49 protein-coding genes (2 of these 49 cut by a window edge) are annotated in these 57,014 nt (G+C 67.8%); 26 read left to right on the top strand and 23 right to left on the bottom strand.

What is annotated here, in order from left to right; all coding sequences use genetic code 11:
* The 5 genes from AC2ITM_RS22550 to AC2ITM_RS22530 form a co-directional block, all read left to right on the top strand.
* Positions 1-82, top strand: the final stretch of a protein-coding gene (locus AC2ITM_RS22550; RefSeq protein WP_486470642.1) for a TRAP transporter large permease. The gene continues 1,235 nt to the left of window position 1, outside the view; only the last 82 of its 1,317 coding nucleotides appear in the window; its start codon lies beyond the left edge, outside the window; the stop codon is at positions 80-82.
* A 13-nt stretch (positions 83-95) separates the two neighbouring features.
* On the top strand, positions 96-266 hold the full coding sequence (locus AC2ITM_RS22545; protein WP_486470641.1) for a hypothetical protein: 171 nt from the start codon (positions 96-98) through the stop codon (positions 264-266).
* A gap of 6 nt (positions 267-272) precedes the next feature.
* Positions 273-2,006, top strand: coding sequence for an L-arabinonate dehydratase (gene araD, locus AC2ITM_RS22540; protein ID WP_486470640.1), 1,734 nt, complete (start codon positions 273-275; stop codon positions 2,004-2,006).
* A gap of 11 nt (positions 2,007-2,017) precedes the next feature.
* Positions 2,018-2,743: a ribonuclease activity regulator RraA gene (locus AC2ITM_RS22535; RefSeq protein WP_486470639.1), complete on the top strand. Its 726-nt coding sequence runs from the start codon at positions 2,018-2,020 to the stop codon at positions 2,741-2,743.
* A gap of 80 nt (positions 2,744-2,823) precedes the next feature.
* Positions 2,824-4,353 (top strand): aldehyde dehydrogenase (NADP(+)), encoded by a 1,530-nt coding sequence (locus AC2ITM_RS22530; RefSeq protein ID WP_486470617.1) that lies wholly within the window; start codon positions 2,824-2,826, stop codon positions 4,351-4,353.
* A gap of 196 nt (positions 4,354-4,549) precedes the next feature.
* Here the strand turns inward: AC2ITM_RS22530 and AC2ITM_RS22525 are convergent, their stop codons facing one another.
* The 7 genes from AC2ITM_RS22525 to AC2ITM_RS22495 form a co-directional block, all read right to left on the bottom strand.
* Positions 4,550-5,989, bottom strand: a complete 1,440-nt coding sequence (locus tag AC2ITM_RS22525; RefSeq protein ID WP_486470638.1) for a c-type cytochrome — start codon at positions 5,987-5,989, stop codon at positions 4,550-4,552.
* Between the two features lies 1 nt (position 5,990).
* The gene (locus tag AC2ITM_RS22520; RefSeq protein ID WP_486470637.1) at positions 5,991-7,580 is read right to left on the bottom strand and encodes a GMC family oxidoreductase; all 1,590 of its coding nucleotides are present in this window, start codon (positions 7,578-7,580) and stop codon (positions 5,991-5,993) included.
* Between the two features lie 38 nt (positions 7,581-7,618).
* Positions 7,619-8,122: a sugar dehydrogenase complex small subunit gene (locus tag AC2ITM_RS22515; protein ID WP_486470636.1), complete on the bottom strand. Its 504-nt coding sequence runs from the start codon at positions 8,120-8,122 to the stop codon at positions 7,619-7,621.
* Between the two features lie 233 nt (positions 8,123-8,355).
* Entirely contained in the window at positions 8,356-9,354 is a 999-nt protein-coding gene (locus AC2ITM_RS22510) for a LacI family DNA-binding transcriptional regulator (protein WP_486470635.1), read from the bottom strand.
* 125 nt (positions 9,355-9,479) lie between these two features.
* Positions 9,480-10,442, bottom strand: coding sequence for an NAD(P)-dependent oxidoreductase (locus AC2ITM_RS22505; RefSeq protein WP_486470634.1), 963 nt, complete (start codon positions 10,440-10,442; stop codon positions 9,480-9,482).
* A gap of 228 nt (positions 10,443-10,670) precedes the next feature.
* Positions 10,671-11,396, bottom strand: a complete 726-nt coding sequence (locus tag AC2ITM_RS22500) for a ribonuclease activity regulator RraA (protein ID WP_486470633.1) — start codon at positions 11,394-11,396, stop codon at positions 10,671-10,673.
* A 39-nt stretch (positions 11,397-11,435) separates the two neighbouring features.
* Positions 11,436-12,806: an MFS transporter gene (locus AC2ITM_RS22495; protein WP_486470632.1), complete on the bottom strand. Its 1,371-nt coding sequence runs from the start codon at positions 12,804-12,806 to the stop codon at positions 11,436-11,438.
* A gap of 215 nt (positions 12,807-13,021) precedes the next feature.
* Between AC2ITM_RS22495 and AC2ITM_RS22490 the strand changes: the two genes are divergently transcribed.
* The gene (locus AC2ITM_RS22490; protein ID WP_486470631.1) at positions 13,022-14,173 is read left to right on the top strand and encodes a citrate synthase family protein; all 1,152 of its coding nucleotides are present in this window, start codon (positions 13,022-13,024) and stop codon (positions 14,171-14,173) included.
* Positions 14,174-14,179: 6 nt separating this feature from the next.
* Here the strand turns inward: AC2ITM_RS22490 and AC2ITM_RS22485 are convergent, their stop codons facing one another.
* A complete protein-coding gene (locus AC2ITM_RS22485; RefSeq protein ID WP_486470630.1) occupies positions 14,180-15,061 on the bottom strand; it encodes a LysR family transcriptional regulator in 882 nt (293 codons plus the stop codon).
* 130 nt (positions 15,062-15,191) lie between these two features.
* Here AC2ITM_RS22485 and AC2ITM_RS22480 point away from each other — a divergent pair, with 130 nt between their 5' ends.
* From AC2ITM_RS22480 to repC, 6 genes are all read left to right on the top strand, one after another.
* Positions 15,192-15,740, top strand: a complete 549-nt coding sequence (locus tag AC2ITM_RS22480; protein WP_486470629.1) for a VOC family protein — start codon at positions 15,192-15,194, stop codon at positions 15,738-15,740.
* 1 nt (position 15,741) lies between these two features.
* Complete coding sequence (locus AC2ITM_RS22475) at positions 15,742-16,452, top strand: SDR family oxidoreductase (protein WP_486470628.1); 711 nt, start codon at positions 15,742-15,744, stop codon at positions 16,450-16,452.
* 24 nt (positions 16,453-16,476) lie between these two features.
* Entirely contained in the window at positions 16,477-17,424 is a 948-nt protein-coding gene (locus AC2ITM_RS22470; protein ID WP_486470627.1) for an aldo/keto reductase, read from the top strand.
* Between the two features lie 358 nt (positions 17,425-17,782).
* Positions 17,783-18,967, top strand: a complete 1,185-nt coding sequence (repA, locus tag AC2ITM_RS22465) for a plasmid partitioning protein RepA (protein ID WP_486470626.1) — start codon at positions 17,783-17,785, stop codon at positions 18,965-18,967.
* Complete coding sequence (gene repB / locus AC2ITM_RS22460) at positions 18,967-19,944, top strand: plasmid partitioning protein RepB (RefSeq protein WP_486470625.1); 978 nt, start codon at positions 18,967-18,969, stop codon at positions 19,942-19,944. Before repA ends, repB begins: the two co-directional genes overlap by 1 nt.
* Before the next feature lie 168 nt (positions 19,945-20,112).
* Positions 20,113-21,318, top strand: a complete 1,206-nt coding sequence (gene repC / locus AC2ITM_RS22455) for a plasmid replication protein RepC (RefSeq protein WP_486470624.1) — start codon at positions 20,113-20,115, stop codon at positions 21,316-21,318.
* A gap of 109 nt (positions 21,319-21,427) precedes the next feature.
* Here repC and AC2ITM_RS22450 read toward each other — a convergent pair whose 3' ends face one another.
* The 4 genes from AC2ITM_RS22450 to AC2ITM_RS22435 form a co-directional block, all read right to left on the bottom strand.
* Complete coding sequence (locus AC2ITM_RS22450; protein WP_486470623.1) at positions 21,428-22,405, bottom strand: LacI family DNA-binding transcriptional regulator; 978 nt, start codon at positions 22,403-22,405, stop codon at positions 21,428-21,430.
* Positions 22,406-22,509: 104 nt separating this feature from the next.
* Entirely contained in the window at positions 22,510-24,003 is a 1,494-nt protein-coding gene (locus tag AC2ITM_RS22445) for a tripartite tricarboxylate transporter permease (RefSeq protein ID WP_486470622.1), read from the bottom strand.
* Between the two features lie 9 nt (positions 24,004-24,012).
* Complete coding sequence (locus tag AC2ITM_RS22440; RefSeq protein ID WP_486470621.1) at positions 24,013-24,432, bottom strand: hypothetical protein; 420 nt, start codon at positions 24,430-24,432, stop codon at positions 24,013-24,015.
* An 81-nt stretch (positions 24,433-24,513) separates the two neighbouring features.
* Complete coding sequence (locus tag AC2ITM_RS22435) at positions 24,514-25,563, bottom strand: hypothetical protein (protein ID WP_486470620.1); 1,050 nt, start codon at positions 25,561-25,563, stop codon at positions 24,514-24,516.
* Positions 25,564-25,790: 227 nt separating this feature from the next.
* Here AC2ITM_RS22435 and araD (AC2ITM_RS22430) point away from each other — a divergent pair, with 227 nt between their 5' ends.
* The 6 genes from araD (AC2ITM_RS22430) (at position 25,791) to AC2ITM_RS22405 (ending at position 32,333) form a co-directional block, all read left to right on the top strand.
* The gene (gene araD / locus AC2ITM_RS22430; RefSeq protein WP_486470619.1) at positions 25,791-27,533 is read left to right on the top strand and encodes an L-arabinonate dehydratase; all 1,743 of its coding nucleotides are present in this window, start codon (positions 25,791-25,793) and stop codon (positions 27,531-27,533) included.
* A 10-nt stretch (positions 27,534-27,543) separates the two neighbouring features.
* Positions 27,544-28,440: a dihydrodipicolinate synthase family protein gene (locus tag AC2ITM_RS22425; RefSeq protein ID WP_486470618.1), complete on the top strand. Its 897-nt coding sequence runs from the start codon at positions 27,544-27,546 to the stop codon at positions 28,438-28,440.
* Positions 28,441-28,520: 80 nt separating this feature from the next.
* Positions 28,521-30,050 (top strand): aldehyde dehydrogenase (NADP(+)), encoded by a 1,530-nt coding sequence (locus AC2ITM_RS22420; protein ID WP_486470617.1) that lies wholly within the window; start codon positions 28,521-28,523, stop codon positions 30,048-30,050.
* Positions 30,051-30,194: 144 nt separating this feature from the next.
* On the top strand, positions 30,195-30,905 hold the full coding sequence (locus AC2ITM_RS22415; RefSeq protein WP_486470616.1) for a ribonuclease activity regulator RraA: 711 nt from the start codon (positions 30,195-30,197) through the stop codon (positions 30,903-30,905).
* A 106-nt stretch (positions 30,906-31,011) separates the two neighbouring features.
* Positions 31,012-31,719 (top strand): hypothetical protein, encoded by a 708-nt coding sequence (locus AC2ITM_RS22410; RefSeq protein ID WP_486470615.1) that lies wholly within the window; start codon positions 31,012-31,014, stop codon positions 31,717-31,719.
* Positions 31,716-32,333, top strand: a complete 618-nt coding sequence (locus AC2ITM_RS22405; RefSeq protein ID WP_486470614.1) for an RES family NAD+ phosphorylase — start codon at positions 31,716-31,718, stop codon at positions 32,331-32,333. The genes AC2ITM_RS22410 and AC2ITM_RS22405 overlap by 4 nt, the downstream gene beginning before the upstream one ends.
* Here AC2ITM_RS22405 and AC2ITM_RS22400 read toward each other — a convergent pair.
* On the bottom strand, positions 32,330-33,349 hold the full coding sequence (locus AC2ITM_RS22400; RefSeq protein WP_486470613.1) for a tyrosine-type recombinase/integrase: 1,020 nt from the start codon (positions 33,347-33,349) through the stop codon (positions 32,330-32,332). The genes AC2ITM_RS22405 and AC2ITM_RS22400 overlap by 4 nt on opposite strands.
* A 133-nt stretch (positions 33,350-33,482) precedes the next feature.
* Entirely contained in the window at positions 33,483-35,603 is a 2,121-nt protein-coding gene (locus AC2ITM_RS22395; protein WP_486470612.1) for a TonB-dependent siderophore receptor, read from the bottom strand.
* Between the two features lie 264 nt (positions 35,604-35,867).
* On the opposite strand from AC2ITM_RS22395, the gene AC2ITM_RS22390 reads away from it, so the two are divergent.
* Genes AC2ITM_RS22390 through AC2ITM_RS22370 form a run of 5 tightly spaced genes read left to right on the top strand, consistent with a single transcriptional unit; the run spans position 35,868 to position 40,515 of the window.
* Positions 35,868-36,674: an ABC transporter ATP-binding protein gene (locus tag AC2ITM_RS22390; RefSeq protein ID WP_486470611.1), complete on the top strand. Its 807-nt coding sequence runs from the start codon at positions 35,868-35,870 to the stop codon at positions 36,672-36,674.
* Positions 36,671-37,645, top strand: a complete 975-nt coding sequence (locus AC2ITM_RS22385) for a FecCD family ABC transporter permease (protein ID WP_486470610.1) — start codon at positions 36,671-36,673, stop codon at positions 37,643-37,645. The genes AC2ITM_RS22390 and AC2ITM_RS22385 overlap by 4 nt, the downstream gene beginning before the upstream one ends.
* Positions 37,642-38,673: a FecCD family ABC transporter permease gene (locus AC2ITM_RS22380; protein WP_486470609.1), complete on the top strand. Its 1,032-nt coding sequence runs from the start codon at positions 37,642-37,644 to the stop codon at positions 38,671-38,673. The genes AC2ITM_RS22385 and AC2ITM_RS22380 overlap by 4 nt, the downstream gene beginning before the upstream one ends.
* On the top strand, positions 38,670-39,587 hold the full coding sequence (locus AC2ITM_RS22375) for an ABC transporter substrate-binding protein (protein ID WP_486470608.1): 918 nt from the start codon (positions 38,670-38,672) through the stop codon (positions 39,585-39,587). Before AC2ITM_RS22380 ends, AC2ITM_RS22375 begins: the two co-directional genes overlap by 4 nt.
* A gap of 49 nt (positions 39,588-39,636) precedes the next feature.
* On the top strand, positions 39,637-40,515 hold the full coding sequence (locus AC2ITM_RS22370) for a MurR/RpiR family transcriptional regulator (protein ID WP_486470607.1): 879 nt from the start codon (positions 39,637-39,639) through the stop codon (positions 40,513-40,515).
* A 79-nt stretch (positions 40,516-40,594) separates the two neighbouring features.
* Here AC2ITM_RS22370 and AC2ITM_RS22365 read toward each other — a convergent pair whose 3' ends face one another.
* From AC2ITM_RS22365 to AC2ITM_RS22345, 5 genes are all read right to left on the bottom strand, one after another.
* A complete protein-coding gene (locus tag AC2ITM_RS22365) occupies positions 40,595-41,713 on the bottom strand; it encodes a DSD1 family PLP-dependent enzyme (protein ID WP_486470606.1) in 1,119 nt (372 codons plus the stop codon).
* 15 nt (positions 41,714-41,728) lie between these two features.
* The gene (locus AC2ITM_RS22360; RefSeq protein ID WP_486470605.1) at positions 41,729-42,973 is read right to left on the bottom strand and encodes an NAD(P)/FAD-dependent oxidoreductase; all 1,245 of its coding nucleotides are present in this window, start codon (positions 42,971-42,973) and stop codon (positions 41,729-41,731) included.
* Between the two features lie 29 nt (positions 42,974-43,002).
* Positions 43,003-43,335, bottom strand: coding sequence for a RidA family protein (locus tag AC2ITM_RS22355; protein WP_486470604.1), 333 nt, complete (start codon positions 43,333-43,335; stop codon positions 43,003-43,005).
* A gap of 90 nt (positions 43,336-43,425) precedes the next feature.
* Positions 43,426-44,685: an aspartate aminotransferase family protein gene (locus AC2ITM_RS22350; RefSeq protein WP_486470603.1), complete on the bottom strand. Its 1,260-nt coding sequence runs from the start codon at positions 44,683-44,685 to the stop codon at positions 43,426-43,428.
* Positions 44,686-44,703: 18 nt separating this feature from the next.
* Positions 44,704-45,342: a TetR/AcrR family transcriptional regulator gene (locus tag AC2ITM_RS22345; protein ID WP_486470602.1), complete on the bottom strand. Its 639-nt coding sequence runs from the start codon at positions 45,340-45,342 to the stop codon at positions 44,704-44,706.
* A gap of 252 nt (positions 45,343-45,594) precedes the next feature.
* On the opposite strand from AC2ITM_RS22345, the gene AC2ITM_RS22340 reads away from it, so the two are divergent.
* From AC2ITM_RS22340 to AC2ITM_RS22330, 3 genes are read left to right on the top strand one after another with little or no spacing between them, the layout of a single operon-like run.
* The gene (locus tag AC2ITM_RS22340; protein WP_486470601.1) at positions 45,595-46,881 is read left to right on the top strand and encodes a TRAP transporter large permease; all 1,287 of its coding nucleotides are present in this window, start codon (positions 45,595-45,597) and stop codon (positions 46,879-46,881) included.
* An 11-nt stretch (positions 46,882-46,892) separates the two neighbouring features.
* A complete protein-coding gene (locus AC2ITM_RS22335; RefSeq protein ID WP_486470600.1) occupies positions 46,893-47,429 on the top strand; it encodes a TRAP transporter small permease in 537 nt (178 codons plus the stop codon).
* 3 nt (positions 47,430-47,432) lie between these two features.
* On the top strand, positions 47,433-48,425 hold the full coding sequence (locus tag AC2ITM_RS22330; RefSeq protein WP_486470599.1) for a TRAP transporter substrate-binding protein: 993 nt from the start codon (positions 47,433-47,435) through the stop codon (positions 48,423-48,425).
* A 298-nt stretch (positions 48,426-48,723) separates the two neighbouring features.
* Here AC2ITM_RS22330 and AC2ITM_RS22325 read toward each other — a convergent pair whose 3' ends face one another.
* From AC2ITM_RS22325 to makA, 4 genes are all read right to left on the bottom strand, one after another.
* The gene (locus tag AC2ITM_RS22325) at positions 48,724-51,603 is read right to left on the bottom strand and encodes an ATP-binding protein (RefSeq protein WP_486470598.1); all 2,880 of its coding nucleotides are present in this window, start codon (positions 51,601-51,603) and stop codon (positions 48,724-48,726) included.
* A gap of 65 nt (positions 51,604-51,668) precedes the next feature.
* Positions 51,669-54,551 (bottom strand): acetoacetate decarboxylase family protein, encoded by a 2,883-nt coding sequence (locus AC2ITM_RS22320; protein ID WP_486470597.1) that lies wholly within the window; start codon positions 54,549-54,551, stop codon positions 51,669-51,671.
* 219 nt (positions 54,552-54,770) lie between these two features.
* Positions 54,771-55,475 (bottom strand): Crp/Fnr family transcriptional regulator, encoded by a 705-nt coding sequence (locus tag AC2ITM_RS22315; protein ID WP_486470596.1) that lies wholly within the window; start codon positions 55,473-55,475, stop codon positions 54,771-54,773.
* A 632-nt stretch (positions 55,476-56,107) separates the two neighbouring features.
* Positions 56,108-57,014, bottom strand: partial view of an alpha-pore-forming cytotoxin MakA gene (gene makA, locus AC2ITM_RS22310; RefSeq protein WP_486470595.1) — the 3' portion only. The gene runs 509 nt beyond the window's last position; 907 of the gene's 1,416 nt are visible here — the last part of the coding sequence; the start codon falls outside the window, past its right edge — the gene reads right to left on this strand; its stop codon occupies positions 56,108-56,110.

Raw genomic sequence — 57,014 nt, 5'->3', positions numbered from 1 at the left:
CATCGGGCTTCAGGCGGTGGGCCTGCTGCTGGTGCTGTTCATCCCCGACCTGGCGCTCTGGCTGCCCTCGATGCTGGACTGAGGAGACCGATCCGATGACCGAAGACGACAAATACAAGCTGACCCGCCAGGACGAGGACATCTCGGCACCCGAATACGAGGCCGAGGAAAAGGCGGAATACTACGATTTCGGCAACTGGCCCGAGGTGTTCGGGCTGGTGCTGGCCGCCCTGCTGTTCTGGCTCAGTTTCGCATTCACGGGATAAGACGACATGACACGCAAGAAACCTGAAGACCTTCGTTCCGGGCGCTGGTTTGCGCCGGATGATCTGCGCAGCTTCGGACATCGTTCGCGCATGATGCAGCTGGGCTATGCAGAGGAAGAGTTCCGCGACAAGCCCGTGATCGGCATCCTGAGCACCTGGTCCGAACTCAACACCTGCCATTCGCACTTCCCCGAGCGGGTCAAGGACGTCAAGCGCGGCGTGCTGCAGGCCGGTGGCTTTCCCGTTGAAATGCCTGTTCTTTCCGTCGATGAAAGCAACACCAAGCCGACCTCGATGCTCTATCGCAACCTCCTGGCCATGGAGACCGAAGAGGTCATCCGTTCGCATCCGCTCGATGGCGTGGTGCTGATGGGGGGCTGCGACAAGACCACGCCGGGCCTGGTGCTGGGCGCCATCAGCGCCGGGGTGCCGATGATCTTCCTGCCCGCCGGGCCGATGCTGCGCGGCAATTACGCGGGCCGGATCCTGGGCAGCGGCTCGGATGCGTGGAAATACTGGGACGAACGCCGCGCCGGCAATATCTCGGATACGGAATGGCAGGGCGTGCAGGGCGGCATCGCGCGCTCGGCGGGGACCTGCATGACCATGGGCACGGCCTCGACCATGACCGCGATTGCGGATGCGATGGGGCTGACGCTGCCCGGCGCATCCTCCATCCCGGCGGCGGATGCCAATCACCAGCGCATGGGGTCCGACTGCGGGCGCCGCATCGTCGAGATGGTCTGGGAAGACCTGGTGCCCGCGAAGATCATAACAGACGCCTCCGTACGGAACGCCGCCATCGTCGCCATGGCGACCGGCTGTTCGACCAACGCCGTGGTGCACCTGATCGCCATGGCGCGCCGCGCCGGGATCGATCTGACGCTGGACGATCTGGACGCGCTTGGCCGGGTGACGCCGCTGATCGCCAACGTCCGCCCCGCCGGCAAGGACTACCTGATGGAGGACTTTTTCTACGCCGGCGGCCTGCGCGCGCTGATGAAGCAGATCGAGGACCGGCTGGACACCACGGTGATCACCATCACCGGCAAGACCCTGGCCGAGACCCTGGAGGGCGCGCAGGTCTACAATGACGACGTGATCCGCCCGCTGTCGAACCCGGTCTATCACGAGGGCTCTCTGGCGGTGCTGCGCGGCAATCTCTGCCCCGACGGGGCGGTGATCAAGCCCGCCGCCTGCGATCCGAAATACTACAGGCACGAGGGCCCGGCGCTGGTCTTCGACAGCTACCCCGAGATGAAGAAGGCGGTCGATGACGAGGATCTTGCGATCACGCCCGACACGGTGATGGTGCTGAGGAATGCCGGTCCCCAGGGTGGCCCGGGCTTTCCCGAATGGGGCATGCTGCCGATCCCCAAGGCCTTGATCAAGCAGGGCTATCGCGACATGCTGCGGATCTCTGACGCGCGGATGTCGGGCACGTCCTATGGCGCCTGCGTGCTGCATGTCGCCCCGGAATCCTACATCGGCGGGCCTTTGGCGCTCTTGAAAACCGGCGACATCGTGCGGCTGGATCTGGAGGCGCGCAGCCTCGACATGCTGGTCGACGCGGCCGAGCTGGAGGCCCGCCGCGCGGCCTGGACCGCCCCCACCCCCCGCTACGAGCGCGGCTATGGCCACCTGTTCTCGAAACACGTCACGCAGGCCGACAAGGGCTGCGACTTCGATTTCCTCGAAACCTCATACGGCGCAACCGCCGGTGAACCCGATATCTTCTGAAGGACCCCGCGATGACCGACTACGTACTTTCCGACGACACCCGTGCTAGGCTGAAGCGGATCTCGACCGCCTCGATCGCCACCCAGCTCTACAAGCGCGGCCTGCGCAATCAGTTCATCCAAGGGGTTGTCCCGGTCAGCCCCAAGGCAGAGCGCATGGTGGGCCAGGCCTTCACCCTGCGCTACATCCCCGCCCGTGAAGACCGCAACCCCCTGGAGGTCTTCCGCGACCCCGCCCACAAGCAGCGCGTCGCGGTGGAAACCTGCCCGCCCGGCCATGTGCTGGTGATGGACGGTCGCAAGGACGCGTCCGCCGCGACCGCGGGCTCGATCCTGGTGACCCGGCTCGCGGTGCGCGGCTGTGCCGGCGTCGTCTCGGATGGCGGCTTCCGCGATGCCGAAGGCATCGGCGCCCTCGACATGCCCTGCTTCTACGCTGGCCCCTCGGCGCCCACCAACCTCACCAAGCACGAGGCCTCGGACATCAACATCCCCATCGCCTGCGGCGACGTGGCGGTCTTTCCCGGCGACGTTCTGGTCGGCGACCGCGACGGCGTGATGGTGATCCCCGCGCATCTCGCAGACGAGATCGCCGAGGTCTGCTCCGGCATGGAAGCCTTCGAGGATTTCGTCCTCGAAGAGGTCCTCTCCGGCACGCCGATCATCGGCCTCTATCCCTGCACGCTGGAAGAAAACCAGCAAAAGTTCACCGAATGGCGCGCCCGCACGGGCCGCTGACCCTTCCCCATTTTCTTGTTTCCAATACCTCGGGGGTCCGGGGGCAGCGCCCCCGGGGTCTCCACCGGAAAGGACATTCCATGGATGGCACCACACCCGCCTTCACCCCCCACGGCCGGCACCTGATCGCCGGCCAATGGGTCGCGACCCAGGCCCGCTTCCCCTCCGAACCCGCCCACGGTCCGGTGCACAGCTTCTCCGTCGGCACCCCCGATCTGGTCAACGCCGCCTGCGAAGCCGCCGAACAGGCCTTCTGGTCCTACGGTTACGCCACCCGCGCCACCCGCGCCGCCTTCCTCACCGCCATCGCCGATGAGATCGAGGCCCGCGCCGAGGCGATCACCCAGATCGGCTCGCAGGAAACCGGCCTGCCCGAGGCCCGCCTGCAGGGCGAGCGCGGCCGCACCACCGGCCAGCTGCGCCTCTTTGCCGATCACATCCTCAAGGGCGCCTACCTCGACCTGCGCCACGACCCCGCGCTGCCCGAGCGCCAGCCCCTGCCGCGCCCCGACCTGAAGCTGATCCAGCGCCCCATCGGCCCGGTCGCGGTCTTCGGCGCCTCGAACTTTCCGCTCGCCTTCTCGACTGCGGGGGGCGACACCGCCGCAGCATTTGCCGCCGGCTGCCCGGTCGTCGTCAAGGGCCATTCCGCCCATCCCGGCACCGCAGAGATCGTCGCCGAGGCGATCCATGCCGCCATCAAGACCTGCGGCCTGCACCCGGGCGTCTTCAGCCTGATCCAGGGCGGCAAGCGCGATGTCGGCACCACCCTCGTGCAGCATCCGCGGATCAAGGCCGTGGGCTTTACCGGCTCGCTCGGCGGGGGCCGCGCGCTGTTTGATCTCTGCGCCGCCCGGCCCGAACCGATCCCGTTCTTCGGCGAACTGGGCTCGGTCAACCCGATGTTCGTGCTGGCGGGCGCGCTCGCTGCGCGGGCCGAGGCGATGGGCAAGGGCTGGGCCGGATCGCTGACCATGGGCGCGGGGCAGTTCTGCACCAACCCCGGCATCGCCGTGGTGCCGACCGGCGCCGAGGGGGACAGTTTCGTCGCCGCCGCCACCGCCGCCCTGCGCCAGGTCGCCCCGCAGGTCATGCTGACCGAAGGCATCGCCGCCGCCTACCGCGCCGGCAAAGAGCGTTTCGAGAGCCGCAACACCGTGCGCACCCTGCTGGCCACCCCGCAGCAAGGCCGCAGCGCCGCGCCGAACCTCTACGAGACCGATGCCGAGGCCTATCTGCAGGACCATGCCCTGGGCGAGGAGGTCTTTGGGCCGCTGGGCCTGGTGATCCGGGTGCCGGACCAGGAGGCGATGGCGGTTCTGGCGCAGGGCTTCGAGGGCCAGCTGACCGCCACGCTGCACATGGAGGAGAGCGATCTGGCCGAGGCCCGCGCGCTGCTGCCGATCCTTGAGCGCAAGGCCGGCCGGGTGCTGGTCAACGGCTTCCCGACCGGCGTCGAGGTGGCCGATGCGATGGTCCATGGCGGGCCCTATCCGGCCTCGACCAACTTCGGGGCGACCTCGGTCGGCACCCTGGCGATCCGCCGCTTCCTGCGCCCGGTCTGTTTCCAGGACCTGCCAGAGGCCCTGCTGGGCGAAGATATGGTCTGAGACCCGTGGCCTGAAAGCAGGCCCGGGAAAGGGGCGCTGCCCCTCTGCGCGTGCCGCGCATTCACCCCGGCATATTTCCTGAAAGATGATAAGGCGGGGAACCGACATCGAGAAGGCCCCCCGGAGACAATCCGGGGGGCCCTTGTCTTGCGATCAGCCGTGTAGCGGGCCGGTGGCGCCCGCCAGGGATATCCCTTCAGGCCTTGCGGCGCCGAAGCCGGGCGACAATAAGCACCAGCAGGACCAGCACCACGAGGCCCGCGACGATGAAGCCGATGGTGGCCAGGATGGCCGCGTTACGGATCAGGAAGCCCGGCGCCGCACCCTGGCGGATACGGGCCACATCCGTGCCCTTCAGACCGGCATCCCCCTGGCCGAAGCTGGCCGTCACGTAATTCGCCACGGCGGCAATCTGGTCGTTGTCGAGGCCGGTGTGGATCCGCTGGCTGTCCGACGCGAAGGCCGGCATCACCGCCACCCGGTCGGCCCCGTCACGGTGGATGCCATCGACCATCGCCATCACCAGATTGGTGGGATTGCTGCCACCCACCGCGCTGTTGCGGGTCAGCGAAGGGAAATAGCCATCGCGCGATCCCTGACCACTGATGCCGTGGCAAGCGGCGCAGTTGGTGTTGTAGAGCATCGCCCCATCGGTCGATGAGGCATCGACATGTGCCGGGCTGTCATTCGCCGAAGCGCTGCTTTCAAAGCTGGTCCAGTCCACTTTCCGCGCCTGTGCCACCGCGTAGCCGGGCGCGCTCTGGCTGTCGTCGCGGACCGGCGGCACCGTCTTGAGATAGGCGGCAATGGCGTGCAGATCGTCATCGGTCAGGAAGCGGAAGCTTTTCTCGACGGCTTCTGCCATTGGACCGCCGGCCTGTGCCTTGCCCTCGGCATGGCCATCCTTGAGGTAGGAGGCGATCTCGTCACTGCTCCAGCCGCCCAGGCCGCTGACCGGATCCGAGGTGATGTTCGGCGCGTGCCAGCCGTCAACATCGGCGCCCGCCAGGTACTTGCTGGCGCTTTCGGCCATCATCTGGTTGCGCGGCGTATGGCAGGTCGAGCAATGCGCCAGGCCCTCGGCCAGGTATTTGCCCCGGTTCTGCACATCCGTCAGCGCCGGATCGGGGGTGAAGGGCTTGCCATGGGCAAAGACCAGATCCCAGCCCATCATCACGCCCGGCAGGTTGAACGGAAAGTCCAGTATGGTCTTCTCGGACGGCGCCTTGTCCACCGGCTTCACGCCTTGGGTGAAATAGGCATAAAGCGCCTTCATGTCGTCATCGGTGATGTTCGAATAGGACGTGTAGGGCATCGCCGGCAACAGGTGATGGCCGCCGGGGGCCACCCCCTTGCGGACCGCGCGGGCAAAGTCCTGCTCGGACCAGTTGCCGATCCCGAAGCCCTTCGAGGGCGTGATGTTGGACGAGATGATCGTCCCCATCGGCATGTGGAACGGATAGCCGCCCGCCATTTCGGCGCCGCCTTCCGCAGTGTGGCAGGCCGCGCAGTCGCCCGCCTTCGCCAGGTAGGCGCCCCGCGCCACCAGATCACCGTCCTGGGCCAGCGCGGCCGAGGCGGCCGAAACCAGCGCCAGACCCAGGGCCGCGCTGAAGCGTTTCGTCATCAGGCCCATCTTACACCTCCTTGGCGATGATGTCGGCGGTGCGGATGCCCAGGGCAACGGCCGTCAGCGTCGGGTTGATCACCCCCGCCGCAGGGATCACGCCCACCGAGGCGATGAACAGGTTGTCATGATCGAAGGTCCGCCCCTCGTGGTTCACCACGGAATCCCGGGCATCACTGCCCATGATCATCGTGCCCATGAGGTGGTCATGGTTCTCGTAACCGCTGATGCTGAGGATCTCTCCGCCCATGCGGTCGTTGATGTCTTGGTACATCTCCTTCGCCCTGGCGGCGCCGGCCTTGACGTAATCATCGACGTCGAAGTGGATCTTGATCCCCGGCAGGCCGATGCTGTCCTTCCAGTCCGGGTTCGGCACCAGCCGGTTCGCCGGATCGGGCAGCATCTCGAAGAAGGAATAAAGGTACATCCAGCGCGAGGCCGTGTCCTTGATCCGCGCATCCAGCGCCGAACCCATCAGGCCCTTCTCGATCGCCTCGCGGGCCATGTCGATGGTGGCATTCGGGTTTGCCAGCGCGGTCTTGTTGGCCGAGAATTCAGACCGGTGGGCGCCGTCGCGCCAGTCCATGATCGTGGCCTGCTGCACCGGGCCGCGGCCCGACCACATGGTGTCGCGGGCCAGGAAGCTCATGGAAATACCGATGTGGTCCATCAGGTTGCGGCCGACCATGTCGGAGGAGTTCGCGACATCGTTCATCAGCAGCAGCTTGGCGGTCTCGAAGCTGTGCGCCGCGATGACATAGGCCTTTGCCTTGAGCGTGTGCTCTTCCTTCTGGGGCGTCAGGTAGGAGATCGACTCGATCTTTTTACCCGCACCCTTGGTGATCTTGTGCACCACGGCCTCGGTGATCAGCTTGACGCCGGCGCGCTGGCATTTGTCGGCATGGATCGAGCCATTGTAGAGCGTGCCGATCGGGCAGATCTGGTCGCAGTTGTTGTTGCCCTGGCAGGCGGGGCGGCCGTCATAGGGACGGTGGGTCCGCACGGTGGGCTCGTGCACGATCTTGTAGCCCGCAGGCTCCAGCACATCCTTCATCGCCTTGGAACTGTAGACCCAGGGCTCGGCATCGACCGGGTAGGGCTTGGAACGGGGCGGATAGGGCTGGCCGGGGTTCTTGCCCGACTGGTCCTCGGTGTCCGAGCCGGCAATGCCCAGTTCGTATTCCGCGCGGGTGTAGTAGGGCTCCAGCGTGTCATAGTCGATGGGCCAGTCGCGGCCCTTGCCGTAAAGGGTCTTCAGCTTGAAATCATTGGGGATGTAGCGCCAGGTGGCGCCGCCCCAGTGCCAGGTGGTGCCGCCCACCAGCTTCAGCATCCCCGGCATCATGTCAAAGGACCCGGAGTTCTGCAGATACCCCTCCTGGTAGGAGGTCGGCGCCCAGGGGTTGTTCGGATACGGGTCGTTGTGGTCGTAGTGGCGACCGGAGTTGCGGAAGTTCTGCACCAGCTTCCAGCGCGGCACGTTGGGACCTGCTTCCAGCAGGATGACGGATTTGCCCTGCTGGGCCAGCGCGTAGGCCGTGTTCGATCCCACCGCCCCTGAGCCCACGACGATGACGTCGGCGTCGTATTGTTGAGCCATTGTTCTATCCTTGAAAATCTTGTCCGGAGGGAGCCGGGTCAGCCCTGTTGCGGCAGCTGGGCCCAATAGCCGCTGCCCCAGGTGGAATAGCTGGGGATCGGCGCATAGGCCGAGGTCACGCCATAGGCCAGCGCCTCGGAGAACGACACGAAGACCACGCCATCATGGGCGACATGGGCCTTCGGCTCGCCGACGTAACCCAGGTAGAGCGCCTTCAGCAGGGCCTGCGCGGTCTGCTGCATGGCCGGGGTGAACCCCGCAGCAGCGGCAAGCGCATCGGTGTCGGTGATGCCATTGGCGGCGATGAAATCGCTCAGCTCGGCTGCGGCCTGGGCAAAACCGGTGTCACTGACATTGAGAGCGCTCCCGGCACGGGCAACAAGCGCGGCATCGACCGTCTTGCCCGACAGGAAGTTGGCCAGGGATGCCAGCTGGTCCTCTGCCGTAGCGGCAAAGGCCTGCGGCACAGCGGCAAAAGCCAGACCCGCCCCGGCAAGGATAGTCGTCGCCGCGAGGAACCTGCGCCTGTTGATCATATTCATTGATTTTTCATTTTTTCTTGCGCGCTCTTCCCGCGCACCGCTTCTCGGTATCATCTCGAGTGGCTCCTGGTCGTGGCTCGGCCGGCCTGGCCCCCGGGAGAGAGTCGGGGCGTGCCGGGCCTGTGTCGCAGCGTTGGCGTACTGCGCTCTATTGCCGCGTCATACGCGCACCCACAATAGGGTGAACGAAAATTTATGGGAGCGATCCCAATTTTTTTTGCGTAATGCCCGGATCAGTCACAGCACCCGGACGAGGATCCGCGGACGATCAGCTCGACCGGGATCACGCGGACCAGTTCGGAATCCCTGTCGGACAGGATATCCAGCACCAGATCCGCCGCGTGTCGGCCAAACAGCCGGGCCGACTGGCGCACCGTGGTCAACGAAATGGTCTCGCTCCCGGAATCCACGGAATCGTCGAAACCTACCACCGAGACATCCTCGGGCACCCGGAACCCCAGGCCCCGCAGCCGGTTCATCGCGCCGAAGGCGATCCGGTCGCTGGCTGCAAAGATCGCCGTCGGACGTTCGCGGCGGGCCATCAGCGCATCCGTGCCCGCATGGCCGCCATCCAGGTCGAACCAGGCCTGATGCAGGATCGGTGTCAGGCCATGGGCCTGCATGGCATGTGCATAGCCCTCGGCGCGTGGCCGGGCACCGGCCCCCGTGCCGCCCGAGATATGCGCGATCCGCCGGTGTCCCAGAGCATGCAGGTGATCAACCACCAGCCCTGCGCCGCGCTGGTCATCGGCAAAGATACAGCGGATGCCGCGGGCACTGACGTCCTCGCCGATATAGACGCAGGGCAGGCGCTGGCTGATCTCGGTCAGAAGCTGCGGATCGCGGGGCGAACCGATCAGCATCGCCGCGGCAACGCGCTGTCTCAGCAGCAGCTCGATCTGGTCGAGACGTACATCGGTGCCCGACTTGCCGAGGCCGAAAATCGGATCCAGCCCCTCGGACTGCAGCGCATCCGAGATCTCGGACGCCATCATCATGTGATAGGGGTTCATCGGCTCGCCGATGACGATGCCGACGCTGGTGGCCCGCCCGCTGGCCAGTTGCCGGGCCGCGACATTGACCTGGTAACCCAGCCGCTGCGCCGCCTCCAGCACACGCGCCCGGACGTCCTCGCGCACGCCGGGATCACCGCGCAGTGCCCGCGATGCCTGCGAGCGTGACACGCCCGAGGCCGCCGCGACATCCATCAAGGTCGAAAAAGCCCGGCGCATCCCACTGTCCTCTCCGCTGCCCGCGCAGCAGGCCCGGAAGGACGGCGGCCGCACCCGCCCGGTATTTCCCCGATTTACCCATATTGCAAGGACATGCCGGGGGGGGGGGACGGCCGCCGGGACGGTCAGGCGCGGCGCATCCCGGGGGCAGCGGCCTGGCCGCGCGGCCCGGGCAGGCCGAAATGCCGGGCCAGAGTGTCGACCACATGATCAGCCATCGCCTGCCGGGTCTCTTCGGTGCCCGAGCCCAGATGCGGTGTCAGAACCACCCGCGGATTGGCGATCAGCGCGGCGGGCACTTCGGGTTCATGTTCGAACACATCAAGCGCCGCCCCCGCCAGCCCCTCCGCCGCGAGGCACGCAAGCAGCGCCGCCTCGTCGACCACGGGACCGCGGGCGACATTGATCAGGAAGCCGCGGGGCCCGAGCGCCCGCAGCACCCGCGCATCGACAAGATGGCGGGTCTCGGCGCTCAGGGGGCAGGTCAGAATCAGCATGTCGCAGGCCTCGGCCAGCGCCACCGGATCGGCATGGTAGGGCAAATCCACCGGCTTCCTGCGCGGCCCGTGGTACTGCACCGCCGCCCCCAGGGCATCCAGCCGACGCGCCAGCGCCATGCCGATGGTGCCCAGCCCGACGATCCCCACCGTCATGCCCGAGATCGACCGCCCCAGCCGGTACTGCGGCTGTCCGGGCCAGCGCCCGGCCCGCACGAAGCCATCGGCCTGCACCAGATCCCGCGTCACCGCCAACGCCAGCCCAAGGGCCGCATTGGCGACATCCCCAGCCAGGATATGCGACGTGGTCTCGAGGGCGATGCCGCGGGCGCGTACCGCCGGCACATCGACATTGTCGAGCCCGGCGCTGTAGCTGGAAATGATCTCGAGCGCGGGAAGCGCCGCCAGGAAAGCCCTGTCGATGACCGTCTTGCGCAGCGCCACGCCGCGCACCCGCGCGCCCTCGGCGGCCAGCAGCGCCCCGGCGGCCTGAGGGTCGGTGGGCAGCTCGATCAGGTCAAAGGTCGCCTTCAGTTCGGCAACGGTGGTATCGGGCAGCTTTGCCGCCTTCAGGATGATCGGTTTTTCCATATTGCTGTCTCCTGCATCGGGTGCCGCGCCGGAAGGCCCGGGGGCTGGGATCTGTCAAGTCGGCCCCCGGGCGCAGGGCGGGGGCGGCGAATGTCTGTTGCGGACCATTGGCGGGTGGTCCGGGATGGGCGGGTGTGGTGCCATCCATGGAATGTCCTTTCCGGTGGAGACCCCGGGGGCGCTGCCCCCGGACCCCCGAGGTATTGGAAACAAGAAAATGGGGAAGGGTCAGCGGCCCGTGCGGGCGCGCCATTCGGTGAGCTTTTGCTGGTTTTCTTCCAGCGTGCAGGGATAGAGGCCGATGATCGGCGTGCCGGAGAGGACCTCTTCGAGGACGAAATCCTCGAAGGCTTCCATGCCGGAGCAGACCTCGGCGATCTCGTCTGCGAGATGCGCGGGGATCACCATCACGCCGTCGCGGTCGCCGACCAGAACGTCGCCGGGAAAGACCGCCACGTCGCCGCAGGCGATGGGGATGTTGATGTCCGAGGCCTCGTGCTTGGTGAGGTTGGTGGGCGCCGAGGGGCCAGCGTAGAAGCAGGGCATGTCGAGGGCGCCGATGCCTTCGGCATCGCGGAAGCCGCCATCCGAGACGACGCCGGCACAGCCGCGCACCGCGAGCCGGGTCACCAGGATCGAGCCCGCGGTCGCGGCGGACGCGTCCTTGCGACCGTCCATCACCAGCACATGGCCGGGCGGGCAGGTTTCCACCGCGACGCGCTGCTTGTGGGCGGGGTCGCGGAAGACCTCCAGGGGGTTGCGGTCTTCACGGGCGGGGATGTAGCGCAGGGTGAAGGCCTGGCCCACCATGCGCTCTGCCTTGGGGCTGACCGGGACAACCCCTTGGATGAACTGGTTGCGCAACCCGCGCTTGTAGAGCTGGGTGGCGATCGAGGCGGTCGAGATCCGCTTCAGCCTAGCACGGGTGTCGTCGGAAAGAACGTAGTCGGTCATCGCGGGGTCCTTCAGAAGATGTCGGGAGCGGGCATGCGGTCAGTGGGTGCGGTCGGAGGGCATTTCGACCCGTTCGATCCGGCCCATCACGAAGGCGAAGAGCAGCGCCGCGACCAGGCAATGCGCCGCCACGAAATACAGTCCAACGGTGTAGCCGCCGGTGGCCTGGACGATGTAGCCAAAGACGATCGGGGTCACGATGCCGCCGATGTTGCCGATGCAGTTGAAGACCGCCCCCGCCAGGCCGACGGCCTGTTTCGGTGCGGTGTCGCTGATCACCGCCCAGGTGCCCGCGCCCGCCGCAATGCCCTTGCCGAAGAAGGCCAGGCCCATCAGCGCGACGACCAGAAGGTTGTTCTCCGCGACGGCCGCCAGCACGATGGCGCAGCCGATCAGCATGCCGACCACATAGGGCGTCTTGCGCCCGGCCGAGACCGACCAGCCACGCCGGATCAGCGCATCCGACACCGTGCCGCCGGTGATGCCGCCCAGGAAGCCGCAGATCGCCGGAACCACCGTCGAGATCCCGGCATCGAGGATGTTCATGCCGCGCGCCTGCACCAGGTAGATCGGGAACCAGGTGATGAAGAAATAACTGAGCGCGATGGTGCAATACTGGCCGATATAGGCGCACCACAGCATTCGGCTGGACAGCAGTAGCCGGAAGGTGGCGGCCGACAGCCGGGGCCGGGCCTTCAGCGCCGCGTCACTGTCAATGTCGACCATGGCGCCGCCTTCGATCATGTGGCGCAGCTCGGCCGAATTGACCGACGGATGCGCCCGCGGCATGCGCATCGTGGCAAACCACACCACCGCCAGCAACACGCCGAGCAGTCCCAGGGCAAAGAACGGCGCCGGCCAGTTGAAGACCGACACCAGCCAGCCTGCCAGCGGCGAAAAGATCGCCACCGCGAAATAGGACGCCGAGGCGAAAAGCGAGGTCGCAAGCCCCCGTTCGCCCTTCGGGAACCACATGACCGCAATGCGGCCATTGGCGGGAAAGCTTGGGGCCTCGATGAGGCCGAGCGCGAAGCGCAGCGCGAACAGCAGCCCGAGCGCGACCGACAGGTTCGTCGTGACCTCGCCGATCAGGCCCACCAGGAAGGTGGCGACCGACCACAGGATCAGGGCCGTGCCGTAGATCGCCTTGGTGCCGAAGCGATCCAGCAGGATGCCCCCCGGCACCTGGCCCACGACATAGGCCCAGCTGAAGGCCGACAGAATGTAGCCCAGCTGAACCGGTGACAGGCCGAATTCGGCCTTGATGCCGGGCCCCGCGATCGACAGGATCGCGCGGTCGGCATAGGCGACGGTGGCCAGCGCCAGGATCAGCGCCAGCATTGTGTAACGTGTGCGTGTCGGCCGTTCAGCCGCAGACACCAGCCCCTCGCTGGGTGACGATACGCTCATGGAAATCCTCCCGTTTCTGCAACACGGCCCTCCGACCGCGGTTTCCTTCGGCTGAACGGCACCGGGCCTGCCCTGCGCCGCATGCCTGATGGGCGGGCCGGTCCGGATGTGCCGATCATGTCTCGAATGCGCGCACCTCGTCTCCTCAGGAGGTGGCCTGTGGGGAAACTGATATATGAGTGACAGAGACGTCAACATTGATTAATATAATCAACATGGAAAAATGGCTCAGTCAGGAAGAGGCCAGTACGGCCCTGGGGGTACGGCGCCAGACGCTTTACGCCTATGTCAGCCGCGGCCTGATCGAGGTGCGCCCAGACCCCGAGCGCCCGAACCGCAACCGCTATCGCGGCGATGACATCGACGCGATGGTGCAGCGCCAGAAGATGGGCCGGGGCCGTCGGAAGATTGCTGAAAGCACGATGTCCTGGGGCGAGCCGATCATCACCACGCGGATCTCGACGATCCTGCACGGGCGGCTTTATTACCGGGGCCGCGATGCCGTGGCCCTGTCGCAGGATGCAAGCCTGGAAGAGGTCGCAAGCCTGTTGTGGGACACCGAGCAGCCACCGCTCTTCCCCAGCCTGCCGCCCGGTGCCCCGCTGCCCGGGCGGGCGCGCAGCTATGCCGCGCTGGCGATCGCCACGGCCGGGGCGATGCCTTCGCATTCCCTGGCGCCCGCGATCCTGATCCGCGAATCCGCCCGGCTGGTGGGGCTGCTGGCCAGCCACATGGCCGATCTGCCCGACACCGGCGCGCCGCTGCATCAACGTCTGGCCGAGGGCTGGGGCTGTGCCGACAAGGCCGCGCTGATCCGCCGCGCGCTGGTTCTGCTGGCCGACCAGGAGCTGACCAGCTCGGCCTTCGCGGCACGGGTGACGGTGTCGACCGGGGCCTCGCTGGCGGCGGCGGCCCTGGCGGGGATGGCGGCGCTGTCGGGGCCAATGCACGGCGATGCCACGCGACGGGTGCAGCTGGTGGTCGAGGACGCCCGGCGATCCTCGCCCGAGGCGGCGCTGCACCGCTGGATGGCGACCGGCAGCGCCCTGCCCGGCTTTGGTCACAAGCTATATCCCGAGGGCGATCCACGGGCCGCCGCGCTGCTGGCCACCTTCCCGCCCCCGACCGAGATCCGCGCCCTGATCGACCTGGTGCGCAGCCGCACCGGCCAGGAACCCACCATCGACGTGGCGCTGACGGCCCTGGCCAGCCATTGCCAACTGCCCGAGGATGCCGCCTATGCGCTGTTCGCGATCGGGCGCAGCGTCGGCTGGATGGCCCATGCGATCGAACAGATCACCACCGGCACGCTGATCCGCCCCCGCGCCCAGTACATCGGCCCCGAGGTCGCCCGCATCGGGGCCTGAGGCGCCTCAGCCCAGGCTGCGGGCCAGGAAATCCACCAGCACCCGGACCCGGCGCACGTCCTGGGACCGGCCGGGGGTGACGGCGTAGATGTTGGTGGGCGCGCTCAGGTAGCGGTCAAGCACTGTCTCCAGCTGGCCGCGGGCCAGCTCGGCGTCGATGTCGAAGCTGGATTTCATGATCACCCCGGCGCCCTCGACGGCCCAGCGGCGCAGCGTCTCGCCGTCATTCACCCGGCGGTTGCCGCTGATGCGCACCCGCAGCGGCGCGCCTTGATCGCGAAAGTTCCAGAACGACTGGTAGGCCGAGGGCGTCCCCAGCACCAGGCAGGCATGCTGCGACAGCTCCTTTGGATGGGCGGGGCGGCCATGACGGTCCCAGTAGGCGGGGGCGGCGCAGACGCATTTACGGCCCCGCATCAGCAACCGCGCCCGCAGATCTGAATCCGGCAGCGGCCCGGTGCGGATACCGATGTCAAAGCCGCCCTCGACCAGATCCACCAGCGTGTCGGTGAAAAACAGCTGCACCGACACCCCGGGATGTTGCGCCAGAAAGGCCCCGATCAACGGTGCCACGCGGCGACGACCGAAATCATTGGTGGCGGTCAGCCGGATCTCTCCGGTCAGCGGCCCGGCGTCGGAAAACCCGTTCATCGCCTCGTCAAGCTCGGCCAGAAGCGCGCGGCAACGGGTCAGGAAACGCTCTCCGTCATGGGTCAGTGACAGCTGACGGGTCGAACGCAGCACCAGCTGGGTGCCCAGCCGCTCTTCCAGCCGCTGCAGTCCCAGCGTCACCGTCGAGGGCGCCACCCCCCAGGTCCGTGCCACGGCCGACAGGCTGCCCGCCTCGGCTATCGACACAAACAGCCGCATCAGGCGCAGGTCGTCCATTGTTCGATCTCATCGAATAGTGCTGTGAAGTCTCCTGATATTTCCTTTCGCGTTCGAAATCTATCTGCTCTCGGGGGCAGCCCGGCGAGGGCCCGCCGCCCCTGCGAAACAATGCACAGGACAGGTCACCATGCGCAGAGCCCCCGCCTTTCGCGGCATAGAACATATCGGCCTGACCGTGCCCGACCATGACGAGGCCGTCCGCTTTTTCACCCGCGTCTTCGGCGCCGAGGTCCTTTTTTCGCTGACCGACAAATGCCGCGCGCCCCTGCCCGGTACCCAACTGGCCCCGAAGAACGGGCTGGATGCAGAGCGCGCGATCACCGCCGTGTCCATGCTGCGCCTGCAGAACGGCCCGAACCTTGAGATCTTCGAGATCGACCAGCCCAGGGGCGCGGGGGAAACCAATATCGCGGCCCTCGGGATCAGCCATTTCAGCCTGACGGTCGAGGATATCGACGCCGCCGCCCGCGCCTTCGCCGCCGAGGGTGGGCGCCTGCTGGAAGGTCCCTACGGGCTGACCGGCCAGGAAGAGGGGCCCGGTAACCGGGGCCGCTTCGGGCGCACCCCCTGGGGCCTGCTGATCGAATTCGAGGCCTTCGGTTCCCCCATGCGCTACGACCATCCGGGCACCGCCGAACGCTGGCTGCCCCAGTCTACCCGGGAAAAGGACACCTGACATGCGCCTAGAAGACAAGACCCTCCTCGTGCTGGGCGGATCCTCCGGGATCGGCTTTGGCGTCGCCCGCGCCGCCCTGGATGAGGGGGCCCGCGTCACCATCGCCTCGCGTTCGGCCGACAATGTCGCCGCCGCCGTCGCCCGGCTGGAGGGCCGCGTCACCGGCGTCACGCTCGACACTGGCGATGCGGCGGGGCTTGAGGCGCATTTCGACGCCGCAGGCCCCTATGACCACGTCTTCTGCTCGGCCGCGCGCACCAAGGTCGCCGCCGTGCGCGAGCTGTCGCTGGAAGACGCCTATGCCGCCTTCAACTCCAAGTTCTGGGGCGCCTACCGTCTGGCCCGCGCCGCGAAGATCCGCGAGGGCGGCTCGCTTACCCTGACCTCGGGCTTCCTGTCGATCCGCCCGAAACCCGGCGCCGCCATCCAGGGTGCGATCAACGCGGGCCTTGAGGGGCTGACCCGGGGCCTGGCGCTGGAATTTGCGCCCGTGCGGGTCAACTGCGTTTCGCCCGGCCTGGTGAAAACCGAAATGTACGACACCCTCGAAGGCGACGGACGCAAGGCGATGTTCGACGGCGCCGCCCAGAAACTGCCGGCGGGCCTGGTCGGCCTGCCCGAACATATCGCCATCCAGGCGCTGGCCTTCATGACCAATCCCTACATGACCGGTGCCACCGTCTTCGTCGAAGGCGGCGGGGCGCTGGTCTGATTTCAACAGCAGGAATGTGATCCGATGAACAGGAAAACCCTTGGCAGCACCGGCTTCGACATTGCCCCGATCGTCTTTGGCGGCAACGTGCTGGGCTGGACCACCGACGACGCCGAAAGCTTTCGCGTGCTGGACGCCTTCGTCGATCATGGCTTTGACACCATCGACACCGCCGATGTCTACTCGGCCTGGGTCGAGGGCAATTCGGGCGGTGAATCCGAAACCATGCTGGGCAAGTGGTTCGCCGCGCGTCCGGGGATGCGCGACAAGGTGAAGGTCTTCACCAAGGTCGGCTCTGACATGGGGGGCGTGGGCGAAAAGGGCCTGTCCCGGGACTGGATCCTGAAGGCAGTCGAAAGGTCGCTGACCCGCCTGGGTACCGATGTGATCGACCTCTATTTCTCGCACTGGCCCGATGCTTCCGTCCCCCATGCCGAGACGCTGGGCGCCTACGACACGCTGCTGAAAGCCGGCAAGATCCGGGCCATCGGGGCCTCCAACTATGACGCCGCGCTGCTGAAGGCCGCGCTTGAAACCTCTGCCGCAGAGGGGCTGCCCGCCTATCAGGTGATCCAGCCGGAATACAACCTTTACGACCGGGCCGCCTTTGACGGCCCGCTGCGCGACCTCTGCATGCGCAACAACATCGGCGTGGTGACCTATTTCTCGCTCGCCTCCGGCTTCCTGTCGGGCAAGTACCGCAGCGCCGCAGACCTTGCGGGCCGCAAACGCGCCGGCATGGTCGAGAAATACCTGACCGAACGCGGCATGCGCCTGCTGGACGTGCTGGAAGACGTGGCCGCCGCCCACAGGGCCGCCCCCGCCGAGGTCGCCCTGGCCTGGCTGATCGGCCGCGAGGGCGTCACCGCCCCCATCGCCAGCGCCACCTCTGTCGCCCAGATCGAAAGCTTTGCCCGTGCCGCAGCCCTCGGGCTCTCGGCCGAGGACATGGCCCGGCTGACCGACGCCTGAGGGTCCCGGCCCCGTCGCCCTTCCGGGCCACGGGGCACCCTGCCGAAGGACATTGCCACGACCGAGACCATGCTTCTGATCTTCGGGGCCTCCAAGGGGGTCTTGCGTCGGCGGCGGCCATTGCCGTGCCGATGCTGGCGCGGTTCATGATCCCGGTGAAGGCCGCCGCCACCCTGCCCTGCTCTGGCCCCTGATTTTGCGCCCCAGAGGCCTCCCGAAACCCCGGTAACTGCTTTGCGCGGGCGAATATTTCAGAAAACACTTGCGCCACCGCCGGATTCTCAACAATAGTCACGAAAAATCGCGGGCAAACGACATTTTCCGTGAACACGACTGAACGAGCGCTACGAGGCAGAGTATGGACACTCCTGATTTTCAGGAACACCTGAACGCGGTCATCCGTCAACATGCGGAAGCTCTGGCCGTGCAGCTTCAGACGCAGCGCGAAAACCTGTTCCCGCCGGATGCCCGCAAGGAAATGCGCCGCTTCACCTCGGGCGAGGCCGCCGCCCTGCTGGGCGTGAACGATTCCTACCTGCGCAAGCTGCACCTGGACGGCAAGGGCCCCGCCCCTGAAATGACCGCCGGCAACCGCCGACTGTATTCCGCGCAGGACCTGCAGGACCTGCGGGTGCTGCTGGAAAAGACCTCGCGCAAGCCCGGCGACTACCTGCCCGGCCGCCGCGATGGTGACCATATGCAGGTCATCGGGGTGATGAACTTCAAGGGTGGCTCTGGCAAGACCACGACCTCGGCGCACCTGGCGCAACGCCTTGCTCTGAAAGGCTATCGTGTGCTGGCCATCGACCTTGACCCCCAGGCCTCGCTGACCGCGCTGCACGGTGTGCAGCCCGAGATCGACCTGCCCGACGGCGGCACCCTTTACGACGCGATCCGCTACGAGGACCCGGTGCCGATCACGCAGGTGATCCGCAAGACTTACATTCCCAATCTCGACCTCATTCCCGGCAACCTGGAACTGATGGAATTCGAACACGAGACGCCGCGCGCCCTGGCTCAGGGCAGCGCCGGCCTGTTCTTCTTCCGCGTCCGCGAGGCCCTGGCCCAGGTCGACAGGGATTACGACGTCGTGGTGCTGGACTGCCCGCCGCAGCTGGGTTTCCTGACCATGTCCGCACTTTCGGCCGCGACCGGCGTGCTGGTGACCATCCACCCCGAGATGCTGGACGTCATGTCGATGAGCCAGTTCCTGCGGATGACCGCCGACCTGATGGACGTGATCGCCGAATCCGGCGCCGACATGTCGCATGACTGGATGCGCTACGTGCTGACCCGTTACGAACCCACTGACGCGCCGCAAAACCGCATCGTCGCCTTCCTGCGACTGATGTACGGCGACAAGGTGCTGAACGCGCCGATGCTGAAATCCACCGCAATCTCGGATGCCGGTCTGACCAAACAGACCCTATACGAGGTCGAGCGCAGCGCCTTCACCCGCAGCACCTATGACCGCGCGATCGAAAGCGTCAACGCAGTAAACGACGAGATTTCCGAGCTGATTCAAAAGGTTTGGGGGCGCTGATGGCTGATAATCGCAAGAAACGCATGTCGCTTCTCGACAGCCTGGCGGCGGCGGGATCCACCCCGCCGGATGCCGGTGGCAGCATGATGAGTTCGAACCGCGCGCTGCGTTCGGCGCGCGATGCGGTCGATGCGCATCATGTCTGGGACCTCGATCCCGAAAGCATCACCGACGACCGCCTTGCGGACCGGCTGGATCCCAGGGATGTGGCCGACCTCAGGACCTCGATCGAGGCCAACGGCCAGGCCGTGCCGATCCTGGTCCGCCGCGATCCCGCCAAGGCGGACCGCTACCTGCTGATCTACGGGCGCCGGCGGCTGGAAGCCGTGCGGTCTTCGGATCGGGTGACCAAGGTGCGCGCGATGATCGCCCATATGGATGACCGTTCCGCCGTACGGGTCCAGGTGGCCGAGAACACCGAGCGCCGAGACCTCAGCTTCATCGAACGCGCGCTTTTCGCCAAGGAACTGCTGGATAGCGGCTTTGGCACCCAATCTCAGGTGGCCGAGGTGCTGAACGTGACGAAATCGGCCGTGTCGATGGCCTTGTCGGTGGCCCGCGCCGTGGGGCCCGATCTGGCCCGCGCGATCGGCCCCGCCGCCGGTATCGGCCGCCCCCGCTGGGAAGCGCTGGTGCAGGACCTGCAGGCCGCCGCCCTGCCCCCCGAAGAGCTGATCCAGCTGGCCGAACAAACCTATGCGGGCACCGATCCCGAACGTGCCGACCCCTCGGTCCAGGCCTTCGAGACGGTGGCGCGGCGGCTGCACAAGGCCACCGCCCCGGCCCGGCCCGCCAAGCCGCGCGGCGGCAGCCATCAGATCACCCTGGACGGCCAGCCGGCCGGAAAGGTGTCGCGGACCCGCACCGGGTTGCGCCTGGACATCACCGCCACCGAGGACGCCTTTGCCGATTGGTTGGCAGAACAGGCCCCGGCGATGATCGAAGACCTCAGGACCCGGTGGAAAAACCGGGACTGAACCGAGCAGGAAACAACAGGAGGCACGTGCCGACAAAAAAAGGCCCCGCAAAGACAAAGCTCCGCGAGACCCCTTTAGCTTAGCACCCCAAAGGTAGTCGGAGCCGCACATAACCGCAAGTCCAAAGCGATTTGCGGCAGGGGTTATTTTGTCTTCGTGAATGAAAACATGGGCTATGTCCCCATAACGCCGTTCCGGCGAACGGCGGAGGCTGTCCTTGTGCAGCTGTCCAGGGTCCAGGCGGCCCCTGCCCCCCTTTCCATTGTCAGCAAATGGGATGTCCTGAGCGAGTTGACCGAGGCCCGGGCGGCCTTCGGTCTGAGTGATCGCGATATCGCTGTGCTGCGCGCACTTGTCACCTTCCACCCCGGCACCGATCTGGGTGCGGATCCTGGCAGGATGGTCGTTTTTCCCTCGAATGCCAGCATCTGCACACGGCTGAACGGCATGCCCGAGTCGACCATGCGCCGCCACCTGGCCGCGCTGGTGGCCTCGGGGTTGATCGTCCGGCGCGACAGCCCGAATGGCAAGCGCTACGTGCGGCGCCGGAACGGCGATGCGACAGCCTTCGGCTTTGACCTGTCTCCCCTGCCCCGCCGCTTTGCCGAGATCGCCAGCGCCGCCACAGCTGCACGGCAGGAGCGCGAAGAGATTGCCGCACTGCGCGAAACCCTGAGCCTGATGCGCCGCGACCTGCTGGCGCTGCTTGATCCCCGGGAATCCGCCACGCAAGACGCCCTGGCCCTGGTCGAGGACACCCGCCGGATGCTGCGCCGCAAGGCCCCTGCCACCGCCCTGCGCAGCCGCGAGGCCGAACTGTCGCAGCTTCTCACCCATCTTGCAGCCATCCCCACTGCCTCTATGACAGAAGAAATGAGCACCAGTGCCGCCGAAAACGAGCGTCACCAACAGAGACTAAAAAAAGAATATACGGATTCTGAAGGGCAACCTTCAGTCCATACAGCCAAAGCCATCGATGATGATCGACCCGAGCAAGCCAGGAAAAGGGCAGGGACCGAACCACCCTCTATCGCCTTGAACACCGTGTTGGCCGCATGCCCATCGGTTCAGGACTATACCGAAAGACCCATCCGATCCTGGCCAGATCTGCACCGAGCGGCCGAGGGGTTACGCCCGATGATGGGCATTTGCAGAACCTCTTGGGAGGAAGCAAAGCAGCGGATGGGGATCATTCAAGCTTCGATCCTAATGGCAGCAATGCTGGAGCGTTTCGAAGAGATCAAATCACCTGGAGCTTACATCCGGGACCTGTCGCAAAGGGCAGCGCAGAGCGGCTTTAGTGCTGTGCCGATGGTTCTGGCACTGCTGCGGCGCGGGAACCTGGAACTGGGGCGGGCCCCGCATCTGGCCTGATACGCTGCTTTCCTGAAAAACGCGGGTTCACAGCTGTGAACCCGCGCCGAAATCTGGCCTCAACCATCTGAAAAGCTGTGGAAATATGTGTCTGCGCCGAAAAAATCCTTCAGGCCGAGCCCCTTTGGATGATTTCAAACCCCAGGTCGATGGCTTCGGGTCCGGTGTCGGGGCGATCCAGATGTGCCAGGACGGCCTCGGCAGCGGCACGGCCGAAGGCATCACGGTCGACCCGGATTGTGGTGATCGCGGGGTCGACGTCCCGGGCGAATTCCTGATCGCCAAAGCCGATCACGGCAATGTCCTGCGGCACCTTCAACCCCTGGACCGCTGCTTCGATGATCACGCCATGGGCCAGCAGATCCGAACTGCAAAAGATCACGCCCCGGGAAAAACCCATCGCGCCAAGAAGGCGGCGCAGGGCTTCACGGCCATCGGCCAGCGTCGCCGCGCCGTCCAGATTGACCTCAGCCACCGGCTGTCCGCTGCGCGCGGCATAGCTGGCCACGAAGGCTTCCTTGCGGCGCCGCGCGCGTTCGTCTCCGGCCGAGATCGTGGCCGCCGCGCGATAACCCCGGGTCATGGCGAAGTCCGCCGCCGCCCGGCCCGTCTCGGCATGGCGGAAACCCACGCAGATGTCGATCGGGGTGTCGGTATAGTCCCAGACCTCGACCACCGGGATGCCGGATCCCAGCAGCATCTGCCGGGCCTTGGCGGAATGGTAGATGCCGGTCAGCAGGATGGCATCGGGCCGGCGCGACAGGTGGGCCGCGATCACCCGGTCTTCGTCTTCGGTGGCAAAACCGGTTTCGGACAACAGGATCTGATAACCCTGTTCGCGCAGGCGGTCCGAGAAGGACTTGACCATGCTGGCATAGACCACGTTGGTGATTGATGGCACCAGCGCCGAGATCAGCATCGAGCGGCTGGTCGCCAGGGCGCCGGCCAGGGCATTCGGCACGAAGCCGGTCTGCGCAATGGCCTGACGGATCTTCTCTAGCGTCGCCGCCGAGACCTTTGACGGGTCCGAGAGCGCGCGGGAGACCGTGACCTGGCTGACGCCGGCGAGGCGTCCCACGGTCTCCATCGTGACACCGCGGCCCTGCCCCTTACGGGCGGACCGCGGCCTGGGGGTGCGTTTTTCTTCCATCTCGCGCATATATTCCTATCGCGCGCGGGCAGGTGCAAGGCTCAGCCTTGATCTTCGATCCGGCGTTTCTGCCGCGCCAGCAAGACCGACCCCGCAACCGATCCCAGGATCAGCAGCCACAGCACGATGGCAATCCAGCTTTTCGTGAAGAAGATCGTCCAGGTGCCGAAACTTTCCAGGGATTTGACAAAGTATACCTCGGCCGAGGGACCCAGAATGAAGCCGATGATGAAGGGCGCGACCTCCAGCCTCAGCTTGGTGAAAAGCCAGCCCAGAACGCCGAAGATCAGCAACGTCCAGACATCGAACATGATGCCGTAGTTGATCGTATAGGCGCCGATCACGCACATCATCAGGATCACCGGGAACAGGATGTGCTTGGGGATCGCCACCACCAGCGCAAAGTAGCGGATGGCGAAATACATCAGCACGAACATCGCGATATTGGCGATCAGCATGGCGATGATCATCGCATCCCAGGTGCCGGGATTGTTGCCGATGAACAGCGGCCCGACCTGGACGCCCTGCAGGGTGAAAGCGCCGATCAGCAGCGCGGTCGTGGAATCTCCGGGGATGCCCAGCGACAGCAACGGCACCAGCGCGCCTCCGGTCAGGCCGTTGTTGCCAGCTTCCGAGGCCATGATGCCGGCGGGCTCGCCCTTGCCGAAGCGGTCCGGCGTCCGCGAGAAGGTCTTGGCGTTTGTATAGCTGATGATCGAGGCGGCCGAGCCGCCGACGCCGGGCAGGATGCCGACAAAGGTGCCGATCAAGCCCGAGCGCAGCAGGTTGAAACCCTGGCCGCGAAAGACGTTGAACGAGAAACGGGACTGCGGTCCGACCTTGATGTCGCTGGTGGATTGGCCCTTTGGCACGCCGATCTCGGCCTGCTCCAGGATCGCGGCCAGACCGAAGAGGCCGATCAGCACCGGCAGCAGGGAAAACCCGCTTTCCAGCCAGTAGCCCAGGCCCGGCGGCACCAGGCGCATTTCGCCGTTGCCGCCCTTCGAGATGTCGTAGACGCCGATCAGCGACACGAAGATCCCCAGCAGGCCCGAGAATACGCCCAGCAGCATGTCAGACGACAGCGCCGCCATCACGGTCAGGGCGAAGAAGATGATCAGGAACTTTTCGACATAGGAGAATTCGATGGCGAAATCCGCCAGCGTCGGGGCGAAGAGGACCAGCACCAAAAGCGACACCAGCCCGCCCACCAGCGAAGAAACGACGCCGATTTTCAGCGCCTTCTCGCCTTCGCCGCGTCGGGCCATCGGATAGCCGTCAAAAGTCGTGGTGATGGAGCTGGGCGTGCCGGGAATGCCCAGCAGGATCGCCGGGACAAGCCCGCCCGAGATGCCGCCGACATAAAGCCCCAGCAACAGCGCCAGGCCATTGTCGAGGCCCAGCGAATAGGTCAGCGGCAGGCACACGGCCACTGCCATGGTCGCGGTCATTCCGGGGATGGCGCCGAAGATGATGCCGACCAGCGTGCCACCGATGATCAGCGACAGGAAAAGCGGAGTGATGATCTCGAACATGCCGGGTCCTCAGGGCAGGGTCAGGAACAACGGGTAGGTGAACAGCCACCACACCAGGGTGGGCCCGGCCAGCGCGACGACGACAAGGGGCAGGGCGGTGCGGGGGCTGCGTTCGTGCATGAACAGCAGGCCCGTCGCCAGCACATAGGGGATCGAGCACAGCAGAAAGCCCATGCCGGTGTTGGGCCAGATGTTTCCGACCGGCACCATCAGCGAGAAATAGAGCAGCGTCAGGGCCAGGGCGCCCAGAAAGCGGGGTTTGTCCATGTGGCGCCAGATGGCGTGCCAATAGGCCCCCGAGGCGGCAATGCGCCTTCGGTCCCGGATCACGATGGCCACCAGAAGCGCGCCCAGCAGGCCCGCGATGAGGGTGGGAAAGATCAGGTGCGATGTTTTGAAATCGATCGTCACATGGGTCAGGCTGCCCATGGGGGGCTCCCTTCGGCTGGCATCAGGCGGCCCGGTGGCCAGGCGGCCACCGGGGGCGGGACATATCCCGGACCGGGTGGGTCAGGATTTGGAGGAGATGTCGGCGATCACCTTGGCATAGGTGTCGCGCTTGGTCTCCAGGTGTTGCAGCGCCTGGTCCTGCGGCAGGTAGTTGGGAATGAAGAAGGCGGCCTTCTGGCGCGCCTCGATCTCGCCGCCGGCGTAGACCTTGGCCAAGGCCGCGTCGATTGCGCCGGCGATCTTCGGGTCCATGTCCTTGTTGAACAGGAAGAAGAACTCCTTGTCGAAGGTAAAGTCCTTCTGGCCGTCCAGTGTCACGCTGGTCTCGGGGCTGGCGAATGTCAGCATCCTGGCGCGGTCGGTGCCGCCCATTCCGGCCTCGGGGGCCTGTTCCAGGGTTTCGGGGCGCGCGGTCAGCCAGACGAAGCGCATCGCCTTGGGGTCGGACGGGGCGAGCTGGGTGAACTGTTCGTTCGCCTGGATCGAGCCGTTGATGACATCGGCCAGGTTGTCCCACATCGCCTGGTTCTTGTCGGATTGCGAGCCGGTGTTGACCGCCACCAGGTTGTCCTCGGAGCCCGGTGCCCGCACCTTGGCGGCGTTCTTCATCGCCGAAAAGCCGATCTCGGAGACGCCGCCAGGCTGGATGGCAACGCGGATGCGGGTGCCCGCAGCGGCCGCCTTCAGGATATCGTCCATCGTCTTGTAGGGGCTGTCGGCCGGGACCAGGTAGGCATTGCCCGGGTTGATCGACACGGTCGGCCCGATGGCATAATCGGCAAAGATGTCGTCATAGCCGGTGACGCCGTAGAGATGCCCAAGATAGCTCTGGTCGTGGAAGATCATGATCGTGGTGCCGCGCTTGTCGCGGGCCAGCGTCTTGAAGGCGTCCGAGGCGCCCACGGCATCGACTTTGATGTTGATGCCCAGCGTCTTCGACAGCGCATCCGCCACCATGGCCGAGGTCTGGTAAGTGTCACCGCCGGTCGATTTCGACCCGATCACCATGCGCATGTTGCGCGGCAGGTTGGCGGCATGGGCCGCCATTGGTGCCGCCAGCACGGCGCCGGCCGATGCGGTGGCAAGAAAGCGTCTGCGAGTGAGTTTCATCATGTCCTCCCTGGCGACCCTGGGGCCACCGCTCCTCTGACGGGTGGTCTCCTTCCACCCGATGGCCATGTAAGCGCATACATATAGGTGAACCACGTTTGGCTTTTCTCTGTCAAGAACCTCATATTGTGGCGTTTATGACTTGAAAACTGGCAGTGATTCCCTTGACGTATGAAAATGTATGCGCATACATAATGATAGGAGTGGCACGGATCAGGAGGAGAATCATGTCGCAAGCCCCCCGCAAGACACCGGATCAGTTGCGTTCGGCCCGCTGGTTCGCCCCCGACGATCTGCGCAGCTTCGGGCACCGTTCGCGGATGATGCAGCTGGGCTATACGGAGGAAGAGTTCCGCGACCGTCCGGTCATCGGCATCCTCAACACCTGGTCCGAGCTCAACAGCTGCCACTCTCACTTCCCGGAACGGGTCAAGGACGTGAAGCGGGGCGTGCTGCAGGCCGGTGGCTTTCCAGTTGAAATGCCCGCGCTTTCGGTCGACGAAAGTTTCACCAAGCCGACCTCGATGCTCTATCGCAACCTGCTGGCCATGGAGACCGAAGAGGTCATCCGTTCGCATCCGCTCGATGGCGTGGTGCTGATGGGGGGCTGCGACAAGACCACGCCGGGCCTGGTGCTGGGCGCCATCAGCGCCGGGGTGCCGATGATCTTCCTGCCCGCCGGGCCGATGCTGCGCGGCAATTACGCGGGCCGGATCCTGGGCAGCGGCTCGGATGCGTGGAAATACTGGGACGAACGCCGCGCCGGCAATATCTCGGATACGGAATGGCAGGGCGTGCAGGGCGGCATCGCGCGCTCGGCGGGGACCTGCATGACCATGGGCACGGCCTCGACCATGACCGCGATTGCGGATGCGATGGGGCTGACGCTGCCCGGCGCATCCTCCATCCCGGCGGCGGATGCCAATCACCAGCGCATGGGGTCCGACTGCGGGCGCCGCATCGTCGAGATGGTCTGGGAAGACCTGGTGCCCGCGAAGATCATAACAGACGCCTCCGTACGGAACGCCGCCATCGTCGCCATGGCGACCGGCTGTTCGACCAACGCCGTGGTGCACCTGATCGCCATGGCGCGCCGCGCCGGGATCGATCTGACGCTGGACGATCTGGACGCGCTTGGCCGGGTGACGCCGCTGATCGCCAACGTCCGCCCCGCCGGCAAGGACTACCTGATGGAGGACTTTTTCTACGCCGGCGGCCTGCGCGCGCTGATGAAGCAGATCGAGGACCGGCTGGACACCACGGTGATCACCATCACCGGCAAGACCCTGGCCGAGACCCTGGAGGGCGCGCAGGTCTACAATGACGACGTGATCCGCCCGCTGTCGAACCCGGTCTATCACGAGGGCTCTCTGGCGGTGCTGCGCGGCAATCTCTGCCCCGACGGGGCGGTGATCAAGCCCGCCGCCTGCGATCCGAAATACTACAGGCACGAGGGCCCGGCGCTGGTCTTCGACAGCTACCCCGAGATGAAGAAGGCGGTCGATGACGAGGATCTTGCGATCACGCCCGACACGGTGATGGTGCTGAGGAATGCCGGTCCCCAGGGTGGCCCGGGCTTTCCCGAATGGGGCATGCTGCCGATCCCCAAGGCCTTGATCAAGCAGGGGTATCGCGACATGCTGCGGATCTCTGACGCGCGGATGTCGGGCACGTCCTATGGCGCCTGCGTGCTGCACGTCGCCCCGGAATCCTACATCGGCGGGCCTTTGGCGCTCTTGAAAACCGGCGACATCGTGCGGCTGGATCTGGAGGCGCGCAGCCTCGACATGCTGGTCGACGCGGCCGAGCTGGAGGCCCGCCGCGCGGCCTGGACCGCCCCCACCCCCCGCTACGAGCGCGGCTATGGCCACCTGTTCTCGAAACACGTCACGCAGGCCGACAAGGGCTGCGACTTCGATTTCCTCGAAACCTCATACGGCGCAACCGCCGGTGAACCCGACATCTTCTGAGGAGGACAGAATGCTCGATCTCGATACCGCCCTGACCGGAATTTCCGGCATCCTCGTCACCCCCTATGACGCCGCGGGACAGATCGCTCCTGCGAAACTTTCCCCGATCCTGGACCGCGCGCTTGGCGCCGGGCTGCACATGCCGGTGGTGAACGGCAATACCGGCGAATTCTACGCCCTGACCACCGAGGAGGCCTGCACCATGGCGCGCGAGGTCTGCGCCATGGTCGATGGCCGCGCCCCGGTGCTTGCAGGCATCGGGCGGGGCATCCGCGACGCCTGCACCCTGGCCCGCGCCTCGGCCGGGGCGGGCGCCACTGCGCTGATGATCCACCAGCCCCCGGATCCCTTCGTCGCCCCGCGCGGCACGGTGGATTACGTGAAGGCGATCTCGGATGCTTCCGGCGGCTTGCCGATGATGCTCTACCTGCGCAACGATGCCATCGGCACCGGCGCGATTGCCAATCTCTGCGCGATCCCGGGTGTCAAGGGCGTCAAATGGGCCACGCCAAATCCGCAGAAGCTCGCCGCCGCCAAGGCCGCCTGCGACCCTTCCATCGTCTGGGTCGGTGGCCTGGCCGAGGTCTGGGCCCCCACGTTCTACGCCGTCGGCGCCCGGGGCTTCACCTCCGGATTGATCAACGTCTGGCCGGAACGTTCGCTTGCCATCCACGCCGCCCTTGAAGCCGGCGACTACCCCGAGGCCAACCGCCTGATCGCCCAGATGCAGGCCTTCGAGGACATCCGCGCCGAAGAGCTGAACGGCACCAATGTCGCCGGCGTCAAGGCGGCGCTTCAGGCCACCGGTTTCGATTGCGGCGCCACCCGTCCGCCCTCGGCCTGGCCGCTGACACCGGCACAGCAGGCCAAGCTCCAATCCTTCCTGAAGGAAAATGCCCTGATCTGACCCTTCCCCATTTTCTTGTTTCCAATACCTCGGGGGTCCGGGGGCAGCGCCCCCGGGGTCTCCACCGGAAAGGACATTCCATGGATGGCACCACACCCGCCTTCACCCCCCACGGCCGGCACCTGATCGCCGGCCAATGGGTCGCGACCCAGGCCCGCTTCCCCTCCGAACCCGCCCACGGTCCGGTGCACAGCTTCTCCGTCGGCACCCCCGATCTGGTCAACGCCGCCTGCGAAGCCGCCGAACAGGCCTTCTGGTCCTACGGTTACGCCACCCGCGCCACCCGCGCCGCCTTCCTCACCGCCATCGCCGATGAGATCGAGGCCCGCGCCGAGGCGATCACCCAGATCGGCTCGCAGGAAACCGGCCTGCCCGAGGCCCGCCTGCAGGGCGAGCGCGGCCGCACCACCGGCCAGCTGCGCCTCTTTGCCGATCACATCCTCAAGGGCGCCTACCTCGACCTGCGCCACGACCCCGCGCTGCCCGAGCGCCAGCCCCTGCCGCGCCCCGACCTGAAGCTGATCCAGCGCCCCATCGGCCCGGTCGCGGTCTTCGGCGCCTCGAACTTTCCGCTCGCCTTCTCGACTGCGGGGGGCGACACCGCCGCAGCATTTGCCGCCGGCTGCCCGGTCGTCGTCAAGGGCCATTCCGCCCATCCCGGCACCGCAGAGATCGTCGCCGAGGCGATCCATGCCGCCATCAAGACCTGCGGCCTGCACCCGGGCGTCTTCAGCCTGATCCAGGGCGGCAAGCGCGATGTCGGCACCACCCTCGTGCAGCATCCGCGGATCAAGGCCGTGGGCTTTACCGGCTCGCTCGGCGGGGGCCGCGCGCTGTTTGATCTCTGCGCCGCCCGGCCCGAACCGATCCCGTTCTTCGGCGAACTGGGCTCGGTCAACCCGATGTTCGTGCTGGCGGGCGCGCTCGCTGCGCGGGCCGAGGCGATGGGCAAGGGCTGGGCCGGATCGCTGACCATGGGCGCGGGGCAGTTCTGCACCAACCCCGGCATCGCCGTGGTGCCGACCGGCGCCGAGGGGGACAGTTTCGTCGCCGCCGCCACCGCCGCCCTGCGCCAGGTCGCCCCGCAGGTCATGCTGACCGAAGGCATCGCCGCCGCCTACCGCGCCGGCAAAGAGCGTTTCGAGAGCCGCAACACCGTGCGCACCCTGCTGGCCACCCCGCAGCAAGGCCGCAGCGCCGCGCCGAACCTCTACGAGACCGATGCCGAGGCCTATCTGCAGGACCATGCCCTGGGCGAGGAGGTCTTTGGGCCGCTGGGCCTGGTGATCCGGGTGCCGGACCAGGAGGCGATGGCGGTTCTGGCGCAGGGCTTCGAGGGCCAGCTGACCGCCACGCTGCACATGGAGGAGAGCGATCTGGCCGAGGCCCGCGCGCTGCTGCCGATCCTTGAGCGCAAGGCCGGCCGGGTGCTGGTCAACGGCTTCCCGACCGGCGTCGAGGTGGCCGATGCGATGGTCCATGGCGGGCCCTATCCGGCCTCGACCAACTTCGGGGCGACCTCGGTCGGCACCCTGGCGATCCGCCGCTTCCTGCGCCCGGTCTGTTTCCAGGACCTGCCAGAGGCCCTGCTGGGCGAAGATATGGTCTGAGACCCGTGGCCTGAAAGCAGGCCCGGGAAAGGGGCGCTGCCCCTCTGCGCGTGCCGCGCATTCACCCCGGCATATTTCCTGAAAGATGAATGCTTAGGGGGGGGCCGTGTGCGCCCCCCGGATGATCCCGGAGGAGATCCCAGAATGACTCCCGAAACCCGTGAAAAGCTGATGGGCGTGTCGGTGGCGACGCTGGCGACCGCACTTTACCGGCGCGGTCTGCGCCACCAGGTGATCCAGGGCGTGCACCCGCTGGGCTGGAAGGGCGCCAACATGGTCGGCCCCGCCTTCACCCTGCGCTACATGCCCGCGCGCGAGGATCGCAACACACTGGCCGCCTTTCGCGATCCTGCCCATCCCCAGAGGGTTGCCATCGAGACCTGCCCGGAGGGCCACGTCCTGGTGATGGACAGCCGCAAGCAGGCGGATGCGGTCTCGGCCGGCGATATCCTGATCACCCGGCTGATGATGCGCGGCGGGGCAGGGGTGGTGACTGATGGCGGCTTCCGTGATGCCCGCACCATCGCTGGCCTCGATATCCCGGCCTATCACTCCCGTCCCTCGAGCCCGACGAACCTGACCAACAACGAGGCCATCGCCATCAACGAACCGATCGGCTGCGGCGATGCGCCTGTATTCCCCGGGGACATCATCGTGGGGGATGCGGATTGCGTCATCGTCATCCCCGCAGCCATTGCCGAGGAGATCGCCGCCGAAGCCGTCGAAATGACCGCCTACGAGGATTTCGTCGTCGATCAGGTAAAGGAAGGGGCCACGATCATCGGCCTGTATCCCTGCACCCGGGAAGAGCACCAGCTGGCCTTTCAGGACTGGCGCCGCGACCGGGAACGCTGAACCGGGCGGGCCGCATGGCAGGCGGGCCTGCCAGCCGGAGGGGTGCAGGGGTTGCTTTTGGATAAATGGAATCCTATATTCCCAAAGGCAACCCATGGAGGTCCAGATGGAATCCGCCCCCCAGCCCGCAGGCAGTGATCGCCGTGCGGTCGCCGAACAGATGAAGGCCATGGTCGACCGCTTTGTCGCGGAAGCCCCGGAGGAGCTGGTCTCGGCCTGGCTGGACCCGGAGGCGCGCGACTGGAAGATGGATGCGCTGCACAACATGGTGGCGCTGCGGGTGCTGCGGGCGACGCGCCGCGCGGTGCATGAGGCACCGCAGGAGGTGCTGTGGGAAACGTTGTCCTCGGCGACCGACCTGGGCGCGCTGTCGCGGATCGTCAGCCGGGTGCAGTTCTCGGATGCGGTGCGCGAGCTGGACCCGCTGGCCGGCCCCGTCGCCCGCAGCATCGAACACCGACGGCACCTGAAGGAGGCTGCGGGCGAGTTGCTGAGTGCGGGGCAGGTCGAGGCCCTGGTGGGCGTCAGCCGGCAGGCGCTGGACAAACGGCGCCGGGCGGGGCGGCTGCTGGGGCTGAAGATGGGGTCCGACTGGGTCTATCCGGCGCTGCAGTTCACCGAAGGGGCCGTCGATCCGCTGATGGAGGACCTGCTGATCGCCCATCGCGCGGATGATCCCTGGGTGGTGCTTGATGTGCTTCTGGCGCCCGATGAGGCGTTCGGCGGCCGCCGCCTGCTGGATCTGGTCCGCGCCCGCGATGCCGCGGCGATCGAGCGTTATATCGCGCAGCACGACGGCGACGGCTTCGCATGAGCCGCGGCCCCTCGGGTGCGGCGGCCCTGCCGCCCGCCGATCTGCACGCCCGCTCCCTGCCGCTGCGCGGCTACGACGCGGGCACGCCCTTTTTCCGCGTCCACCAGTCTGCCTATGACCCGGTGTTCTTCGGCCCCGGGCCCGACCTGCCGCCGGTCTATCGCTTTGATGCCGCCAGCGGCCGGTTCGGGGTGCTCTACATGGCGCCCGGCCCCGATGCCGCGCTGATCGAGACGCTGCTGCGCAATCCCGCCCGCCATGCCGTCAGCTGGCACGACGTGGCAAAGCGCAGCCTGTCGACGCTGACCTTCGGCCGCGCGCTGCGGCTGGTCGATGCGACCGGGGCGGGGCTGTCGCGGCTGGGGGTGACGGCGGCGCTGTTCACCGGTCCCTACGATCCCTGCGGCGCCTGGGCGGATGCGCTCTTTGATCACCCGGAGGGGCCCGACGGGCTGCTTTATCCCTCGCGCCATGATCCGGCCGAAGCCTGCATCGCCCTGTTCGCGCGCCCCGACCTGGGGCTGCGCGTCGCCCGCACGGAACCGCTGGCGCGCGATCCCGGCCGACTGGGGGCACTGCTGGACCGGCACGGCAAGTCGCTGTTCGGGGTCTAAAGGCCCGCCGCGCGCGTCAGGTTCACCACGAAGCGGTCACGGCGGCGCTGGTAGCGGCGTGTCATCTCGGCCGAGGCATGGCCCAGCTGCCGCTGCACGTAACGTTCATCCACCTGCGCGGAACTGGCCAGCCCCGCCCGCAGCGAATGGCCGGAAAACAGCGCCACGCGCTCGGCCTCGGGCAGGTCGGCGCGGATGCCGGCGGCACGCACGCAGGCCTTCACCAGCCGTGCCACGTGCTTGTCGCTGATGCGCTCGGGCAGCACCCGCTGCCCATCGCGCGAGGTGCGCCGGAACAGCGGCCCCAACTCGATGCGGGCAAAATCCAGCCAGCGTTCCAGCGCATGGACGGGACAGCTGTGCGGGCCGCTGCCGCGTCCCACCTCGACCTCGCGCCAGCCGGTCTTGCCGCGCAGCGTCAGCAGGGCGCCCTCGGGCAGGATCTCGACCCAGCCCAGCCCGTCGTCGCTGTCGTTGCGGTGTCGGTCCAGGCCCGCGATCTCGGACCGGCGCAGCCCGCCCGCATAGCCCAGCAGCAGGATCGTGCGGTCGCGCAGCCCGCGCAGATCATGGCCCAGCACATCGGTCATCGCCAGGATCTCGGCCGGGCCGACGGCGGCCTTCTGCACCGGCGGGCGGGCATGGCGGCGCCGGATCCCCGCCAGCACCGAGGCAATGTGCCGGTCGCGCCGTTCCAGCATCATGCCGCGCTGTGCGTAGTTCCAGCCGATCCCCGCCAGCCGCCGCTCGATCGAGGCCACGCCCAGGGCGCGCCCCTCGGCGGGGGCGGCGAGATCGGTGATGTAAAGCCCCACCAGTTCGGGCGAGGGGGGCAGGGGATCGGTGCCGCGCCGTCGGCACCAGCGGGTGAAATGCGCCCAGTCCTTGCGATAGGCCAGCAGCGTGTTGTCGGAGAGCGCCGCCCGCGCATAATCCTGCGCCGCCCCCGCCAGCCGTTCCAGCACGGCTGAGCCACCGAGGGGCGCGGGCAGGGGGGTCTTGGGATCCTGGGTCATGGGGCTGTCCTTTTGCCGATAATCAAAGCTTATTGGACAGGAAAGCATCCGGCAAGTAGCGGCGGTTTCGTGGAAAAAACCCACAATAACCGCCGTTATGCCCGGTGCGAGGTGTCCCGCGCCGGGCCGGGGTTCAGAAGGCGACGCTGATCGTCAGTGCGGCATTCAGCGGCTTGCCGACCGCGATGCCATAGGCCGAATTGCCGATCGACGAGGTGTAATAGGTCTTGTCGAACAGGTTGTTGAGGTTCAGCTGCACGCTGATCGGATGCCGCGTGGTCTGGATCGTGTAGCGGGCAAAGACATCGACCACGCCATAGCCCGGCAGATCAAAGCTGTTGGCCGCATCGCCCGCCCGGGCGCTGACGCCGCGGATGCCGCCGCCATAGCGCAGCGCGCCGCGGCCGCCAAAGACCTCGCCCTGATCATAGGCCAGATACAGCGCCGCGGTGCGCGCCGCGACATTGGCCAGCCGGTTGCCGGCATAGTCGGGATCGTCGATCACCCGCGCATCGGTATAGGCAAAGCTCGCGATCATCTGCAGCCGGTCGGTCAGCTGGCCGGTCAGGTCGGCCTCGATCCCCTTCGAACGCACCAGCCCGGCGGTGCGATAGACGGTGTCGCCATCGACGGTCTCGGAGTAGGCGACGTTGTGCTTGTCGGCAGTATAGACCGCCAGCGTCCCGGTCAGCCGGTCCGCCAGCGCCACCTTGGCCCCCACCTCGTAAGAGATCCCCTCTTCGGGTTTCAGATCGCCATAGGCGCTGTTGATCGAGCTGTTGGGCCGGAAGCTTTTGGCGACATTGCCGTAAAGCGACACGGCGGGGCTCAGCTTCCACACCAGCCCGGCATTGGGCAGCAGCGCCGTCCCCGAGGCATCGGTGTTCACCGCATCGGCATTGCCCGCCACCACGTCATAGCCCTGCAGCCGCAGCCCGGCGACGGCGATCAGCCGGTCGCTCAGGTGCAGGCGGTCCTGGGCGTACAGCGAGGCAGTCGAAAGCGTCTGGTATTCGTGCTTGTCGGCGCTGGCGTCGTAGCTGCAGGCTGACATGGTGCCATAGACCGGGTCGGTGATATTGAAATCGGAATTGGTGTTGCAGTTTTGCAGGGTCGAGCGGTGGATGACCTCTCGGTCGTAGCTGGCGCCGAACAGCAGTTCGTTCCTCAGCCCCAGCAGCTCGGCATCGCCCGCCAGTTCGGCGCGCAGGGCCTGGTCGATGGTCTCGTAATCGCCGCGGATGTCGGCGCGGCGCTTCAGCGCGCCGGTGGTGCTGTCATAGCCCAGCACCCGGACCTGGTTGGCGGTAAAGTCGTCGCGGCTCCAGGAATAGCCCAAGGTGGCGGTCCAGCCACCCGCGAGGTCCCGGCGGTAGTGCAGCTGCGCCAGATCGGCGGTGCCCACGGTGCGCCCGAACCCTTCGTCCAGCCGGGTGCGGCGGGGCAGGAAGGTGCCGGTCGAGGCATCGTAGATCGTGCCGCGCTCGTAGGGCAGGTCGTAATCCTGATGCAGGTAGCTGACGGTGACGTGGTTGGCGCCATTGTCATAGGACAGCGAGGGCGCGAGCGTCGTGCTCTTGATATGGCCGAAGTTGCGCCAGTCGTCGCCCTTGGTCTTCTCGGCGATGAAGCGGTACGAGAAATGCGTGCCCTCCACCGGTCCGGTCAGGTCCAGCCCCGCGGTGCGGGCGGATCGGCTGGCACCGTCGTTTTCATAGCGGTAATAGGCGCGCCCCGCCGCCTGGGCCTGCGGCTGCTTCGTCACCACGTTCACCATCCCGCCCGGGTCGAGGATGCCATAGAGCGTCGAGGCCGGCCCCTTCAGCACATCCACGCTGTCGACCGTGGCGTTGAAGGAATGCGGCAGCGCCGTCTTCAGCCCGTTCGTCAGGATCGAGCCATCCCCCGCATCGCCAAAGCCGCGCCGGATCACCGCATCCTGCCGCCCGGCGACGGTGTTGGTCTGGGTGACGCCGCTGACGGTCGAAAGCGCGTCATCGACGCTTTGCGCATCGCGGTCCTTCAGCGCCTGGGGGGCGATGGTGGTGGTCGATTGCGGCACGTCGATCGCCTTGGCCTTGCCGCGGGTGGCGGTGGCGGCAACGGTGCTGGCATAGGCAGCGTCGCTGCCCTCGACGCTGATCGCCGGCAGGTCGACGACGTCCCGGGCGCGGCCGGGATGCGGCAGCGCGGTCAGCGCGGCAAGAAGGGCAAGGCCCGATGTCCGGGTCCAAAGAGGGCGAGTGCGGTTCATTCTGGTCCTGTCGTTCTGTGCCTGCGCCGCGGTCCCCAACCGTGGCAGTTGCGGCGGGATCAGAATTCCGACTGTAGTAGTCAACTTTTTTCTGTGCGCTTCCTTGACGGCACTTCGTCTCTGTCCCTCGCGGGACCCTGCGTCACCCGGGCCTGAACACTCGGAAATCGCCGGTTTTGCCGAGGTTTCACGATTTTTTTCGCCGCAAAATACTTGACTACTACAGTCGGAAATTATCCATCGCGGCCAGAAAGGCAGGTCCCGATGCATCCCACCGCTTCCCTTCCAGCCCCCTTGCAGGCGCAGGGGCTGACCGCAGGCCATGGCCGGGCCGATGTGCTGCGTGATCTGGACCTGGATCTGCCCGAGGGCCGGCTGACGGTGCTGCTGGGGCCGAACGGATCGGGCAAGTCGACGCTGCTGGCGGCGCTGGCGCGCCTTTTGCCGGTGCGCGGGGGCCGGGTGCTGCTGGACGGGCGCGACATCGCGAAATCGCCGACGCGGGCGGTGGCGCGGCGCCTTGGCCTGCTGCCGCAGCAGCCGCTGACCCCCGAGGGCGTCACGGTGGCGGAACTGGTCGGCCGGGGGCGCTTTCCGCATCAGGGCCTGCTGCGCCAGTGGTCCGCCGAGGACGAAGCGGCCACCCGCCATGCCCTGCAGATCACCGGCGCCGCCGATCTGGCCGACCGCCCCGTCGACAGCCTGTCGGGCGGCCAGCGCCAGCGAGTCTGGATCGCCATGGTGCTGGCGCAGGACACCGGCCTGATCCTGCTGGACGAGCCGACAAGCTTTCTCGATCTGCACCACCAGGTCGAGATCCTCTCGATGCTGCGCCGCCTGGTGCGCGACCACGGCCGCACGGTCGTGGCGGTGCTGCATGATCTGAACATGGCGCTGCAACATGCCGACCGGCTGGTCTTCCTGAAAGAGGGCGCGATCCGTCACCGTCTGGCCCATCCCGCCGACTGCACCCCCGCCATCATCGAGGAGGTCTTCGGCCTGAAGACCCTGCGTCTGCTCCATCCCGAAACCGGCACCCCGGTCTTCGTGCCCGCGGGGATCCCGGCATGAGCGCCGCCGCCCGGCTGGGGCCGGCGCTGATGATCTGCGCGGTGCTGATGGGGCTGTCGCTGCTGTGGGGGGCGGGGTCGGTGACGCCGGGGACGCTATGGCGGGTGATCGCGGCGCCCGATCCGCAGGCCTTCGATCAGCGCATCCTGCTGGCGTTGCGCCTGCCCAGGGCGCTTGGCGTGGCGATGGCGGGGGGCTGTCTGGGGGCGGCGGGCTTCCTGCTGCAATCGGTGCTGCGCAACCGCCTGGCCGAGCCGCAGATCCTGGCGCTTAACGCGGGCGCGGCACTGGCAATGGTGCTGATGACCAGCCTGCCGGGGCTGGCGCCGGTGGGGCTGGCGCGGCCCGTGGCGGCGGCGCTCGGGGCGGGGGGGCTTTTTGCGCTGGTGCTGCTGGCGGGGGGCACGCGCGATCCGATGCGGCTGGTGTTCTGCGGCGTGGCGGTGTCGGCGCTGGCGCATGCGGTGGGATCGGTGCTGCTGCTGCTGGACAGCGAAACCCTGGAAGAACTGCGGTATTGGCTGGTGGGCGATGGCGCCTCGGCCCGGGCATCGGTGGTGGTGGCGGCGGCACCCGTTGCGGGCGCGGGGCTGGTTCTGGCGCTGCTGGTGGCGCCGGCGCTGCGGGTGATGGCGCTTGGCGATGCGCTGGCACGGGGGCTGGGGGCGAGCCCGGGGCGGATGCGGGCGCTGGCGCTGGTGGCGGCGGCCTGCCTGACGGGGGCGGCGGTGTCGGTGGTGGGGCCGGTGGGCTTTGTCGGGCTGATGGCGCCGATGCTGTGGCCCGGCGGCTTCGGGCGGCCTTCGGGGACCGCGCTGCTGCTGGCGGCGGCCAGCGGCGCGGCGTTGCTGTCGGGCGCGGACATCCTGGCGGCCCATGCGCTTTATCCAAGGGAGCTGCCGACCGGCGCCGTCACCGGCCTGCTGGGCGCGCCGGTCTTCCTGTGGCTGTTCGCCCGGGGCCGGGCATGAGCGCGCCTCTGGTCTGGCGCGCCGGTCGCTGGTCGCTGCGGATCGCGCCGCGGCCGCTGTTGGCGCTGCTGGGGCTGGCGGCTGCGCTGGCGGTGCTGGCGCTGTGGGCGCTGGCGCAGGGGTCGGAACCGATCCCGATGGCGGTGATCCGGGGCTATCTGCATCTGGGCGGCCGGGCGCCCGATGCCAGCCAGGCGCTGATCCTGCAGGCCTTCCGGGCGCCCCGGCTGTGCCTTGCGCTGCTGTGCGGCGCGCTCTTGGCGCTGGCGGGGGGCACCATGCAGGCGCTGACCCGCAACGGTCTGGCCGATCCCGGCCTGCTGGGCGTGCGCGAGGGCGCGGCGCTGGCCATCGTGACGCTGATGCTGCTGGCGCCGGGCCTCGCGATGCCGCTGCGGCTGGCGGCGGGTCTTGCGGGCGGGCTGGCAAGCGGCGCGGTGATCCTGCTGCTGGCGCAGGGCGCCACGGGGCTGCGGCTGGTGCTGATCGGGCTGGGCCTCAGCTGGGCGCTGGCGGCGGCGCTGGTGGTGGTGCTCAGCTTCACGCCCTCGGACCAGTTGCAGCAGGCGCTGGTCTGGCTGGCGGGATCGCTGCAGGGCGCCGACTGGCCGGGGGTGGGGCTGGCGGCCATGACGCTGGCTGCGGGAATGTCGGTGCTGCTGGCTCTGGCTCCGGGCCAGGCGATCGAGTCGCTGGGCGCGCCGCTGGCCCGCGCCCTTGGCGGCCGGGTGCGGGGGGCGGTGCGGCTGCGCTTTGCGGTGTCAATCGCGCTGGTGGCGGCCTCGGTCAGCGTCGGCGGCAGCCTGGGCTTCGTCGGGCTGATCGCGCCGCATCTGGCGCGGGTTCTGCCGGGCGGATCGCCGCGCTGCCGGATCCTGTCGACCGCGCTGATCGGCGCGGCGCTGGTGCTGGCGGCCGACACGCTGGGGCGGACGCTTTTCGCCCCGCTGGAACTGCCCTCGGGTGTCATGCTGGCGGTGCTGGGGGCGCCGGGGCTGCTGTGGCTGTCGCGGAGGAAAAGGGGATGAGGGCGCTTCTGCCGATCCTGCTGTGGCTGTGGGCCGGTCCGGCGTTGGCTGCGCCCTTCACCGATGATCTGGGGCGGCAGGTGAACGTGCCGGACCATCCGTTGCGCATCGTGTCGGTCTATGACGTCGATATCACCATCCCGCTGCTTGAGCTGGGGGTGATGCCGGTCGGCAGCCAGGGGCGGCTGGGGCCGGACGGCAGGCCGCATATCCGCGCTGGAAAGCTGCTGACGGGGGTGGATTTCGACACCAGCTCCATCGCCTTCATCGGTGACATCAATGTCGATCTGGAATCCATCGTGGCGCTGAAGCCCGACCTGATCGTGACCGAGGGCTCGCGTTCGACGCCGGTGCGGCAGCTGGCGAAGATCGCGCCGACGGTGGTGCTGGACAGTGCCCGCGGGGCGCCGCATGTCTATCAGGCGCTGGCCCGGCTGACCCATACCGAGGCCCGCCTGGCGCAGTTGCAGGCGCGCTATGCCGACCAGATCGCCGGGTTGCGGCAGGCGGTGCATCCGCAGGGGATCACCGTGTCGGTGATGATGCCCCTGCGCGGCCGGATCAGCGTCTATCACAGCTACCGCGCCCTGGGCCGGGTGCTGCGCGACGCGGGCTTTCGCTTTGTGCCGCTGCTGGATGCGATCCCGCCGGACGACCGGCTGGCGATCAGCCCCGAACGCCTGCCGGAGCTGGATGCGGATTACATCTTTGATCCCTACCGGTCGGATCGCGGTCAGGGGGCGGCCGCTGAACGTCACGCGCTGGAAGAGATGCTGCCGGGCTTCTGCGACTTCCTGAAGGCCTGCCGGGCGGGACACTATATATATGTCCCGCGCGAGGTCGCGATCTCGAATTCCTACGCCGCGCTTGGGCGGATGGTGCAGGCGGTGCAGCAGGCCATCGCGGGGCATTGAAGATTTCCGGTCGCGGGGCTATTCCCAAGCAGAACAGTCAGGAAATCCCATGGCCCAGCCTCCACACCGTATCCGAGACCGCTTTGCCGATCAGCTGGCCCGCCGCCGGGACCGGCTGTCGCCCGGTGCGCTGGCGGTGGCCGCCTATATCGACGCCAACCGCCATGCGGTGCTGGGGCTGTCGGCGCTGGAGATCGGGTTTGAAACGGGAACGTCGGACGCCACGGTGATCCGGGCGATCCAGGGGCTGGGCTTCAGCGGCCTGGTCGAGCTGAAGGACACGCTGGACGCCTGGCTGGGGCAGACGGATTCCCCGGTCGAGAAGATGGCCGCGACCTCGGCCGAGCTGGGCTGCGATGTCGATGCGACGGTGGGCTTCGTGGTCGAGAGCCAGCGCCAGATGCTGGAGGCGCTGCAAAGCCCCGAGAACCGCCGCGCCATGGCCTGCGCGGTGCAGCTGCTGGAGGGCGCCTCGGGGGTGGGGCTGTTCGGCATCGGGGCCTCGGGGGTGATTGTCGATTATGCGGCGCGGCTGTTCAACCGCTCGGGCCTGCCGGCGCGGGCGTTCAATGCGACGGGGATCGCCCTGGCCGAGCAGCTGCTGGATCTGCAGCGGGGCCATGTGCTGATCATGCTGCTGCACGGGCGGGCGCATCGCGAGGCCAAGGCGGTGCTGGCCGAGGCGCAGCGTCTTGGTGTGCCGGTGATTGCGGTGCTGGGGCAGGAAACGTCACCGCTGCGCGCCGAGGCTGCCGTCAGCCTGATCCTGCCGCGGGCGAAATCCGACCGGGTGGCGCTGCATGCGCCGGGGCTGGTGGCGCTGGAGACGCTGCATCTGGCCTATTCGGCGCGCCAGCCGGAGCGGACGTTGCAGACGCTGGACCGGCTGGTCACCCTGCGCACCGAGATCCGGCCGCATTCCCGCTGAGGGCGGGGTGGGGGGCGCTGCCCCCGTCGCCTGTGGCGACTCCCCCGGAGTATTTGGGGCCAGATGACAGGGAAACCGGTTACCAGAGGCAGCCGCGGGCGGTGACGGGCCAGAGCGCCTCGACCCGGTCGCCGCGGACGGCGACGTACCAGTCGTAGAGGTTGCAGGTCGGGTCGCAATGGCCGGGGACCAGGCGGACCATGTCGCCACGGGAGAGGAGGCCCTGGGGGTCGGTGATTTCGCCGTGTTCGTCCGAGGGCTGGATATAGCTCAGGCCCGGGGTGTCGATGCGCGGCAGGCCGCTGTCGAGGGCAAGGGCCTTCAGGCCCGCGTCGCAGACCGGTTTGCCGGGGACGGCCGTGCTGAGGATTTGCGATTGCACAAAGAGGGCGTTTTCCATCCCGGCGGGGCGGCTGCCATCGGCTTCGCGGATGCGGTCGTAATCGGCATCCATGAAGATGTAGGAACCGCACTGCACCTCGGTCACCTGGCCGAGATCGGCATCGACGAGGAGCGAGCCGGTGCCGGTGCCACCCACCGTGTCGCAGGCAAAGCCCGCGGCAGAGAGCGCGTCAAGGGTGGTGCGGGTGGCCTGGGCCGCGGCCTGGGCGGCGGTGCGGCGGGCGGCCGGGTCGGCAATGTGCTGCAGCGAGCCCTGGTAGGCCTGGATGCCGCCGAAGGTGAGGCCGGGGGCCTGGGTAATGGCCTGGGCCAGGGTGATGGCGGCGGGGCCTGGGGGGACACCGCAGCGGCCGGCGCCGACGTCGACCTCGACCAGGACGGTGAGGGTGGTGCCGTGGCGGGCGGTGGCGTGGGCGAGTTCCGCCACGCCTTCGGAGGCATCGACGCAGACGCCCATGCGGGCGCGGCCCGCGAGCTGCGCCAGCAGGTCGGCGCGGGCTTGGCCCACGATCTGGTTCGAGACGAGGATGTCGGTGATGCCGGCCTCGACCAGGGCTGCCGCCTCGGAGACCTTCTGGCAGCAGACGCCGACTGCGCCATGATCCATCTGGAGCCGTGCGATATCGGCGGATTTGTGGGTCTTGGCATGGGCGCGCAGGCGCAGGCCCTTCGCCGCGGTGATGTGCTGCATCCGCGCGATGTTGCGATCAAGCGCGTCGAGGTCGATGACCAGTGCCGGGGTGCGGATCGCCTGGACGGGATCGCCGGGTTCGGCGGGACGGGGAGAGACGGGCATCGGGGCCTCCGGGGGTCAGTGGATGGCGGCGGGACGGGCGGCGGGCGAGAGCGCCTGCAGCAGCGGCGTCTGCTGGCCGTCGAGCGCCTCCGCGAGCAGGGTGGCCGAGGTCGGGCCCAGCGTAAAGCCCTGGTGACCGTGGCCGAAGTTCAGCCACAGCGTCGGGTGGCGCGGCGCCCGGCCAATCAGCGGCAGCATGTCGGGCAGGCAGGGGCGGTGGCCGAACCACTGGGCCTCTTGCACGCGGGGGCCGAGGTCCACCAGATCCGACACGGCGCGGGCGCCACGGGTCAGCTGCACCGGATCGGCGGGGGCGTCGCGGTCGACCAGGGCCGCGCCCGTGGCCAGCCGCAGGCCGCGGGTGGTCGGCGTCATGACAATGCCGTTCTGCGCGTCCATCACCGGGCGCGACAGCGGTGTCGGGCTGTCGAAATGGCCGTGATAACCGCGTTTCCACAGCATCGGCACGTGGTAGCCTAGGCGTTTCATCAGATCGGGCCCCCAGGGGCCAAGCGCCACGACGACCTGTTCCGCATCAAGGATCCCCTCGGCGCTGTCGATCTGCCAGCCCGTGCCGGACGTCCGCAGGCTGAGGGCATCGCCATCGACGAAGCGGCCGCCACGGCTGGTGAAAAGTTCGGCATAGCCGGCGGTCAGGGCGCCGGGATCGGCGCAGGTCCAGGGATCGGCCCAGGTGATGGCGCCGGCGACGCGGGCCTTGAGGCCGGGTTCGGCACGGGCGAAGGCATCGGCATCCTGCGGCGCGGTGGCCACGCCATAGGTGCTGCGCAGGCGCTCGGCCTCGGCGGCGGCCGCATCAAAGGTGGCGGCGTCGCGGAAGACCTGGGCATAGCCCGTGCGCCGGATCAGGTTGTCCTGCCCCGAGGCCGCGATCAGCGGCGCGTGATCGGCGGTGGCGCGCTGCACCAGCTGCGACCAGATCTGGGCGATGGCGCGGTGCCGTTCGGGGGCCGAGTTGCGCCAGTACGACAGCAGCACCGGCGCCAGCCGTGGCAGCATTTTCGCGTCATAGACGATGTCGTTGGTGCGCCCCGTTGCATATTTCAGCAGCGTGCCAAGGTCGCGCGGGATGGCGTAGGGCTCGACCGCCTCGCACTGGATGAAACCGGCGTTGCCGTGGCTGGTTTCCCGCCCCGCGCCGCGCCGGTCCACCAGGGTAACGTCGTGACCGCGTGCCTGCAGGGCAAGCGCGGTGGAGACGCCGACCATGCCGGCGCCCAGAACCATGATCTGCGACATGGCAGCCTCTCCTGTGGGGATGCCTGGCGTTACGCTTCGGCGATGACGGTGATTTCGACCTTGGCGGGCACCATCAGCCCCGATTGCACCGTGGTGCGCACCGGCAGCGGGTCCTGGAAGAAGGCGGCATAGGCGGTGTTGAATTCGGCGAAATCGGCCGCATCGGTCAGGAAGCAGGTGCAGGAGACGACATTCGCCAGGCTCAGGCCCTCGGCCTGCAGGGTGGCGGAAATGCGGTTCAGGCAGTTCTGGGTCTGGGCGGTGATGCCCTCGGGCAGGGTGCCGTCCGCGTTGAAGCCGATCTCGCCGGAGAGATAGAGCGTGGTGCCGATGCGGCGGGTCTTGGAGAAGGGGAGGGTCATCGGAAAGCCTTGTCTTGCGGGCAAAGGAATGCCGCAGCGCCTGCAGAGGCGCTGCGGTCCGCGTCAATTGAACACTGTTCTATAAATGTGTCAAGCCGAGGTCAGCACCTTGGCCAGAGCCTGAAGGAAACCTTCGGTCTGTGCCTCTTGAATGGGCAGGGACAGTGCGATCAGGCCGCGGGCGGCAAAGTAATATCCCTGTTCCTGCATAAGGAAATTAAGCAGTTTCAGACGTTTAGCCCCATCTGGACCGGTGCCGTGGATGTTCATGATTGACCCCATCCCGGTCACGGTGAAAAGCCCGCCATGGGTGGCAAAGCAAGCGTTCAGCGCGTCGCGGAAGGCCTCGCCCCGGGCAAAGAGCGTATCCAGCGCCTCGGGCGTCAGGTAGTGATCCAGCGCCGCGACGCCCGCCGCCATGGTCAGGCGGTTGTTGTTGAACGTGCCCGCATGGCCGATGGCACCGGGGCGGGCGGGGTCGAAATGGGCCATCACGTCGGCCCGGCCGCCGAAGGCGCCAAAGGCCAGGCCGCCGCCGAAAAACTTGCCGATCGTGGTCATGTCGGGGGTGATCCCCAGCCGCGCCTGGGCGCCGCCGGCGGACATGCGGGCGGTTTGGACCTCGTCGAAGATCAGCAGCGCGCCATGTTCCGAGCACAGCACCCGCAGCGTCTGCAGGAAGGCGGGTGCGGCGGCGTGGCAGCCGCCCGCGCCCTGCATCGGCTCGACCAGCACTGCGGCAACTTCGGAGCCGTGGGCGGCAAAGGCGGCCTGGACGGTGGCGATGTCGTCATAGGGCAGGATCTCGAAGTCGAAGGGCACGTTGACGGGGGCCGCGCCCGCGCCAAAGGTCAGCACCCCGCCGTGATAGCCGCCCCGGAAGACGATGATCCTGTCGCGCCCCGTCACCAGCCGCGCGGTGGTCAGCGCCATCAGGTTGGCCTCGGTGCCGGAATTGGCGAAGCGCAGCAGGTCGATCGAGGGGAAACGGGCGACAAGGCGTTCGGCCAGGTCGACCTCGTAGGGGGTGTGCGAGGACAGGTTGATGCCGTCGGCATGGACGGCCGCCATGGTCTGGGCCAGCAGGGGGGCGGTGTGGCCGAAGATGCCGGCGGTGAATTCGCCCAGGAAATCGACGTAATCGTGGCCGTCGACATCGCGGATATGGCAGCCCGCGCCCCCCGCGATGCACAGCGGGAAGGGATCGGACCATAGCGAGGTCCGCGTATTGCCGCCGGGCAGCACGCGGCGGGCGCGCTCCAGTGCGGCGGCGCTGCCGGGGTTGCGCGCCACATAGGCGGCGCGGGCGGCATCAAGTGCTGCATCGGGATCAGAGGTGAACAGGGTCATGACAGGGGTCCTTGGGGATCAGCGCGGCGCACGGGCAGCCAGCCCCTCGATCAGCAGTTCGAGCAGCAGGGCGAAACCGTCGTCATAGGAAATCTCGGCGCCGTTCTGCCAGCGCAGAACGAAGATGCGGTTGGCGATATGGGGCAGGGCGGCATGGGTCAGCGGATAGGTGGCGGGGTCGATCTGGGCCACGCGCTCGGCGAAGAGGCGTTCCCAGTCGGCGGCCTTGTCGGCGGGGGGCGGGGCCAGCTCCATCGTGACAAAGCCCACAAGGCCCCCCAGCAGGGCGTTGAACGCCAGCCGCAGGTCGTCGCCCGCATAGCCCGCCTGCACCAGCGCCGACAGCACGTTTTCCACCCAGTCGAGGTTCGCCACCCCGTTCGATTTCATCTGCGCCCCCAGCAGCGGCGCGACATTGGGGTGGTCGTGCACCAGCTTGCGATACCGCAGGAAGACGGCGCGCAGCCGGGCCTTCCAGTCGGGTTCATCCTGCAGCCCCTCGGACAGCGCACCGGTGATCGAGGCCGCGATCTCGGCGAAAAGATCCTCCTTGGCGCCGCCCACATGCCAGTAGATCACCGCCGGAGATACCTTCAGCGTGCGGGCCAGTTCGCGCAGGGAAAACGCGGCAAAGCCCTTTTCGTCGATCTGGCGCACCGCCGCTTCGACGACCTGAGTCTTGGATAATCCGACAACTGCAGCGCGACCACGTGGGGTTTTGCCCGTTTTTTGTGCTTTATCTTCCGGCAATGGCTGTCCTTATGGCTAAAATATAGGCTATTCTGGTCACGAACCTCCGGATCGCCCCTTGCCGGATTTCCTTTTATAGAACATCGTTCAATAAGCATTTCAAGTTCCGCGCTCCGACCCCGGGGTGCAAAGCCCGCCGCGACCGAGGGGAGCCCGTACATGGCCGCTATACCTATTCTTATCCTATCCGCGCTCCTGCTGTCGGGGGGCGCCGTGCTGGCGCACCTGATCGGGGCTGCCTCTATCCTGTCTTTCGTGGCCGCTGATCGCACGCGCTTCCTTGCCGCAGCACCGCAGCAGATCATCGCGCATATCGATCTGTTCTCGATCATGTCGATGCCGCTGTTCATCCTGGCCGGCGAGATCATGAACCGCGCTGGCGTCACCGAGGCGCTGCTGAACCTGGCCATGGCGCTGATGGCGCGGCTGAAGGGCGGCCTTGGTCACGTGAACGTGCTGACCTCTGTCTTCTTTGCGGGCATTTCGGGCTCGGCCATGGCGGATGCGGCCTCGGTGTCGAACACGCTGGTGCCGGCGATGCGCAAGGCGGGCTATTCGCTGAACTATGCGGGCGCCATCACGGCGGCCTCTTCGGTGATCGGGCCGATCATTCCGCCGTCGATCGTGATGATCTTCTATGGCGCGCTGATGAACACCTCGGTCGCGGCGCTTTTCATCGCGGGGATCGTGCCGGGTCTGCTGATGGCGGTGGCGCTGTTTGCGGCGAACGCCTGGATGGCGCGCAAGTACGACCACCCCAGCGGTGAACGTGTTCCCCCGCGCGAGATCCTGCGCCGCTTCATCTACGCGCTGCCCGCCACCGTCATCCCGGTGATCATCCTGTCGGGCATCGTCTTCGGCATCATGACCCCGACCGAGGCCGCCGGCGTCGCCGTCTGCTGCGCCATCATCGCGGGCATCATCTATGGCCAGATGACCTGGGGCAAGCTGGTGGAAAGCCTGGAACGCACCGCGATCCTGTCGGGCTCGATCTTCATCCTGCTGTCGGGCGTGGCGATCTTCAGCTACCTCGCCGGGCTGGAGCAACTGCCCAACCACCTGGCCAAGATCCTGATCGGCTTCGGCTTCGAGGGCTGGAAATACCTGCTGCTGCTGAACGCCGTCTTCCTGGTCGCGGGCATGTTCCTTGAGGTCCCGGTGGCGCTGGCGCTGTTGGTGCCGCTACTGGTGCCCACCGGCATCTCGATGGGGATGGACCCGATCCACCTGGGCATCGTGATCGTGGTGAACCTGATGCTGGGCATCGTCACGCCGCCGTTCGGGGCCGCGCTGCTGGTGGTTTCGGCCGTTTCGGGGGCGCCCTACTGGGGCATCGCCCGGGCCGCGCTGCCCTTCCTGGCGGTGCAGTTGGTGGTGCTGCTGATCCTGACCTTCGTCCCGGACCTGAGCCTGACGCTGCCGCGTCTCACCGGCTTCATCAAGTAAGGAGCACCGCGATGATCAAGCTTGCCGATGGCCTTTACGCCCTGTCGGAGATCCTGAACCGGATCACCAAACGCATCGCCGCCTTCTGCTTTCTGGGGATGCTGCTGGTGATGATGCTGCAGGTCGTGGCCCGCTACGTCTTTGCCTCGCCGCCCTTCTGGACCGAGGAGCTGGCGCGCTGGCTGATGGTCTGGGGCGGGCTGCTGGGGGCGTCCTGCGCCTTCCATACCCATGCCGACCCGGCGATGGTCCACCCCCCCAGCCACGTGATCTGGCGCCAGAAGGTGCAGGTCGTGGCCCGTTTCACTGCCGCCTGGATCTTCTTCGTGCCGGTTCTCTACTACGCGCTGCCCTTCGTCGAGCGCCAGGTGGGCCGCACCTCCGAAGGTCTCGGGGTCTCGACCGCCTGGATGGCGACGGCGCTGCCGGTCGCGCTGGCGCTGATCCTGCTGCACGGGCTCGCCGGTCTCGGCGCGCTCATCTCGCCCCGGGTGCTCTCGAAAGAGATCGCCTTTGCCCAAGAAGCCGAAGCCAACATGCTGGAGTAACCCATGAAGTCCTTCCTTGCCTCGACGGCGGTTGCCGTCACCCTCGCCCTTGCCGGTGCTGCGCAGGCGCAGTCGATCAACCTGGCGCTGGATGCGAACCCCGATCGCAACCAGTCGGGCACCTACCGCTATGCCGACAACCTGCTGACCGCGCTGAAGGCCGAAGGCTGGAAGACCGAGGCCTATCCGCGCGACACCATCGGCGGCGAGGACGACCGTCTGGACCAGATCCGTTCGGGCATCCTGGACGTGTCGATGTCGAACTTCGCCGTCGCCGTGCAGATGGTCCCCGAGATGCGCGTGCTGCAACTGCCCTACGCCTTCGAGACCCCCGACCAGGAATTCAAGTTCTTCACCGAAAGCGACTACCTGGACACCGTCAACAAGCAGCTTGAAAAGCAGGGGATGCACATCCTGGCCGTGGTGCCGAACGGTGGCTTCCTGGGCATCTTCAACTCCAAGCACGAGGTCAAGACCGTGGCGGACATGAAGGGCCTGCGGATGCGCGCCCTCGATCCCTCGCAGCTTGAGATGTTCAAGATGATGGGCGCCGACGGCGTGGTCATTCCGTTCTCGGAAGTGCCGAACGCGATCCAGACCGGCATTGCGGATGGCTATGTGAACGCCTCTTCGGTGCCGCTGACCTTTGGCCAGGCCGATCTGTTCAGCAACTTCACCGATGCCAAGGTGATCATGTCGGCGCGTCTGGCGCTGGTGTCGACCGCCTGGTGGGACGGGTTGTCGGATGCCGAGAAGACCCAGGTGAACGCGGCCTCCAAGACCGCCCTGGCCGAGGTCTTCCAATGGGTCGATGCCTCGGAAGAGGATCACAAGAAGCAGCTGACCGCCGCCGGCGTCGCCGTCTACGAACCCACCAAGGCCGAGCTTGCGACCTTCCGCGATGCAACTGCCGGGATGAAGGCCAGCGTGCCCGACGTGACCCCCGCCCGCATCGACGAGATCCTGAACATGATCAAGCAATACGCGCCGGAGTGACTCCCCTTTCCGCCGTATGACCTGGGGGCCTTCGGGCCCCCTTTTTTCTGCGCGATAAGCCCCCGGGCAAAGGGCGGGCGTGGCGCGGTTCCTCCGGGCCGTCCGGCACGGCGTTCGGAGGGCTCCGGGGATCTCTGGCCGCGATGGCCCTGTTGGGCGCGCAGGTCTGACAGGGCGGTGCCGAGGGCATCAGAACGGCTCGGGCGCAGACGCAGGCCGGTGGCAATCCGGTCCCGGCCGGGCAGAGCTGCTGCGGGGTCAGGCCGAAGGGGCGCCCCCCCGCAGGGACAGGGCGGGGTCAGGCGCCGATGCTGCGCGGTTCCGGTGCCACGGGGGCAGGGGCCGGATCGGCCGGCCGGATCAGCGTGCCCGAGCGTACCCGGAAGGCCTGCGACAACTGCAACGCCCGCGCCGCGCCCTGCGGATCGACATCCGACAGGATCAGGGCCCGGTCTTCCCAGACCTCGGGGGCCCACATGCCTTCGCCGGTGGCGGCGATCCGGCGCACGGCGCGCTGCGACAGCGCCAGTGCCTCGCGGGGGCGGCCCTGCTGGTGGTGCCCGATGGCGAGGGCGCTCCAGAAATAGGGGTTGCAGACGCCCAGGCCGATGGCCTCGGCCCCGGCCAGCAGTCCGGTCAGGCGGTCGGGCGCGTCAGCGATGTTGTCGCGGCAGTCATAGCTGGCTTCCCACAGCCGCGCGACCAAAGACCAGAAGGCCGCGCCCTGGCTGTCGGCCAGTTCGATCGCGGCGGTCAGGTTGCGGCGGGCGGGGCCATGCAGGCCGGTGGTGTGCTGGGCCATGGCGCAGACCACCTTCAGCCAGGGTTCCTGGCCGCGGCTGGACAATTCGGCCATATGGGCGATGGCGCGGTCATGGGCGGCATTGCCCTCGGCCAGGGCGCCGCGGCGGATCTGGATGTGACAGCGTGCCGACAGCACCGACAGCAGCGGATCGGCGCCCAGTTCCAGGAACAGCCGTCCGTCGCGGTCGCGGTCATAGATCGCCTCGGCCTCGGTCGCGGCCGCCAGCGAGCGTTCGAACCGCCCCGAGTAGAAATGCAGCGCCGTCATGTTCACCAGATACATCAGCCGGTCATGCGGCTGGTCCGGGTCGGCGGTCACGGCCATTTGCCGGACCATCGGCGTGCAGGTGCGCACATGGCCCGAGATGATGCGATGGGCAAACAGCCCGTAGAGCGCCCGCATCCGGTCGCCGCTGCGCATCTCGGCCCCTTCCAGGCCCGCTTCCAGCTGGCGATAGGCGCGTTCGACATCCGGGTGGGCAAAGCCCAGCCGCTGCACCCGGGCGCTGGCCAGCAGCGTCAGCACCTGTATCCGTTCGCGGGCCCGGGAGGGATCGCTGGCCAGGGCCTCTTCGGCGGCTTCCAGATAGCGTTCGGCCAGGTCGAAGTGCGCCGCCGCCAGGAACTTGAACCCGGCCGCGATGCAGGGCGCGATGCACAAGGCCGGCTGATCCGATTGCAGCGCGTGATCGGCCAGCCATTCCGGCAGCGTGGCGCAAAGCGCGGGCGCCAGCTGCTGCAGCAGCGGCACCAGCCGGGCGTGCAGGCCCCGGCGGCGGCCCGGCGGCAGCATCTCGTAGGCGGCATCGCGCAGCAGCGGGTGGCTGAAGGTCACCTCAGGGCCCGCACGTTCGACCAGGCCCCGCGCCTCCAGCGTCGCCAGACCTTCGGCCAGCGCCTCGGCCGGGGTGCCCGTCAGGGCCGAGATCAGCGCCGGTTCGGCGCCGCGCCCGATCAGGGCTGCGGCCTGCAGGATGTGGCGCAGCTCTCCGGTGGCGGCGATGTTGGATTGCAGCGTTGCCTCGATCGAGGGCGGCAACTGGCCGGGCAGCGTGCCGCCATTGTTGCGCGCCGCGTCCCGCAAGGCCCGCAGATACAGCGGGTTGCCCGAGGCGGTCTCGACGATGCGGGCGCAGGTGGCGGCATCCAGCCCATCCTCGTCCAGCAGCCGGGCGCTGGCGGCCTGCGACAGCGGTGCCAGGGCCAGGACGGCCAGGTTCGCGGCCGGAAGGCTGTCGCGCACCCCGGTGTCGGGGCGGGCATAAAGGACCAGCCGGCTGCCTTCGGGGACACCGCGGGCCAGCAACCCGGCGATGACGCTGCGGCTGTCGTCATCCATCCAGTGCACATCGTCGACATGCACGGCCGTGGGCTGGTCGGTCATCATCTGGTGCAGCAGCGTCACCAGCGCCTCGATCCGGCGGGCCCGGCGCAGGCTGGCGGTGGCGCCGTCGGCGGTGGCGGGGCTGGCGCCGCGGGCCTCGGCCAGGCCCTCCAGCAGCGCCCGGTCCAGCCGCAGCGTCAGGGCGGCGGGGTTTTCCTCGGAGCCGAAGCGCTGCTGCAGCCAGACCGTCAGCGGATAAAGCGGCGAGCGCGTCAGATTAGAGCGGGAATCGATCTGCACCAGGTCCATGGTCATGCCGCTGCGGGCCACCAGTTCGGCGCGCAGGGCGGATTTGCCCATGCCTGCGGCGCCCTCGACCAGGAAGGCGCGGGCGCGGGTGGTGCCGACGCGGCCGGTCAGGATGCTGCGCAGGATGTCCTCGCGTTCGGCCAGTCCGGTATGGGCGTCCTCGCCGGGTCCGGCCAGAGCGGTGACGCGGGCGACGGCCACGGGGGTATCGAAGCCGCGGAAGGTTTCCTCGGTCAGGGGATCGGCGCTGACACGCACCACCCTCTGGGCCGCACGCAGCACCGGGGCGGTGGCCCGCACCATGCCCGGGGCGGCGCTTTCGGCGACGCGGGCGGCGATGTTGACGTCAAGCCCGGTGACCTGGGGGATCAGCTCTCCGCCGCCGATGCGGCACAGCACGGTGCCCGCATGCAGCCCGACGCGGATCTGCGCGCCGTTCAGCTCGTCCGGCATCCGTTCCGCCAGCGCCAGCGCCGCCGCAATCGAGGCACCGGCGGCATCCTCGGCTTCGTGCTCGATGCCGAAGGCCGCGAGCAGCCCATCGCCGTAATGCTGCAGCAGCCGGCCGCCACAGGTCAGCACCTGGGCCTGGCCGATGCGGTGGAACCGGTCCATCAGGGCGGTGTAGTCCTCGACCCCCAGCTGCGCCGCCAACCGGGTCGAGCCGACCAGATCCGCGAACATCAGCGTCAGGATGCGCCGCTCGCCCTCGGGGGCGGCGGCGCCACGCTGCAGGCGCACGCCGCAGCCGCCGCAGAAGCGGGCCGTATCGGCGACGGGCGCCGCGCACCGGGGGCAGAGCGCGCTCAATACGTCTCGCGGAGCCAGGCCTCCGCCTCTGCCGCCTTGGCGACCCTTCGGGAATCAAGCGGGTTGGTCATCGACCAGGAACTCCAGATGCGGAAGGCGCCGGGCAGGCCGCGCGGCGCGGTGGGGGCAAGGGCGGGCACGGCGCCCTCGTAGGCCGGGAAGCCCAGCGGATCGGGATCGCGGACCCGGACCTGACCCGAAGCGGGCGCGATCCAGCAATTCGCAAGCTCAAGGTTGAAGGCGTTAAACAGCTGCTGCCCAAGGGGCGTGCGGGTCACGAAGGCGGTGCCCAGCAGCTGGCTGATGGCGCCGAAGGCGGGGTGGTCGGCGGCAAAGACGGTTTCGTCACGTTCCTGGAACTGCGCCTGCAGCGACAGGCCCTGGTTGTCGGTGGCGATGAACTGCGCCGCGTCCTGCTGGATCGTCGCGGGCTTCTTGTTCATCGCGTAGAACAGCTTGCCCGCGGCGATGGCGCTGGCGTTGTTGACGTAAAGCCGGCGCGGGTACAGCAGGTCCGCCTGGCCCGTCTCGTCCGAGCGCAGGCCGGGAATGGCAAAGGTGGCCTCGCCATAGGGTTTCATCGCCATGAAGCCCGGCACGAAGGATCCGCGCACGTCATGGTACTGGCAGAACGACAGCCCGACCGGGTGATAGCCCGGTTCCACCATGTCCGAGGCCCCCAGATGCAGCCCCGGCGGCAGCAGCGCCTGCACCTGGTCGCGCGGCATGGCGTAGAACATGAACCAGCCGGTCATCTTGCCCTTGGCATAGAAACCGTCGAGCGGCCAGCAGGCGGCAGTGGCCGACAACGACTGGAACTTGGCGTCCGAGGCAATGGTGCCGTTCGCCGGGATGTCGGCCGCGCCGTTGATCGGCAGGTCCAGCCCGGTGATCGCATTGGCGGCCGCCAGGCCCGACATGGTGGCGGCCTCGACGCAGCCGGCGTTCAGCCCGCAGCGCGTCCAGTCACCCGCCAGCACCAGATTGTCAAAGCCGCTTTCATCGGGCGCCAGCCGGTGGAAGACGCTGCCCGCGGTCGACAGCACGTAGCGCTCGGATCCTTCCATGTTGACGCGGGCATATTGCGCCGCAAGGCCCTGGCCGGGCGGATAGTAGGGATCGGCCACGTCGGGCAGGTTCGGCCACAGCTTCGGCAGATCGGTCGCGGTCCATTCGGCCAGTGCCGCGCGGAATTCGGGCAGCGTTTCGCCATCGGGGGCGGGGGCGCAGAAATAGGCGATCGAGGCGGGGCCGGGGGCGGGCCAGTCCTCGCGCACCAGCAGGTGGCTCATGTCGGCCCAGGTGTCGAGGGGCTCGGCAAAGCCGGTGATCACGGTGCGCAGCGGGCCTGCGGGGATCGCCTGCGGCGCGTTCGATTGTGCCACCACGTCGCGCCAGCCCAGGGCGTCGGCGGTCTCGGTCAGCCAGAACTGCGCGGCATGGGTGCCGACGGTCTGCACCTCGTCCAGCATCCGCTGCCATTTCGGCGAGGCGGCGGCCAGATCCGCCGTCAGATAGGGCAGGGACCCCATCGAGGCGCCCAGGATCACCGTGTCGAAATCGACGCCGCGTTCCAGCACGAAGGGCTGGCCCTGCGGCGGCTCGCATTCGTAATGGGCGCCCGCGGCACGGGCCTCGGCGCCGTTTTCCAGCTGGTCCCACAGCGGTTCGGACGGCCAGCAGGGCAGGCCACGGACATCGACCAGCGGTTCGTAGGGGCCCGACAGGGGGGTGGCCTGGCGGACCATCTCGATCCGGCCGATGCCGGCGTCGGCGGGGCCGATGCGCAGGGCGGTGGCGGCGGTGAAGAATTCGAACTTCACCCCCTTGGCGCGCATCACCTGGTAATAGGGCCCGAAGATCGTGTCGCCCATGCCCGCCTGCATCTTCCAGAAGATGGCGCCGCAATAGGTCAGCGTCAGGCGGCCCATGGCGCGGATCGCGGTGCCGGCGCCGGCGTTGCGGTCATGCAGGTCACCGGCCGGGAAGCCGAAGACGAAATCGTAGCAGCCGCGCAGCAGGACCGATGCCAGCACCGCCTCGCTGGCGCCGTTGCCGCGCAGCCAGGCGGTGAATTCCCAATTGTCCAGCACGTCGTAACCGCGCAGGAAGACACGGCTTTCCACCAGACCACGGGCGCAGGCCAGCCCGAGGTCCAGCAGGAACAGCGCCCGCCGCGTGGCGTCGTTTTCCAGGTTCTCGGGGGTTTCCAGCGCATGGACGCGGGCCTGCAGGCCGCGGATCAGCCCGCTCAGGATACCGGTCACGCTGGGCTTGTGGGCACGCGGATCGCGCGGCATCGCATGGGCCAGCGTCACCAGCCGCTTGTGGGCGGCCTGCAGCGGTTGCAGGCGGCGGGCGGCCTCTGCGCTTTCGCCGCTCTGGCGGACGCCGAAGGTGCCGGTCTCGATCAGCTTCTCCAGCGCATCAAGGCCGCGCAGGAACAGCACCCAAGGCGCCGGCACCTCGGTGCCCGAGCCGGGGATCTGGTCATTGGTCGGCAGGTCGATCAGCCAGGGGCGCCAGTCTTCCCCGACCTGTTCGGCCAGGAACAGGTGGTCGAGCGGCTTGAACGCATCCTCGAAGGTGCCCAGCGGCGCCTCGGGGTCGCGCAGGCCAAGGGCGGTCAGCTCGGCATAGCAGGCGCGCATGTTGCGGAAGGCGTTTTCGTAGAAGCCGGCCCAGACATGCAGGCCGTGTTCCTCGATGCGGGCGCCTATGTCCATGTTGCGCCCCGAGGCGCCCTTGCCCCCCAGCCGCCAGCCCATCTGGTAGACGGTGATATCGTATTTTTCTTTCCAGTCCGGGTCCTGCAACAGGCCCCAGACCGCCGTCATGGCACCGACACCCCCGCCGATGACCGCAATTTTCCTGGTCAACTTCCGTTCTCCCCAAAGGCGATGACGCCGCAGTACGCCTTGACGTCCCTGCGCGGCCCGCCCGGGCGGCGGCACGAAAACCGTGCTACCGTTTATAAACCATTCATAACTCGGACGGATATATCGGACACGGCGCCGTCCCGCCAGTTCCAATCCGGGCTCAGGATACGTCCCGGGCCGGATCGTGGCAATCTTGTCGCGACCGGCTGCGCGGCCGCCCTATTCTGCCGCCGTTCCGGGGGCTCCGGCATCGGCCTGCAGGGCCTCGGGGCGCAGGATGCGGATCTTCTGACGGGCCGAGGCGATGATCCCCGCCCGGCCAAGGGCCGACATCGCGCGGCTGACGGCCTCGCGGTTGGCGCCGACGCTGCCGGCGATCTCGGCATGGGTCGGGGCGCCTTCGATCAGCCCGTCGACATGGAACTGGCCGGCCTCCAGCGCCAGGCGGGCCAGATAGCCACGCACCCGTTCCTCGACGCTTTGGCTGAGCAGCGCGGCCATCCGTTCCGTCAACCCGCGCACCCGGCTGGCCAGGTCGCGGATCAGCTGCATCTTCAGCGCCGGGACCTCTTCCAGCAGCCACAGGAACCCGGCCTGGTCCAGCACCAGCACCTCGGTCGGTTGCTGGGCGTAGATGCTGACCGAACGCGGCCCGTCATCAAGTGCGGCGAGTTCCCCCAGATAGCTGCCCGGCCCCATCTTCGAGAACACCAGTTCCCGCCCGTCCGCCGTCCAGTAGATCGCCATCACCGCCCCGGAGCGCACGAAATAGACGTCGCTGTCGCGGGTGTCGCGGTCGAACAGGATCTGGCCGGTGTCGTAGCTGCGGCGGCTCCAGCGCAGGGCGGGGGCGCGCAGCAAGGCCGCCGGTACGCCAGACAGCAGCGGAAGCTGTGCCAGTTCCGCGATCTCGGCCTCTGTCATGCCCTGGTCCGTCCCTGTCCGAAGGTCGTTTTCCGGCTGCTTAACACGGGCTTAACAGGCATGACAACGCCCTGCCCGCAACACGGTCGCGACGTGAAGCGGGGCGGGGGCAGGATCGGACGGGCGGCTGTGGGTCTGGCGGTCTCCTTTCGGTGGGACGGGGCCCGGGCGGGCGTCAGCGGGTCATCGTCGGATGTTCCGATCCGGGCCTGCCGCGGGTGCAGCGACAGGCGCGGGTCCTCCTCCCCGGGAGCGGGGCGGAACGCCGCCCGTCAACCCGGGGCCCGCGCGACACATCCCTGGAGGCGGATGGGCACGGATCGGAACCGGACGGCAGTAAAGGTCCGGGGCATCCGGCCCGCGAGAGGAGGCAAAACTCTCGTGGGCCGGAGCCGGTCGATCCGCAGCGCCCCCCGCACCCGGGAGGGATCCGCAGGGCCCGGCGCGTCGCGGTGCCTTCAGGCGGGGGCACCGGGTGGGACGCGGGGGCGGGCATGATGGCAGTCATGGCGGTCCTCTGGGTTACGGGTCAGGCAGATGGGCGGGCGGATCGTCAGGCCCCGGCAGGGGCCCGATGGGGATGAAAAGCCGACCGGAGGGGCGGGCAGGCGCCTCCGGCCGGACCGGGGGCGTCAGGCCGCCTTGAGCTTGCGGGACGTGCCGATCGGCAGGACCCGGGCCTCGACCCGGAGTTCGGATTGCATCAGCGTGCGGGCCAGGGTCTCGGCCGAGGCCCATTCCCGCGAGGCGCCGTTGACGAAAGCCTCGCCGACGATCAGCGACAGATCGCGATCGCCGCGGGCCAGACCGTGCTGTACCGCCTCCAGCTCTCCGGTCAGGCGGTGCCAGAGACCGCGCAGGCGGGTCATCATGGAGGTGGCCACGCCGACGGCGCGGGTGGCCTGCTGGGCGCCGGTGCCCAGGCCCTGCAATGCGATCAGCTGGCTCTTTTCCTCGTCCAGGGTCAGCTGGTCGGTGCGGATCTGGTCAAAATCCCGGGCGACGCGGGCGCGCAGGCGGCTCCAGGTCAGGCCGCTGCCCAGGGCCGCCAGGCCCCCGGCCCCGGCGACAACCGCCGAGGTGCTGCCATGGACCGGCGACAGCGCCACGCCCACCACGATGGCCAGCAGGCCGCCGGCAATCACCAGCGCGCCGGCGGCGATCGCCAGGTTCTCGGCATGCAGGCTGTCCTGCAGCCCGGTGATCGCCGCATTCATCGTGCGGATCTCATCCTGCAGGTCCAGATCGGCGCTCTGGATGCCGGTGATCCCGGCCGAGAGCTGGTCATAGGCCTGCTGCATCTTGCGGCCCCAGTCGCGCATGGCCACATCCTGCTCCTGCAGGGCGGCCTCGATGCGGGCGATCTCGGTGCGCAGGCCATCGACCAGGGCGAAGACGTCGCGGACATGCGGATCCTCGGCGCCGCGGGCCGCCGGATGGGCCTCGGCGATGCGGAAGATCCGTTCGCTCAGGACCGCATGGCTGGCGCCATAAGAGACGATCTGGGCGGGCAGGCAGGCGATCAGCGCGGGGGCGATC

This window comes from Pseudooceanicola sp. NS-SX9 (genome assembly GCF_057380705.1).
Note: the sequence above shows the minus strand (reverse complement) of the source record. Positions and strands in the feature narration are given on the sequence as shown.

Coding starts and splice junctions, on each gene's coding strand:
- AC2ITM_RS22545 (WP_486470641.1), top strand. CDS start 96: ATGACCGAAGACGACAAATACAAGCTGACCCGCCAGGACGAGGACATC.
- araD (WP_486470640.1), top strand. CDS start 273: ATGACACGCAAGAAACCTGAAGACCTTCGTTCCGGGCGCTGGTTTGCG.
- AC2ITM_RS22535 (WP_486470639.1), top strand. CDS start 2,018: ATGACCGACTACGTACTTTCCGACGACACCCGTGCTAGGCTGAAGCGG.
- AC2ITM_RS22530 (WP_486470617.1), top strand. CDS start 2,824: ATGGATGGCACCACACCCGCCTTCACCCCCCACGGCCGGCACCTGATC.
- AC2ITM_RS22525 (WP_486470638.1), bottom strand. CDS start 5,989: ATGGGCCTGATGACGAAACGCTTCAGCGCGGCCCTGGGTCTGGCGCTG.
- AC2ITM_RS22520 (WP_486470637.1), bottom strand. CDS start 7,580: ATGGCTCAACAATACGACGCCGACGTCATCGTCGTGGGCTCAGGGGCG.
- AC2ITM_RS22515 (WP_486470636.1), bottom strand. CDS start 8,122: ATGAATATGATCAACAGGCGCAGGTTCCTCGCGGCGACGACTATCCTT.
- AC2ITM_RS22510 (WP_486470635.1), bottom strand. CDS start 9,354: ATGCGCCGGGCTTTTTCGACCTTGATGGATGTCGCGGCGGCCTCGGGC.
- AC2ITM_RS22505 (WP_486470634.1), bottom strand. CDS start 10,442: ATGGAAAAACCGATCATCCTGAAGGCGGCAAAGCTGCCCGATACCACC.
- AC2ITM_RS22500 (WP_486470633.1), bottom strand. CDS start 11,396: ATGACCGACTACGTTCTTTCCGACGACACCCGTGCTAGGCTGAAGCGG.
- AC2ITM_RS22495 (WP_486470632.1), bottom strand. CDS start 12,806: ATGAGCGTATCGTCACCCAGCGAGGGGCTGGTGTCTGCGGCTGAACGG.
- AC2ITM_RS22490 (WP_486470631.1), top strand. CDS start 13,022: ATGGAAAAATGGCTCAGTCAGGAAGAGGCCAGTACGGCCCTGGGGGTA.
- AC2ITM_RS22485 (WP_486470630.1), bottom strand. CDS start 15,061: ATGGACGACCTGCGCCTGATGCGGCTGTTTGTGTCGATAGCCGAGGCG.
- AC2ITM_RS22480 (WP_486470629.1), top strand. CDS start 15,192: ATGCGCAGAGCCCCCGCCTTTCGCGGCATAGAACATATCGGCCTGACC.
- AC2ITM_RS22475 (WP_486470628.1), top strand. CDS start 15,742: ATGCGCCTAGAAGACAAGACCCTCCTCGTGCTGGGCGGATCCTCCGGG.
- AC2ITM_RS22470 (WP_486470627.1), top strand. CDS start 16,477: ATGAACAGGAAAACCCTTGGCAGCACCGGCTTCGACATTGCCCCGATC.
- repA (WP_486470626.1), top strand. CDS start 17,783: ATGGACACTCCTGATTTTCAGGAACACCTGAACGCGGTCATCCGTCAA.
- repB (WP_486470625.1), top strand. CDS start 18,967: ATGGCTGATAATCGCAAGAAACGCATGTCGCTTCTCGACAGCCTGGCG.
- repC (WP_486470624.1), top strand. CDS start 20,113: ATGGGCTATGTCCCCATAACGCCGTTCCGGCGAACGGCGGAGGCTGTC.
- AC2ITM_RS22450 (WP_486470623.1), bottom strand. CDS start 22,405: ATGGAGACCGTGGGACGCCTCGCCGGCGTCAGCCAGGTCACGGTCTCC.
- AC2ITM_RS22445 (WP_486470622.1), bottom strand. CDS start 24,003: ATGTTCGAGATCATCACTCCGCTTTTCCTGTCGCTGATCATCGGTGGC.
- AC2ITM_RS22440 (WP_486470621.1), bottom strand. CDS start 24,432: ATGGGCAGCCTGACCCATGTGACGATCGATTTCAAAACATCGCACCTG.
- AC2ITM_RS22435 (WP_486470620.1), bottom strand. CDS start 25,563: ATGAAACTCACTCGCAGACGCTTTCTTGCCACCGCATCGGCCGGCGCC.
- araD (WP_486470619.1), top strand. CDS start 25,791: ATGTCGCAAGCCCCCCGCAAGACACCGGATCAGTTGCGTTCGGCCCGC.
- AC2ITM_RS22425 (WP_486470618.1), top strand. CDS start 27,544: ATGCTCGATCTCGATACCGCCCTGACCGGAATTTCCGGCATCCTCGTC.
- AC2ITM_RS22420 (WP_486470617.1), top strand. CDS start 28,521: ATGGATGGCACCACACCCGCCTTCACCCCCCACGGCCGGCACCTGATC.
- AC2ITM_RS22415 (WP_486470616.1), top strand. CDS start 30,195: ATGACTCCCGAAACCCGTGAAAAGCTGATGGGCGTGTCGGTGGCGACG.
- AC2ITM_RS22410 (WP_486470615.1), top strand. CDS start 31,012: ATGGAATCCGCCCCCCAGCCCGCAGGCAGTGATCGCCGTGCGGTCGCC.
- AC2ITM_RS22405 (WP_486470614.1), top strand. CDS start 31,716: ATGAGCCGCGGCCCCTCGGGTGCGGCGGCCCTGCCGCCCGCCGATCTG.
- AC2ITM_RS22400 (WP_486470613.1), bottom strand. CDS start 33,349: ATGACCCAGGATCCCAAGACCCCCCTGCCCGCGCCCCTCGGTGGCTCA.
- AC2ITM_RS22395 (WP_486470612.1), bottom strand. CDS start 35,603: ATGAACCGCACTCGCCCTCTTTGGACCCGGACATCGGGCCTTGCCCTT.
- AC2ITM_RS22390 (WP_486470611.1), top strand. CDS start 35,868: ATGCATCCCACCGCTTCCCTTCCAGCCCCCTTGCAGGCGCAGGGGCTG.
- AC2ITM_RS22385 (WP_486470610.1), top strand. CDS start 36,671: ATGAGCGCCGCCGCCCGGCTGGGGCCGGCGCTGATGATCTGCGCGGTG.
- AC2ITM_RS22380 (WP_486470609.1), top strand. CDS start 37,642: ATGAGCGCGCCTCTGGTCTGGCGCGCCGGTCGCTGGTCGCTGCGGATC.
- AC2ITM_RS22375 (WP_486470608.1), top strand. CDS start 38,670: ATGAGGGCGCTTCTGCCGATCCTGCTGTGGCTGTGGGCCGGTCCGGCG.
- AC2ITM_RS22370 (WP_486470607.1), top strand. CDS start 39,637: ATGGCCCAGCCTCCACACCGTATCCGAGACCGCTTTGCCGATCAGCTG.
- AC2ITM_RS22365 (WP_486470606.1), bottom strand. CDS start 41,713: ATGCCCGTCTCTCCCCGTCCCGCCGAACCCGGCGATCCCGTCCAGGCG.
- AC2ITM_RS22360 (WP_486470605.1), bottom strand. CDS start 42,973: ATGTCGCAGATCATGGTTCTGGGCGCCGGCATGGTCGGCGTCTCCACC.
- AC2ITM_RS22355 (WP_486470604.1), bottom strand. CDS start 43,335: ATGACCCTCCCCTTCTCCAAGACCCGCCGCATCGGCACCACGCTCTAT.
- AC2ITM_RS22350 (WP_486470603.1), bottom strand. CDS start 44,685: ATGACCCTGTTCACCTCTGATCCCGATGCAGCACTTGATGCCGCCCGC.
- AC2ITM_RS22340 (WP_486470601.1), top strand. CDS start 45,595: ATGGCCGCTATACCTATTCTTATCCTATCCGCGCTCCTGCTGTCGGGG.
- AC2ITM_RS22335 (WP_486470600.1), top strand. CDS start 46,893: ATGATCAAGCTTGCCGATGGCCTTTACGCCCTGTCGGAGATCCTGAAC.
- AC2ITM_RS22330 (WP_486470599.1), top strand. CDS start 47,433: ATGAAGTCCTTCCTTGCCTCGACGGCGGTTGCCGTCACCCTCGCCCTT.
- AC2ITM_RS22315 (WP_486470596.1), bottom strand. CDS start 55,475: ATGACAGAGGCCGAGATCGCGGAACTGGCACAGCTTCCGCTGCTGTCT.